This is a genomic window from Mesorhizobium subarcticum (assembly GCF_055456085.1).
This window is the reverse complement of sequence record NZ_CM144237.1, coordinates 6,216,143-6,271,710: the sequence shown is the minus strand read 5'-3', so window position 1 is coordinate 6,271,710 and position 55,568 is coordinate 6,216,143. Positions and strand designations below refer to the sequence as shown.

Annotated in this window: 52 protein-coding genes and 1 pseudogene (2 of these 53 running past the window's edge); 17 read left to right on the top strand and 36 right to left on the bottom strand. The window is 63.9% G+C overall.

Translation table 11 applies throughout. The features are described from left to right. The 5 genes from ACZYHG_RS30710 to ACZYHG_RS30690 all read right to left on the bottom strand — a co-directional run. Positions 1 to 904, bottom strand: partial view of a mandelate racemase/muconate lactonizing enzyme family protein gene (locus ACZYHG_RS30710; RefSeq protein ID WP_464611780.1) — the 5' portion only. Its footprint begins 209 nt before the window's first position; 904 of the gene's 1,113 nt are visible here — the first part of the coding sequence; it begins with the start codon at positions 902 to 904; the stop codon falls past the left edge of the window. 3 nt (positions 905 to 907) lie between these two features. After that, positions 908 to 2,005: an ABC transporter ATP-binding protein gene (locus ACZYHG_RS30705; protein WP_464611779.1), complete on the bottom strand. Its 1,098-nt coding sequence runs from the start codon at positions 2,003 to 2,005 to the stop codon at positions 908 to 910. A gap of 4 nt (positions 2,006 to 2,009) precedes the next feature. Beyond that, positions 2,010 to 2,876 (bottom strand): carbohydrate ABC transporter permease, encoded by an 867-nt coding sequence (locus ACZYHG_RS30700; protein WP_464611778.1) that lies wholly within the window; start codon positions 2,874 to 2,876, stop codon positions 2,010 to 2,012. Next, positions 2,876 to 3,772 (bottom strand): carbohydrate ABC transporter permease, encoded by an 897-nt coding sequence (locus tag ACZYHG_RS30695; protein ID WP_464611777.1) that lies wholly within the window; start codon positions 3,770 to 3,772, stop codon positions 2,876 to 2,878. The genes ACZYHG_RS30700 and ACZYHG_RS30695 overlap by 1 nt, the downstream gene beginning before the upstream one ends. A gap of 132 nt (positions 3,773 to 3,904) precedes the next feature. Then, a complete protein-coding gene (locus ACZYHG_RS30690; protein WP_464611776.1) occupies positions 3,905 to 5,224 on the bottom strand; it encodes an ABC transporter substrate-binding protein in 1,320 nt (439 codons plus the stop codon). 169 nt (positions 5,225 to 5,393) lie between these two features. On the opposite strand from ACZYHG_RS30690, the gene ACZYHG_RS30685 reads away from it, so the two are divergent. Both ACZYHG_RS30685 and ACZYHG_RS30680 read left to right on the top strand, forming a co-directional pair. Further along, positions 5,394 to 6,179 (top strand): IclR family transcriptional regulator, encoded by a 786-nt coding sequence (locus tag ACZYHG_RS30685; RefSeq protein WP_464611775.1) that lies wholly within the window; start codon positions 5,394 to 5,396, stop codon positions 6,177 to 6,179. A gap of 66 nt (positions 6,180 to 6,245) precedes the next feature. After that, the gene (locus ACZYHG_RS30680) at positions 6,246 to 7,085 is read left to right on the top strand and encodes an amidohydrolase family protein (protein ID WP_464611774.1); all 840 of its coding nucleotides are present in this window, start codon (positions 6,246 to 6,248) and stop codon (positions 7,083 to 7,085) included. Positions 7,086 to 7,149: 64 nt separating this feature from the next. Here ACZYHG_RS30680 and ACZYHG_RS30675 read toward each other — a convergent pair whose 3' ends face one another. Genes ACZYHG_RS30675 through ACZYHG_RS30665 form a run of 3 tightly spaced genes read right to left on the bottom strand, consistent with a single transcriptional unit; the run spans position 7,150 to position 10,024 of the window. Further along, positions 7,150 to 8,295 (bottom strand): extracellular solute-binding protein, encoded by a 1,146-nt coding sequence (locus tag ACZYHG_RS30675; protein ID WP_464614827.1) that lies wholly within the window; start codon positions 8,293 to 8,295, stop codon positions 7,150 to 7,152. A gap of 14 nt (positions 8,296 to 8,309) precedes the next feature. Continuing rightward, positions 8,310 to 9,470 (bottom strand): CaiB/BaiF CoA transferase family protein, encoded by a 1,161-nt coding sequence (locus ACZYHG_RS30670; RefSeq protein WP_464611773.1) that lies wholly within the window; start codon positions 9,468 to 9,470, stop codon positions 8,310 to 8,312. A 2-nt stretch (positions 9,471 to 9,472) separates the two neighbouring features. Beyond that, complete coding sequence (locus ACZYHG_RS30665) at positions 9,473 to 10,024, bottom strand: MaoC family dehydratase (protein WP_464611772.1); 552 nt, start codon at positions 10,022 to 10,024, stop codon at positions 9,473 to 9,475. Positions 10,025 to 10,225: 201 nt separating this feature from the next. On the opposite strand from ACZYHG_RS30665, the gene ACZYHG_RS30660 reads away from it, so the two are divergent. After that, entirely contained in the window at positions 10,226 to 11,332 is a 1,107-nt protein-coding gene (locus tag ACZYHG_RS30660) for a lactonase family protein (RefSeq protein WP_464611771.1), read from the top strand. A gap of 58 nt (positions 11,333 to 11,390) precedes the next feature. Here the strand turns inward: ACZYHG_RS30660 and ACZYHG_RS30655 are convergent, their stop codons facing one another. The 3 genes from ACZYHG_RS30655 to ACZYHG_RS30645 all read right to left on the bottom strand — a co-directional run bounded on the left by ACZYHG_RS30655 (position 11,391) and on the right by ACZYHG_RS30645 (position 14,085). Next, complete coding sequence (locus tag ACZYHG_RS30655; RefSeq protein WP_464611770.1) at positions 11,391 to 12,374, bottom strand: Tim44 domain-containing protein; 984 nt, start codon at positions 12,372 to 12,374, stop codon at positions 11,391 to 11,393. Between the two features lie 63 nt (positions 12,375 to 12,437). After that, a complete protein-coding gene (locus ACZYHG_RS30650; protein WP_464611769.1) occupies positions 12,438 to 12,731 on the bottom strand; it encodes a TFIIB-type zinc ribbon-containing protein in 294 nt (97 codons plus the stop codon). A gap of 364 nt (positions 12,732 to 13,095) precedes the next feature. Continuing rightward, positions 13,096 to 14,085, bottom strand: coding sequence for a zinc-dependent alcohol dehydrogenase family protein (locus ACZYHG_RS30645; RefSeq protein ID WP_464611768.1), 990 nt, complete (start codon positions 14,083 to 14,085; stop codon positions 13,096 to 13,098). 100 nt (positions 14,086 to 14,185) lie between these two features. Here ACZYHG_RS30645 and ACZYHG_RS30640 point away from each other — a divergent pair. Together ACZYHG_RS30640 and ACZYHG_RS30635 are read left to right on the top strand one after the other, a co-directional pair. After that, positions 14,186 to 15,087 (top strand): annotated as a pseudogene (locus ACZYHG_RS30640) (LysR family transcriptional regulator). Positions 15,088 to 15,262: 175 nt separating this feature from the next. Continuing rightward, on the top strand, positions 15,263 to 16,909 hold the full coding sequence (locus ACZYHG_RS30635) for an acetolactate synthase large subunit (protein ID WP_464611767.1): 1,647 nt from the start codon (positions 15,263 to 15,265) through the stop codon (positions 16,907 to 16,909). A gap of 37 nt (positions 16,910 to 16,946) precedes the next feature. Here the strand turns inward: ACZYHG_RS30635 and ACZYHG_RS30630 are convergent, their stop codons facing one another. From ACZYHG_RS30630 to ACZYHG_RS30600, 7 genes are all read right to left on the bottom strand, one after another. Beyond that, on the bottom strand, positions 16,947 to 18,116 hold the full coding sequence (locus ACZYHG_RS30630; RefSeq protein WP_464611766.1) for a substrate-binding protein: 1,170 nt from the start codon (positions 18,114 to 18,116) through the stop codon (positions 16,947 to 16,949). A gap of 80 nt (positions 18,117 to 18,196) precedes the next feature. Further along, complete coding sequence (locus ACZYHG_RS30625; RefSeq protein WP_464611765.1) at positions 18,197 to 19,606, bottom strand: ATP-binding cassette domain-containing protein; 1,410 nt, start codon at positions 19,604 to 19,606, stop codon at positions 18,197 to 18,199. Continuing rightward, positions 19,603 to 20,589, bottom strand: coding sequence for a branched-chain amino acid ABC transporter permease (locus ACZYHG_RS30620; RefSeq protein WP_464611764.1), 987 nt, complete (start codon positions 20,587 to 20,589; stop codon positions 19,603 to 19,605). The genes ACZYHG_RS30625 and ACZYHG_RS30620 overlap by 4 nt, the downstream gene beginning before the upstream one ends. Further along, a complete protein-coding gene (gene urtB / locus ACZYHG_RS30615; protein WP_027041180.1) occupies positions 20,586 to 21,443 on the bottom strand; it encodes an urea ABC transporter permease subunit UrtB in 858 nt (285 codons plus the stop codon). The genes ACZYHG_RS30620 and urtB overlap by 4 nt, the downstream gene beginning before the upstream one ends. 4 nt (positions 21,444 to 21,447) lie before the next feature. Next, entirely contained in the window at positions 21,448 to 22,569 is a 1,122-nt protein-coding gene (locus tag ACZYHG_RS30610; RefSeq protein WP_464611763.1) for a class II histone deacetylase, read from the bottom strand. Positions 22,570 to 22,651: 82 nt separating this feature from the next. After that, positions 22,652 to 25,363: a LuxR C-terminal-related transcriptional regulator gene (locus ACZYHG_RS30605; RefSeq protein WP_464611762.1), complete on the bottom strand. Its 2,712-nt coding sequence runs from the start codon at positions 25,361 to 25,363 to the stop codon at positions 22,652 to 22,654. Next, positions 25,360 to 26,061: a GNAT family N-acetyltransferase gene (locus ACZYHG_RS30600; RefSeq protein WP_464611761.1), complete on the bottom strand. Its 702-nt coding sequence runs from the start codon at positions 26,059 to 26,061 to the stop codon at positions 25,360 to 25,362. Before ACZYHG_RS30600 ends, ACZYHG_RS30605 begins: the two co-directional genes overlap by 4 nt. Positions 26,062 to 26,182: 121 nt before the next feature. On the opposite strand from ACZYHG_RS30600, the gene ACZYHG_RS30595 reads away from it, so the two are divergent. From ACZYHG_RS30595 to ACZYHG_RS30580, 4 genes are read left to right on the top strand one after another with little or no spacing between them, the layout of a single operon-like run. Then, positions 26,183 to 27,484 (top strand): ArgE/DapE family deacylase, encoded by a 1,302-nt coding sequence (locus ACZYHG_RS30595; RefSeq protein ID WP_464611760.1) that lies wholly within the window; start codon positions 26,183 to 26,185, stop codon positions 27,482 to 27,484. Next, a complete protein-coding gene (locus ACZYHG_RS30590) occupies positions 27,481 to 28,539 on the top strand; it encodes a phosphotransferase (RefSeq protein ID WP_464611759.1) in 1,059 nt (352 codons plus the stop codon). Before ACZYHG_RS30595 ends, ACZYHG_RS30590 begins: the two co-directional genes overlap by 4 nt. Then, on the top strand, positions 28,540 to 29,850 hold the full coding sequence (locus tag ACZYHG_RS30585; protein WP_464611758.1) for an aspartate aminotransferase family protein: 1,311 nt from the start codon (positions 28,540 to 28,542) through the stop codon (positions 29,848 to 29,850). It begins immediately after the preceding gene. Positions 29,851 to 29,862: 12 nt separating this feature from the next. Further along, a complete protein-coding gene (locus ACZYHG_RS30580; protein ID WP_464611757.1) occupies positions 29,863 to 30,519 on the top strand; it encodes a GntR family transcriptional regulator in 657 nt (218 codons plus the stop codon). Positions 30,520 to 30,543: 24 nt separating this feature from the next. Here ACZYHG_RS30580 and ACZYHG_RS30575 read toward each other — a convergent pair whose 3' ends face one another. The 5 genes from ACZYHG_RS30575 to ACZYHG_RS30555 are packed head-to-tail and all read right to left on the bottom strand — an operon-like array spanning position 30,544 to position 35,270. Further along, entirely contained in the window at positions 30,544 to 31,848 is a 1,305-nt protein-coding gene (locus tag ACZYHG_RS30575; RefSeq protein WP_464611756.1) for an NAD(P)/FAD-dependent oxidoreductase, read from the bottom strand. Next, complete coding sequence (locus ACZYHG_RS30570) at positions 31,845 to 32,825, bottom strand: branched-chain amino acid ABC transporter permease (RefSeq protein ID WP_464614826.1); 981 nt, start codon at positions 32,823 to 32,825, stop codon at positions 31,845 to 31,847. The genes ACZYHG_RS30575 and ACZYHG_RS30570 overlap by 4 nt, the downstream gene beginning before the upstream one ends. Beyond that, positions 32,822 to 33,730, bottom strand: a complete 909-nt coding sequence (locus ACZYHG_RS30565; protein ID WP_464611755.1) for a branched-chain amino acid ABC transporter permease — start codon at positions 33,728 to 33,730, stop codon at positions 32,822 to 32,824. The genes ACZYHG_RS30570 and ACZYHG_RS30565 overlap by 4 nt, the downstream gene beginning before the upstream one ends. Further along, on the bottom strand, positions 33,727 to 34,473 hold the full coding sequence (locus tag ACZYHG_RS30560) for an ABC transporter ATP-binding protein (protein ID WP_464611754.1): 747 nt from the start codon (positions 34,471 to 34,473) through the stop codon (positions 33,727 to 33,729). The genes ACZYHG_RS30565 and ACZYHG_RS30560 overlap by 4 nt, the downstream gene beginning before the upstream one ends. Continuing rightward, complete coding sequence (locus ACZYHG_RS30555; RefSeq protein WP_464611753.1) at positions 34,470 to 35,270, bottom strand: ABC transporter ATP-binding protein; 801 nt, start codon at positions 35,268 to 35,270, stop codon at positions 34,470 to 34,472. Before ACZYHG_RS30555 ends, ACZYHG_RS30560 begins: the two co-directional genes overlap by 4 nt. A 128-nt stretch (positions 35,271 to 35,398) precedes the next feature. Here ACZYHG_RS30555 and ACZYHG_RS30550 point away from each other — a divergent pair, with 128 nt between their 5' ends. The 7 genes from ACZYHG_RS30550 to ACZYHG_RS30520 all read left to right on the top strand — a co-directional run bounded on the left by ACZYHG_RS30550 (position 35,399) and on the right by ACZYHG_RS30520 (position 41,368). Then, positions 35,399 to 36,133 (top strand): GntR family transcriptional regulator, encoded by a 735-nt coding sequence (locus ACZYHG_RS30550; protein WP_464611752.1) that lies wholly within the window; start codon positions 35,399 to 35,401, stop codon positions 36,131 to 36,133. Beyond that, positions 36,130 to 36,621: a DUF3830 family protein gene (locus tag ACZYHG_RS30545; protein WP_464611751.1), complete on the top strand. Its 492-nt coding sequence runs from the start codon at positions 36,130 to 36,132 to the stop codon at positions 36,619 to 36,621. Before ACZYHG_RS30550 ends, ACZYHG_RS30545 begins: the two co-directional genes overlap by 4 nt. Beyond that, a complete protein-coding gene (locus ACZYHG_RS30540) occupies positions 36,614 to 36,967 on the top strand; it encodes a TIGR04076 family protein (RefSeq protein WP_464611750.1) in 354 nt (117 codons plus the stop codon). Before ACZYHG_RS30545 ends, ACZYHG_RS30540 begins: the two co-directional genes overlap by 8 nt. Continuing rightward, a complete protein-coding gene (locus tag ACZYHG_RS30535) occupies positions 36,964 to 38,019 on the top strand; it encodes an aldo/keto reductase (protein ID WP_464611749.1) in 1,056 nt (351 codons plus the stop codon). Before ACZYHG_RS30540 ends, ACZYHG_RS30535 begins: the two co-directional genes overlap by 4 nt. After that, a complete protein-coding gene (locus ACZYHG_RS30530) occupies positions 38,016 to 38,444 on the top strand; it encodes a DUF4440 domain-containing protein (RefSeq protein WP_464611748.1) in 429 nt (142 codons plus the stop codon). The genes ACZYHG_RS30535 and ACZYHG_RS30530 overlap by 4 nt, the downstream gene beginning before the upstream one ends. Positions 38,445 to 38,493: 49 nt before the next feature. Beyond that, positions 38,494 to 39,753, top strand: coding sequence for an ABC transporter substrate-binding protein (locus tag ACZYHG_RS30525; RefSeq protein ID WP_027034008.1), 1,260 nt, complete (start codon positions 38,494 to 38,496; stop codon positions 39,751 to 39,753). Positions 39,754 to 39,964: 211 nt separating this feature from the next. Then, a complete protein-coding gene (locus tag ACZYHG_RS30520) occupies positions 39,965 to 41,368 on the top strand; it encodes an FAD-binding oxidoreductase (RefSeq protein WP_464611747.1) in 1,404 nt (467 codons plus the stop codon). Positions 41,369 to 41,383: 15 nt separating this feature from the next. Here ACZYHG_RS30520 and ACZYHG_RS30515 read toward each other — a convergent pair whose 3' ends face one another. The 8 genes from ACZYHG_RS30515 to ACZYHG_RS30480 all read right to left on the bottom strand — a co-directional run bounded on the left by ACZYHG_RS30515 (position 41,384) and on the right by ACZYHG_RS30480 (position 49,644). Continuing rightward, complete coding sequence (locus ACZYHG_RS30515) at positions 41,384 to 42,184, bottom strand: ABC transporter permease (protein WP_464611746.1); 801 nt, start codon at positions 42,182 to 42,184, stop codon at positions 41,384 to 41,386. Next, a complete protein-coding gene (locus ACZYHG_RS30510; RefSeq protein WP_464611745.1) occupies positions 42,181 to 43,053 on the bottom strand; it encodes an ABC transporter permease in 873 nt (290 codons plus the stop codon). Before ACZYHG_RS30510 ends, ACZYHG_RS30515 begins: the two co-directional genes overlap by 4 nt. Next, complete coding sequence (locus tag ACZYHG_RS30505) at positions 43,050 to 44,153, bottom strand: ABC transporter ATP-binding protein (protein WP_464611744.1); 1,104 nt, start codon at positions 44,151 to 44,153, stop codon at positions 43,050 to 43,052. Before ACZYHG_RS30505 ends, ACZYHG_RS30510 begins: the two co-directional genes overlap by 4 nt. A gap of 76 nt (positions 44,154 to 44,229) precedes the next feature. Next, positions 44,230 to 45,255: an ABC transporter substrate-binding protein gene (locus tag ACZYHG_RS30500; RefSeq protein ID WP_464611743.1), complete on the bottom strand. Its 1,026-nt coding sequence runs from the start codon at positions 45,253 to 45,255 to the stop codon at positions 44,230 to 44,232. A 52-nt stretch (positions 45,256 to 45,307) separates the two neighbouring features. Beyond that, on the bottom strand, positions 45,308 to 46,306 hold the full coding sequence (araD1, locus tag ACZYHG_RS30495; protein WP_464611742.1) for an AraD1 family protein: 999 nt from the start codon (positions 46,304 to 46,306) through the stop codon (positions 45,308 to 45,310). Positions 46,307 to 46,337: 31 nt separating this feature from the next. Next, positions 46,338 to 47,117, bottom strand: a complete 780-nt coding sequence (locus ACZYHG_RS30490) for an SDR family NAD(P)-dependent oxidoreductase (RefSeq protein WP_464611741.1) — start codon at positions 47,115 to 47,117, stop codon at positions 46,338 to 46,340. An 11-nt stretch (positions 47,118 to 47,128) separates the two neighbouring features. Beyond that, the gene (locus ACZYHG_RS30485; RefSeq protein WP_464611740.1) at positions 47,129 to 48,856 is read right to left on the bottom strand and encodes an IlvD/Edd family dehydratase; all 1,728 of its coding nucleotides are present in this window, start codon (positions 48,854 to 48,856) and stop codon (positions 47,129 to 47,131) included. Further along, entirely contained in the window at positions 48,853 to 49,644 is a 792-nt protein-coding gene (locus ACZYHG_RS30480) for a FadR/GntR family transcriptional regulator (protein ID WP_464611739.1), read from the bottom strand. Before ACZYHG_RS30480 ends, ACZYHG_RS30485 begins: the two co-directional genes overlap by 4 nt. Positions 49,645 to 49,705: 61 nt before the next feature. Here ACZYHG_RS30480 and ACZYHG_RS30475 point away from each other — a divergent pair, with 61 nt between their 5' ends. After that, positions 49,706 to 50,629 carry an aldose 1-epimerase gene (locus ACZYHG_RS30475; protein WP_464611738.1) on the top strand — a complete coding sequence of 308 codons (924 nt, stop codon included), beginning with the start codon at positions 49,706 to 49,708 and terminating at the stop codon, positions 50,627 to 50,629. 30 nt (positions 50,630 to 50,659) lie between these two features. Here the strand turns inward: ACZYHG_RS30475 and ACZYHG_RS30470 are convergent, their stop codons facing one another. The 5 genes in view from ACZYHG_RS30470 to ACZYHG_RS30450 are tightly spaced (at most 39 nt apart) and all read right to left on the bottom strand, a layout consistent with a single transcriptional unit that may run on beyond the window. Next, on the bottom strand, positions 50,660 to 52,105 hold the full coding sequence (locus ACZYHG_RS30470) for an aldehyde dehydrogenase (RefSeq protein ID WP_464611737.1): 1,446 nt from the start codon (positions 52,103 to 52,105) through the stop codon (positions 50,660 to 50,662). 39 nt (positions 52,106 to 52,144) lie between these two features. After that, on the bottom strand, positions 52,145 to 52,930 hold the full coding sequence (locus tag ACZYHG_RS30465; RefSeq protein WP_464614825.1) for a coniferyl-alcohol dehydrogenase: 786 nt from the start codon (positions 52,928 to 52,930) through the stop codon (positions 52,145 to 52,147). Between the two features lie 2 nt (positions 52,931 to 52,932). Continuing rightward, positions 52,933 to 53,988 (bottom strand): branched-chain amino acid ABC transporter permease, encoded by a 1,056-nt coding sequence (locus tag ACZYHG_RS30460; RefSeq protein WP_464611736.1) that lies wholly within the window; start codon positions 53,986 to 53,988, stop codon positions 52,933 to 52,935. Next, positions 53,985 to 54,881 carry a branched-chain amino acid ABC transporter permease gene (locus ACZYHG_RS30455; RefSeq protein WP_464611735.1) on the bottom strand — a complete coding sequence of 299 codons (897 nt, stop codon included), beginning with the start codon at positions 54,879 to 54,881 and terminating at the stop codon, positions 53,985 to 53,987. Before ACZYHG_RS30455 ends, ACZYHG_RS30460 begins: the two co-directional genes overlap by 4 nt. Further along, a protein-coding gene (locus ACZYHG_RS30450; protein ID WP_464611734.1) for an ABC transporter ATP-binding protein crosses the window boundary here: on the bottom strand, positions 54,878 to 55,568 show its 3' portion. Its footprint extends 38 nt past the window's final position; 691 of the gene's 729 nt are visible here — the last part of the coding sequence; its start codon lies beyond the right edge, outside the window; its stop codon occupies positions 54,878 to 54,880. The genes ACZYHG_RS30455 and ACZYHG_RS30450 overlap by 4 nt, the downstream gene beginning before the upstream one ends.

Here is a 55,568-nt window from a genome sequence, read left to right as displayed (position 1 = left end):
TCAGGAAATGTGGGCAGACCGGAATATCGAAGGCCTCCGCCGCATGCGCGATCTTGAGCCACGGCGTGATACCGCCGATGCGGCCGACATCGACCTGCACGATGGAGCAGGCGCCTTTTTGCATGTATTCGCGGAAATGGCGGATGGAATAGAGTGACTCGCCGATGGCGATCGGCGTCGGCGTCGAATTCGACAGGCGCACATGGCCATCAATGTCGTCGGCCGGCAGCGGCTCCTCGATCCAGGCCAGATCGAGCTCGCGAAGCCTTGCCGCCCGCCGGATCGCCTCGTCGACCGAAAACCCCTGATTGGCGTCGGTCATGATCTCGTAGCCGTCGCCAACGGCTTTGCGCACCGCCGACAGGCGGGCGAAATCCTCCGACCCGTGCGGCCTGCCGATCTTCACCTTCGAGCCGCGAAATCCCTTCGCCTTGGCGGCCAGCGCGTCATCGACCAGCGCTTGCGTCTCGATATGCAGCCAGCCGCCCTCGGTCGTGTAGAGCGGGCAACGGTCCTTGGCGCCACCGGCCAGCTTCCATAGCGGCAGGTTCTGCTTCTTCGCCCTGAGATCCCACAGCGCGGTATCGATCGCGGCTATGGCGATGGCGGTGATCGCGCCGATGGTTGTGGCGTGCGTCGCGAATTCGAGATCGTGCCAGATCGCCTCGATCATATCGGGGTCGCGGCCGATCAGGCGCGGAACAAGATGGTCGGACAAGAGCCGCATTACCGAGGAGCCGCCGGTGCCGATCGTATAGCTGTAGCCGGTGCCGACCGCGCCGTCGGAATCGGTGATTGTGACGATCGGCGTTTCCTGGCTGACGAAACTCTGGATGGCATCGGTGCGCTTGACCTTGGGCACAAGGTCCACCATCCGAAGTTCTATCTTTTCGATTCTAGCCATCGGTCAGCTCCGCAATGTCTTTCCGGTGTCGGTGGCAAACAGATGCGCCTGCGACATGTCGAGGCTCATGGCGACCTGCTCGCCCGGCCGCAGCGGCCTCGGATTCAGCATCCGCGACACCCAATCCGTGCCATTGAATTCGACGAACACCAGGGTCTCGTTGCCAAGCGGTTCGGTGACCGTGACCGGCAGTTCGATCTGATGGACCTCGGCGACACCGCCGGAACTGATGCCATGGCCAGCCGGATAGATGTCGTCAGGCCGCAGTCCGAACACGACCTTGTCGCCGGTCGCGACATTGGCCTTGAACTGAGCGGGCAGAGGCAGTTTTACGCCACTAGCGAAAACCATCTGGCCGTCATCGATTGTCGCCTCATGCAAATTCATCGGCGGCGAGCCGATGAAGCCGGCAACGAAACGCGTCGCCGGCCGCCGGAACACCTCGTCGGGCGTGCCGACCTGTTCGATATGGCCGTCGCGCATGATGACGATGCGGTCGGCTAGCGTCATCGCCTCGACCTGGTCGTGGGTGACGTAGATCACCGTGGACTGCACCTTGGCATGCAGCTTCTTGATCTCGGTGCGCATCTGCGTCCTGAGCTTGGCGTCGAGATTGGACAGCGGCTCATCGAACAGGAACACGTCGGGATCGCGCACGATGGCGCGGCCCATGGCGACGCGCTGGCGTTGGCCGCCGGAGAGTTGCGAGGGGCGGCGGTCGAGCAGCGTGTCGAGGCCGAGAATGGCGGAAGCTTCGGCGACGCGGCGCTCCATGTCTTCCTTGGCAGCGCCGGCGATCTTCAGCGAGAAGCCGAGATTCTCGCGCACCGTCATGTGCGGATAGAGCGCGTAGGACTGGAACACCATCGAGATGTTGCGCGAGCGCGGCGGCAGATCGTTGACGACGCGTCCGCCGATTTCGATCGAGCCGGCGCTGATTTCCTCCAGCCCGGCGATCATGCGCAAAGTCGTCGACTTGCCGCAGCCCGACGGGCCGACCAGCGCGATGAATTCGCGGTCGGCAATGTCGAGATCGATGCCATGCACGATCCCGATATTGCCGTAGCGCTTGGTCAGTTTTTTGAGGGAAACCGTTGCCATGGGATCAGCCTTTCACCGCGCCGGAGGTCAGGCCGCCGACAAGGTGTTTCTGGACAATGAAGGTGAGGGTGAGCGCCGGGATGATCATCACCACCGCCAGCGCGCACATGCCGCGCCAGTCGATGGTGAATTCGGCTGTGTAGTCGAGCAGGCCGACCGGCAGCGTCTTGGCGCTGACAGAGCGGGTCAGCTGCGAAGCCAGCGCGAATTCGTTCCAGCAGGTCAGGAAGGCGAAGATGGCGGCCGACGCAATGCCTGGTCCGGCGAGCGGGAACTCCACCTGCCAGAAAGCCTGCCAGCGCGTGCAGCCATCGATCTGCGCCGCCTCCGCCAGATCCTTGGGCACCTGGCGGAAGAAGCCGTCGATCAGCCAGATCGTGAACGGCACGTTGAGCGCGACATAGGCAAGGATCAGCCCGAAATGCGTGTCGATGATGCCAAGCCGCACATAGAGGAAGAACAGCGGCAGCGACAGCGCGATGCCGGGCACCGTGCGCGTCAGCATCAGGCCGAGGAAGACGCTGGACTTGCCGCGGAAGCGGTAGCGCGCGAAGGCGTAGCCGCCGGCCATGCCAATCGCCACTGCGATGATCGTGGAGGTCACCGAGATGATCAGCGAGTTGCGGAAATATTCGATGACAGGGATGCCGCCCTTGCCGATGCCTGAGAACATCGAGACATAGGCGTCGAACGAAATCTCCTGCGGAATCCAGACAGGCGGCTTGGCCATGATCTCGACCGTCGGCCGGAGCGACGAGATGACGATCCAGAGGCCCGGCAAGCAGATCGTCAGCATCGCCAGGAACAGGCCGATGCGATAGACGATGCCGAGCAGCCGGCGCTTCAGGCGGGCGGAAGAGTTCTCGTCCATCACCACTCCGCACCGATCTGCGTGCGCGCCGCGGCGAGCTTGTTGAAGAAGTAGACGGTGAAGGCGATCGACAGCAGGATCGAGAAATAGGCCATGGCGTTGGCCATGCCCATGCGCCCGTCGCTGTAGGCGGTGCGCGCCACCAGTGTCCACAACAGCTCGGTGCGGCCGGCCGGTCCGCCATCGGTCATGATCTTGACGATGTCATAGGCGCGCGCAACGTCGAGCGAGCGGATGGTCATGGCGATATAGGCGAAGGGCATGACGAACGGCCACGTGACATAGCGGAATGTCTGCCACGGCGTGCAGCCGTCGACGCGCGCCGCCTCGATCGGCTCCTTGGGCATGGCGAGCAGGCCGGCGAGGATCAGGATGGCGAAGATCGAGGTCGACGACCAGATTTCGGCGATCGAAATGGCAATGAAGGCAAGATGGCCTTCGATCAGCCACGGTATGGCGTCCTGCGTGATGCCGAGCGACTGCAGGGCGTTGTTCACCAGGCCGATATTGTCGTTGAACATGAACTTGAACTGGAAGCCGACGAGGATCGGCGAGAACATCATCGGAAACATCATCAGCGTGCGCAGGATGCGCTGGCCGCGCGTTGCCTTCTCCACCAGCATGGCGAGGCCGAGGCCGAGCAGCATTTCGAGATTGAGCGCGATGGTCAGCAGCAGAACGGTGCGGCCGAAGGCCCACCAGAAATCGGTGTTGGCCAGGATCGACAGATAATTCCGGAAGCCGATGAAGACATAGAATGTCTCGGGCTTGATCAGCCGGAAAGGCGTGAAGCTGGAATAGAGCGACAACAGCAGCGGCACGACGACGACCGCCGCCAGCACAATGAAGGCCGGAAGCAGCAGCAGGAACGGCGCGGATGGCTTAAAGCCCTTCATCAGAATTCCTGAAATGTTGCATTGGACTGGCGCCGAGGCGGACGCGACGAAAGGGCCATGTATCGCCGAGCATACGCCAGGACGCGATCGCCTCCCCCATCATGATGGGGGAGGCAGCCTTGGAAGTCGTTTCTACAGCTTGCCGGCGTCCTGGAGAATTTGCGTCGCCTTGGCGGCGGCTTCATCCAGTGCCTGCTTGGAGGTCTTGTCGCCGAGGATCGCCGCCTGCAATTCGGGATAGACGGCGTTCGAGATTTCGATCCATTCAGGCGTCTGCGGCACGGCGAAGGCGTGCTTGGCTTCTTCCTGGAATGCGGACAGAACCTCCTTCTTGTAAGGATCGTTCTCGGCCTGCTTCAGGTCCCAGTCCCAGACCGCGGTGCGGGTCGGCAACGGGCCTGCGGCGGCCTCGAGCTTCTGGCTGTCCTCATTGGTCAACCACCACACCAGCGAGGCGGCAGCCTCCTTGTGCGGGCAGTTCTCGGTCACCGAGAAACCGTGGAAGCCGGACCAGCCGGTGCGCTTGCCGGAAGACCCCTTCGGCGCGACCTTCACGCCCACATTGCCGGCGACCTTCGACGACTTCGGATCGTTGAAGAAACCAGCCCAGCCCGGCCAGTCGAGGTTGATGGCGACGGTCCCCGAAGCAAAGCCCTGGCCGAGATCGTCCCAGAGGTAGTTGGTGGTTCCGGCCGGCACGGCCTTGGCCTTGTAGAGATTGACGAACCAGTCGAGCGCCCGGATGCCGGCTTCGGAGTTGAAGACCGGCTTGCCGTCCTTGTCGAGATATTCGCCGCCTTCGGCGACGACCATCTCGTAGAAGCGGCCGTTGATCGCCTCTTCCTTGCCGGCGAACTGCGTTCCGTAAAAATTGGGCGGGTTGGCGAAGAACTCGGCCTGGTCGGTGACTTCCTTCCAGGTGTCCGGCGGCACCAAATCATAGCCGTATTTCGCCTTGAACTTGGTCTTGTTGTCGGCGTTCTCGTAGAGGCTCTTCTGGTAGTAGAGTGCCGAGACGTCGAACTGCGCGCGCGGCAGCATTTCCAGCTTGCCGTCGATGGTCGCGGCCTTGATCGTCGACGGCACGAAGGCGTCGATCTCTTCCTTGGGCAGCAATTTGCTGAGGTCGGTGTAGAGGCCCGTATACTGCGGCGCGAAGGACGAATGGTTCCAGCCGACGCACCAGTTGGTGCTGCCCGAGGCGATGTCGGACTTGAGCTCCTTGTCGATGTCGAAGCCATTTTTCTTGGTCAGGATATTGACCTTGGCGCCGGTCGCCTTCTCCCATTCGGGAATGCGCTCGTAGAGCTTTTCATATTGCTGGCCGCCGATCAGCTTCACGTCGACGGTCACGCCTTCGAACTTGCCGGGCAGGTCGCCGGCAAGGGCCGTACCTGCGCCGAATGCAAGCAACAATGCGCCGGCGGACACGCCGGAAAGCAGTCTGTTCATTGGTATCCTCCCTTGGTGCGCCTTGGCAGGCGACCGCAACTCGTCTGATGACAAGAAGTGCTACATTCATATACAAACAAAACATTCATGGATACGTCAAGGCGAAATTTGTTTCCGCCGGCTGCGTTCCTGCGTATATGAAGGGCAGAATTCACTGGAGAGATGGCTCATGGATGACAGCGAAGACGAGCGCTATCGCGCGCCGGCGCTCGACAAGGGGCTCGACATCCTTGAGCTGCTGGCCGGCGTCGACGGCGGCCTGACCCAGGCCGAAATCGCCAAGAAACTCGACCGCAGCCCCAATGAGTTCTACCGCATGCTCGACCGACTGGTGCGGCGCGGCTATGTCACGCGGCTCGACGGCGACCGCTACTCGCTGACACTGAAACTGTTCGGCCTGGCGCAATTGCACGCTCCGGTGCGGCGGCTGGTTTCCTACGCCACGCCCTTGATGCGCGAGCTGGCCGAAACGTCACAGCAGGCCAACCAACTCGTTGTTTTTGATCGTGGTTCCGCCGTCGTCATCGCCCAGCAAGAGGCCCCGGACTACTGGGGCATCTCGATCCGGGTCGGGTCCCACATCAGCCTGTTCGACACCGGTTCGGGCCATGTGCTGCTCGCCTTCCGCTCGCAGGAAGAGCGGCAGATGATGATTTCCGAATATGTCCGCAGCACCGACAAGACGCCGCAATCGGCGGAGTTCTTCACCCGGCTCGACCAGATCCGCGACCGCGGCTATGAGATGATGGCCTCGATGCAGACCGCCGGCGTCTTCAACCTGTCGGCACCGGTGCGCAGTTCCGATGGCAGGGCGATCGCCGCGCTGTCGATCCCCTACATCACCGTCATCAACACGCCTGCCGCGCCCGACATCACCCGGACCATCGAGCTGTTGCTGGCAACGTGCGAGAAGCTGTCGCACCTGGCAGGCTCGACTGTCGGTTCATCGGCATAAATTCTTATTTGAATGAAGAATTCCTCCGTGAGATGATTTGAAAACACTGGAGGGAGGAGCCTCGCCATGATCATCGACACCCATCTGCATCTCATCGATCGCTCGGCCTTGCGCTATCCCTGGCTCACCGGCGTGCCGGCGCTCAACCGCGATTTCTCCTATGAGGAATACGCCACTGAAGCGCAGCGCGTTGGAGTAGAGCGCGTGTTGCATATGGAGGTCGATGTCGATCCTGCCGACATCGAAGCCGAGACAGCTCGTGTCGAAGGATTGTCGCGGCAGCCCGGCAGCATGCTCACCGGAGTGATCGCATCGTGCCGGCCGGAAGACACGGATTTCCCGGCCTATCTCGAAAGGCAGCGAGCAAATGCTTTTGTCAAGGGTTTCCGCCGTGTCCTGCATGTCGTGCCGGACGAGCTCTCCGAAGGCGCGGTATTTCGCGACAACATCAAGCGGCTCGGCGGCACCGGCTTGACCTTTGATCTCGTCGTGCTGCCGCACCAGATCCCCAAGGCGATCGCGCTGGCCGACCTGGCGCCTGCTGTCCAGTTCGTGCTCGACCATTGCGGCGTGCCCGACATCAAGGGCAACGCTGAGCATCCCTGGCGCGAACATATGAGCGAGATCGCGCGGCGCCCGAATGTCATGGCCAAGATTTCAGGTGTCGTTGCCTATGCCGATCCCGGCAGCTGGACGGTCGAGACACTACGACCCTATGTCGAACACACAATCGCTGCGTTCGGCTGGGACCGCGTCGTCTGGGGCAGCGATTGGCCGGTCTGCACGCTCGGCGGCGGCCTCTCGACCTGGGTGGCGGCGACCCATGCGCTGCTTTCAGGCTGTAGCGCAGAGGAGCGTGAGGGCTTGTTGTCTGGCAATGCCCGCAAGCTGTGGCGGCTGAAATAGTTGGATTTGCATCGGCGTCTCGCCGCGGCGTGGCCTGCGGAAATTCTCCTCCGTTCGGTTTCGTTCAGGCTCCTCCACCGGCAACGCCGGACACCTGTGTGGGAGAACTCTCCTGGAACAGGCGATTGAGATCGGCAACCACCTCTGCGGCTTTGTGCCCGGAAGTCATGCCGGAAAGGATGCGGTCGGACGCCGCCTGCTGGAACGCCATGTAGCCGTCATGGCGCGGCCGCACCCATGCGCCTTCCAGCGTCGCGCGCGTGTCGCGATAGAAATTGCCGGTTGCTTCATTGACCGCCTGATCTTCCCAGGCAGCCGCATGGCCAGGCTGTCCGCCGGCAGCGGCATAAGGACCGCGCTGGATATCGCCGCTGGCGACCCAGTAGGCGAAGTCGATCGCCGCATCCCTCGCCTTGGAGAAAGCCGACACCGCTATGCCGGTGCCGCCGAGCGCCGAACCGACCGGGCCGTTGGAGCCGAAGAGCGGGATGTCGGCGAAGGCCAGCCGGTGCGCGCGAAATCCAGCCATTGCATAGGAGACATAACCATAGATCAGCGGTGCGCAGACGATGCGGGAGCCAGCCTCCGCCATGCGTTCCGAAACGGCGATCGGATCCATCTCGAAGCAGGCAGGCTCAACCAGCGCCGCGATCTCTCGCATTGCCTCGAAGACTTCGCCGCCGGTCTCGATATCGATGAGATCGCGGGACGGATCGGTCGCGCAAGGTTGACCGAGATTGCCGGCAAGTGTGTAGAGCATCATCAGCACGTGGGGTGGTCGCAATGGCAACAGCACGCGCCCTTGCCGGGCAAGATCGAGCACCTCGTTCCACTGTGCCGGCGGCGCCTCCAGCGCATCTGGTCGCCATGCAAGAACCTGGCTGGCCGCGTCGATCGGGAAGGCCCATTGCCGCCCTTGCCAATTGTAGCTCGGATAGGACTGACCGACGCTGCCTGAGGCAAGGGCTGCCCCCTCCGCCTCACGCCCTGCGACATCCAGCGGTTCCAGGCAGCCTTCCGCCGTGATCTGGCCGACATGCGGATGATCGATGACGATGAGGTCGTAGGCGCGCGCCAGTTCCTCGACCGGGAAGGATTCAAAATCCTGCAACGAGCGCTTGTCCCATTCGATGGCGACGCCGGTCTTCTGCTGCCAGAGGGACGAGCAGGCGACCATCGGGTCATAGCCGCGCGGATGGCTCCAGGTCATGCCTTTGAGCGTGGTCACAGGCCGAACTCCGCGCGGATCGCGGCACTGTGCTCGCCGATGCGCGGTGCCGCTCGATCGACCTTAGCCCTGATGCCATCGACCCTCAGAGGCGAACTGGTGGTGAGGATCGAGACATCGTCCTCACGCGTCACCGTCTGCAGCATGTCGAGCGACTGAAAGCCTTCGCTTGCCAGCATTTCCGGCCAGGTCAGCACCTTGGCGCACCAGATGTCGGCGGGCTCCAGAATGGCCAGCCACTCGTCGATGGTTTTCGTCGCAATCCTCTGCGCGATGATCGCCTTGATGTCGTCGCGCGCCGTGAACCACGACGCCGGTTTGTCGCGATAGGGTGCCAGCTCGCTCAGCGACAGCAGGTCGGCGAGTTTGGGGATCGGCGTCATGGCGATGGCGAGATAGCCGTCCTTGGCCGGATAGACGCCGTAAGGCGCGGAGAGATAGGCATGCGCGCTGCGGAAGCTGGAGCGCCTGGGCAAGCGGCGGCCATCATTGAGATGCGTCGTCAGCACCTCGAACTGGAAATCGATCAGCGCTTCCAAAAGGCTGGTCTCAATATGGCTGCCCTGACCGGTGATGCCGCGCCGCACCAGGGCGGCCAGAATGCCTTGCGCGCAGGCCGCACCCGCCAGCATGTCGCCGATGGCGAGACCGAACGGCACCGGGCCTTGGTCCTCGTCGCCATTTAGCCACATCACGCCGGAGCGCGACTGCGCCAGCAGGTCCTGGCCGGGTCGCTTGACCCATGGGCCGTCCTCGCCGTAGCCGCTGATCGAGGCATAGACGAGCCGCGGGTTGATCTTGCGCACGGCTTCGTAGTCAAGGCCGAGGCGCTCGATGACACCAGGCCGGAAATTCTGGATCAGCACATCGGCCTTGGCCAGCAGTCCGCGCAAAGCCTTGAGATCGGCGTCGTTCTTGAGGTCGATGGCAAGACTTTCCTTGGCCCGGTTGATGGCGTGGAAGATGGTGGAATCGCCGCCGATCTCGGTGTCGCTGAGGTAGAGCCGGCGCGACAGGTCGCCGCCATCCGGACGCTCGATCTTGATGACACGGGCGCCGAGATCGAGCAGTCTCAGCGAGCAATAGGGCCCGGACAGGAACTGACTCATGTCGACGACGGTGAGACCGGTGAGCGGCAATTCGGCTGCGGCCGGCATCCTCATTTCTCCGTCTTGCCGACGTAATCGGCTGGGTTGCGATACTTCACCGTCTGCAGATGCTCGCAATACAAAACGAGCTCGCCTTCGCCCTTGAACACCTCATAGCTGGCGCGAATCAGCCCCATCTCCTTGTAGCGGGGCTTCTTGTCGAGGTTGGAACGGATCGAATAGATCGTGTCACCGATGAAGACAGGTTTTATGAAACGGAGCTTGTCGTAGCCATAGGAAAACGCGTTGACGCAGTTGGTGGCGACCAACCCCAGGCCCGCCGAAAAGACGAACGCGCCGGCGATCAGCCTTTTGCCGAAAATGCCTTCGCTCTCGGCAAACATCTGGTCCTGCACGTAAGGATGGATGTCGAGCACCAGCGTGTTGAAGAGATGGCTGTCGCCTTCGGCCATCGTGCGCCGCAACGAGCGGATTTTCTGGCCGACCGGCCAGTCCTCGTAGAACCAGTTCTCGGCATTCCACACCGGCAACGCGGCGTGCGCTTCGGGCATGTTTTGGGGATATGTCGAGGCGACGCCGACAGTGGGGGCGAAGTCGTTCATGGCTGGCTCCGGCAGTCTCGCAGGAGATTCCGGGCAGCCGTTTGAACACGCTTCAAAGCGCCTGGCTGCACGAGGTCTCCTCCCGTCAATCTTCTTTTGTAAATAGTATTTTCACATATGGGGTTGTGTCGCAAGCGAGGACAGGTGAAATTTTGTCCAATCCCGCAGCAATCAAGCGCCAGCGGGCAGGGGAGGAAAATCATGCGCGGTGTCTGGAATGCTTGTCTGGTTTTTGTCGGCAGCCTGAACCGGGAGGCGCCTTATTTTCAAGGCGCCCGAGGCGTCGGTCTTGGCGTCTACAGTTTCGATGAAAGAACGCTGACCGTCCAGAAGCTGGCCGAGACCAGCGACGTCGACAATCCGACCTTTCTGTCGGTCACCCCGGATGGGTCGCGGCTCTATGCCAATTCGGAGGTGTCGACCTGGCGGGAGGGAACGGTTTCCGCCTACGGCTTCGACCGAGCCTCGAACGGGCTAAGTTATCTGAACAAGCAGCCCTCGCTGGGCAGCATCACCGCGCACAACACCATCACCCGTGATGGGACGAAACTTCTGGTTGCCAATTACGGCGCCGGGGAGGGCGGTCCGGATCGGGCAGTTGCGGTCTATAGTTTTGACAAGGACGGCGCACTGTCGCCGCCTGTGGCCAGCGTCTCTCACAAAGGCACTGGTCCCAACGCGGCGCGGCAGGAGCGCTCGCATGCTCACAGCGTCACCGAAACAATTGCCGGCGGAATGGTAATCGTTGCCGACCTCGGCATCGACCGGCTGGTGTCGTATCGGATCGGGCGGGATGGCAGCCTGACGAAATTGGCGGAATCCGCGCTGCCGCCCGGCGCAGGCCCGCGCCATATCGCCCTGCACCCGAACGGACGCTTCGTCTTTGCCATGAACGAGCTGGATTCGACTGTTGTGTCGATGGCGCTCGACGAAGCCACCGGCAGGCTTTCCCTCATCGATGTCAAACCAGCGGTGCCGGACGAGGCGCGCGAGACCAACCACTGCTCCGATATCCAGATTTCCCCGGACGGTCGTTTTGTCTACGGCGGCAACCGGGGTCACGACAGCGTCGTCATCATGGCGGTCGATCAGGAGACGGGTGCCTTGAGCCTTGTCGGCTATGTCCCATGCGGCGGCGCGACACCGCGTAATCTGGCGCTGACCCCGTCGGGCGGCCATCTCTTCTCGGCAAACCAGAATGCCGACCGCATCTCGATCTTCGCCCGCGACGCGGCAAGCGGCCTGCTGACCGACACCGGCCGGGCCATTGAGGTTGGCACGCCGATGTGCGTCAAGATCGTGCAATGATTGCCGGCATAGCCGGCAATCATTGTCGTCACAGTGGCGAGCCGAAACCGCTTGGTGCTCAAGCCTGCTGGATTGCCGTGAGCTTCCAGCTCGAGCCGCTCTGACGCACAAATGTCCACAGCTCGGTCGTCTCGGTCGGATGATCCTCGTCCCCCTCGACGATCTTGCCGCTGGCCCGTTCGCGCGTCACGTCGCGAGACTCGTAGCGCAACGCGGCCGTGGCGAAATCGCGGTCATCCTCGCGCCAGCTTTCGGCGACATCGGCCTGCAGCAAGGTGATATCAGAGACCTCGTTCCTGAGGCCTTTCTGGGCGTTGTCGGCCAGCTCTTCGGAGAGATAGGACACCATTTCGGGCGTCGTCGCCCGGCGCAGGGCGGCATGGTCTTCACGCCCGAATGCTTCCTGCACATCGGTCAACAATTGCTGGAATGCGTCAAGGTCGCTCTGGGCCAGCGTAATGTCTTCCGAGCCGGTCGCCGGGGAGTCTTCGCCCGAACCGCCGCCGAAGCCGGGAATCGTGAACGGGCGTGCGGTGTCCGCATCGCTTGCGCGGTTTTCAAACCGCGAAGCCTGGCCATTGCCGGCACCGGCGAGCGCGGGGGCAGGGCCACGCGCGGATTGCGACCGGAAGAAACGGATAGCCAGCATGATCGCGCCACCGATGAGCAAGGCCTGAAGCAGGAAGCCGAACATGCCGGCCAGGCCGCCGAAGCCCTGGCCCAAGAGCAGCCCGATCAGGCCGCCGATCAGCAGGCCGCGCATCATCGTTCCGCCGAAGCCGCTCATGAAGCCTGGCCTCTGCGGGCCGGCCTGCGGCTGCCGGGCGGCGGAGTTCACACCGGTGTTGGGCGTCATCGAACGCTCGACCGGAGCGGTTGGCGCCGGTGCGGTCCTGGTCGGCGGTGCCGACTGGAATGTGCGCGTGCCGCGACTGCCGAAACTGCCGCCGCGCCGCGCCTCGGCATGATCGATCGCGACCATGGAGAATGCCAGGAACAGTCCTGCAAAGAGGGTTGCAAATCGGCTGGTGCGAGACATCATCGGAGATGAACCTTTGTCGATGTGGTTTTTAGAAATGTTCGGCAGGCGCTTGGCGTCCTGCGGTCAATCGAACAATTCTTCGAAGAATGATTTCTTCCGTTTGGGATAGCGGTGGCCCTGCGAGCGTGAATAATCGTCATCGCGGCCGTGTTGCGGCTGCGAGAACGCTGCCGGCTGTGGCTGCGCCGCAGGCGCCGCCTCCCTGCCGGAGCGCTCGACGATCTTGTCGAGTTCGCCTCGATCAAGCCAGACGCCGCGGCACTGCGGACAATAGTCGATTTCGATACCCTGGCGTTCGCTCATTGTGAGCGCGACGCGGCAGGAGGGGCAAACCAGGCCAAGCAGGGAAGATGTCATACGGGGCTCCAACCGAAAGAAATGAGCCCGCCTAACCAAAAAGAATGGAAACGGGCCCGTTAAAGCGGTCCGACATCACAATCACCACAAGCGATCGTCAGAGGGGCCCGGCCCGCACCGGACAGTTAGGAATGCGGAGCCGTGCCTTCAAGGGCGGTATTGCCGGCAACAATGATTTGTTCGCCGTTGCCACTCAAACCGTCACCACGATCTCAGATCGTCACCACGATCTCAGATCGTCACCACGATCTCAGATCGTCACCACGATCTCAGATCGTCACCACGATCTCAGATCGTCACCACGATCTCAGATCGTCACCACGATCTCAGATCGTCACTACGATCTCAGATCGTCACCACGATCTCAGATCGTCACTACGATCTTCCCGAACTGCTGGTTCGATTCGAGATAGCGATACGCTTCGACAATCTGGTCGAAGGCAAAGGTCCTGTCGATGATCGGCCTCAGCGTGCGGGTCTCCAGGCCTTCAACAATGAACGCCTTGGCTGCCTCCAGTTTCGCCGGATCGCCGGTGATCTCGTGGACGAGGTAGCCACGTAGTGTCAGCGTCTTGCCCAACACGGCAGCCAAGGGGAACGGCGTCGGCTCGCTGCTGAGGCCGCCATATTCGATTAGAATACCGCCATTTGACATCGCGGCCGTCAGCGGCTCGAAGATCGGACCGCCGATTGCATCGAGCACGACGCGTACGCCTTGCGACCCGCTGATCGCGTTCAGCCGTGCGGCAAGATCCTCCTCGGCAAGCACCACCACATGCGCTGCTCCCGCGTCGAGCAGAGCCTGTTTCTTGGCCGATGTCCGAGTCACCGCGATCGCCGTCGCGCCGACCTTGTTGGCGATCTGGATCGCGGCAAGCCCGACACTGCTTGAAGCTGCCGTGACAACGACGTGGTCCCCGTTACCGAGTTTGGCTATGTCGACCAGCGCGCCATAGGCGGTGAGATACTGCATCCAGATCGCCGCCGCTGTCTGACAGTCGAGCGAAGGCGGATGCTTGACGACGAGTTCGGCAGGATGGGTGACCAACTCGCCATAGGCTGGCCAGCGAACCATCGATTGCGGCGGGATAACGCTGACCGCGTCGCCGGGCGTGAAATCCTTCACGCCTGTACCGACCGCCTCGACGATGCCCGCTGCTTCCAGGCCAAGCCCGGACGGCAGTGCCGGCGTCTCGATATAAATGCCCGCGCGCAACAACGCCTCGGCGCGATTGAGGCCGAGCACCTTGACGCGAATCTGCACTTCGCCCGGACCCGGTGGGGGGAGGTCTACCTCCTCGATGCGCAGAACCTCGGGGCCACCATGCTGGTGGAAGCGGACAATACGGGACATTCGGGACACTCCAAATCATCTGAACCGAATGAGCTATGCAGCCGACGATATCGGGGATAAATGGCCGTCCGGGCAGAGAAGTAGAAACCAGGAGTTCCGAATGGATCGGCTCGAGAGCATGGCCGTGTTCGTCAAGGCGGTCGACCTCGGCTCGTTCGCGGCTGCGGCGGTCGCGCTCGACCTGTCCGGGCCGATGGTTGGCAAGCATGTCCGCTTTCTCGAAGAGCGCCTCGGCGTGCGTCTCATCAACCGCACCACGCGCCGCCAGAGCCTGACCGATTTCGGCCGCGCCTATTATGAACGCTGCAGGGTCGTGCTGGCCGAGGCCGAGGCAGCCGATGCGCTCGCCGCCGATCAGCTTTCCGAACCGCGCGGAAAACTGCGCGTCACCATGCCGGCGCATTTCGGCCGACACTGTGTTACGCCCGTGCTGCTAAAGCTCGCGCGGCAGTATCCGATGCTGGAACTCGATTTGTCGCTCAGCGACCGTTTCGCCGATCTCGCCGAGGATGGCTTCGACCTCGCCATCCGAACCGGTGAATTGGACGACAAGGCCGGCGTGATCGCGCGCCGCGTTGCGCGCCAGAACATGATTGTCTGTGCCGCGCCTGCCTATCTCAAAATTCACGGCGAACCGCGGCGGATCGAAGACCTCGCCGATCATCACGCCATTGTCTATCGCCGGCTCGGTCAGGTGGTTCAGCCGTGGCTCTTCCCGCGCGGGGGCAACCCACACAGGAGATCGTGCCCAGCGGCCGGCTGCGGCTCGACGATCTCGATGCCATCGCCGATGCGGCCGTCGAGGGTATGGGGCTGGCGTGGCTGCCCTTATGGCTGGTTCGCGAGCGCATTCGAGCCGGCGCGCTTATGGCGCTGTTGCCGGACCAGCCACACTATCCCTACGACTGCCATGCCCTTTGGCTGCAGACACCACATCTGCCGCTCAAGGTGCGACTGGCTGTCGACGCGCTGGCGGCCGCCTTGCCGAAACTGATGACATGATCACCGGCACGCGCGGCGCTCCGGCCGGCACCGGCGCAGCTCTTTGCATCGCCCAAGGCGGCGGGCTGCAACACGCGCCTTTGACCTGGCGTCGAAGACAGCCTCTTTGCGGCGTCGCCTTCCCTGCCATATGAAGGTGGCTGACGGAATGTACGCATTGCAGGAGAGACGGTTGATGACCAAGGGTTCGGATCTGTTCGTGGCGGCCCTCGAGAATGAAGGGGTCGACCGGATCTTCGGCATTCCGGGCGAGGAAAATCTCGACATCGTCGAATCCATCCGCCGCTCGTCGATCCAGCTGATCCTGACCCGCCACGAGCAGGCGGCCGCCTTCATGGCCGCCACTTATGGCAGGCTTACCGGCAAGGCAGGCGTGTGCATCACCACGCTTGGCCCGGGCGCGCTCAACCTGACCACCGGCTCGGCCTATGCGCTGCTCGGCGCGATGCCGATGATCATGATCACCGGGCAGAAGGGAATATTGTCGTCGCGGCAGGCGCGCTTCCAGATCGTCGATATCGTCGCAGCGATGAAGCCGCTGACCAAGCTGTCGCGCCAGATCGTCTCGCCGAAGATGATCCCCTCGCTGGTGCGCGAAGCCTTCCGCGTTGCCCAGGAGGAGCGTCCCGGCCCCGTGCACCTGGAACTGCCCGAAGACATTGCGGCGGCGGAGTGCGAGCCGATCGCACTGGTGCCGACGCATCCGGTCGACCTGCCGCTGGCCAGCCCGGGCGCGCTTGATCGCGCCGCCCGCATGATCCTGGAAGCCAAGCGTCCGCTGTTGATGTTCGGCGCGGCGGCGTCGCGGCCGCGCGTGACCCCCGACGTCGCCCAGTTCGTGCTGCGCACCCAAATCCCCTATTTTACCACGCAGATGGGCAAGGGTACCGTGCCCGGCGGCACCGAGCTCTACATGGGAACGGCGGCCCTTTCGGAGCGCGACTATGTGCACGAGGCGATCGAGCAGGCGGATCTGATCATCACCATTGGTCATGACACGGTCGAGAAACCGCCCTTCATCATGGGTGCCAACGGGCCGAAGGTCATCCATGTTGGCTATCAGACGGCCGATGTGGAGCAGGTCTATTTTCCGCAGGCCGAGATCGTCGGCGACCTCGGGCCTTCGCTGGCGCTGCTGGCCGACCGCATCGAGGGTAAGATCCCCAATGCGCAGGCCCTGCTGCCGCTACGGGAAGGCATTTTGAGCCGCATCGCCGCGCGCGCCACCGAAGACCGCTTCACGCCGCAGCGCATCGTGCATGACGTGCGCGCCGTCATGCCGGCGGACGGAATCCTCGCCCTCGATAACGGCATGTACAAGATCTGGTTCGCGCGCAACTACCGCACGCGCATGGCAAACACGCTGCTGCTCGACAATGCGCTGGCCACGATGGGCGCCGGCCTGCCGTCGGCGATGATGGCGGCGCTGCTCTATCCCCAGCGTCGCGTCATGGCCATATGCGGCGATGGCGGCTTCATGATGAACAGCCAGGAACTGGAGACCGCCGTCCGGCTCAAGCTCAACCTTGTCGTGCTGCTGCTCGAAGACCATGCCTATGGCATGATCCGCTGGAAACAGGCGGTCGACGAATTCCCGGATTTCGGCATGACCTTCGGCAATCCCGATTTCGTCAAATACGCCGAGGCCTATGGCGCCAAGGGAACAAGGGTTGCGGAGATTTCCGACTTGCGGCCGGCGCTGGAACAGGCTTTTGCCGGCGGCGGCGTGCATCTCGTCGTCGTGCCCATCGACTATTCCGAAAACACCAGGGTGCTTGTCGACGAGTTGCGTGAGCGGCTGCCTGCGCCACGGACGCCCTGACGGCAGCGACAAAGCCGCCGTCAGGTTCAGAAATTGCCTACAGCTTGCAGTAGGGCGTGACCGGCGCGATGGTGCCGAAATCCTTGACGATTTCGTAGCCGATGCCGTCCGCCGCCGCCTTGCCGACATAGGAATGGCAGAGCGTGTGGTTGTTTGAGGCATCGACGCGGATCTTGCCTTGCGGCGCGTCGAACTCGATCGTCGGCAGCGCCTTCAGCACATCGTCATCCTTCACCGATCCGGCCTTCTCGGCGGCCAGCGCATAGAGATGCAGGCCGTTATAGCCGGCCTCGCCGATGCCGTTGACCATCTTCTCCTGGCCGAATTTTTCGCGAAAGCTCGCGATGAACTTCTTGTTGACCGGATTGTCGAGCGCCATCCAGTAGGGTTGCGGCGCGTAGGTGCCGGCGGCGACGCCGGGCGGCAGCGCGTCCTTGTTGAAGACCTCGTCGAGCGGCGCGATCAGCGGCTGTTTGATGTCGAAAGAACGATACTGCTTGAGCTGCGTGACCGCATCGTTGCCGACCACCATCGACCAGACGACGTCGGGTTTCAGCGACTTGATCTTCTGGAAGGCCGGGCCGAAATCCGTGGTTCCGAATGGATAATAGTCGGCGCCGATGATCTTGCCGCCGGCCTTCTCATAGGCTGCCGTGATCGCCTCGGTCATCTTCTGCGGCCAGGCATAGTCGGAGGCCATGACATAGATCGTCTTGCCGAGGTTTTCCGCCACCCACGGCATCATCGGGTCGACCTGCTGCATCGGGATCGGGCCGGTGGCGACGAAGTAGCGGTTGCATTCGCCGCCCTCGAAATTGGTCGGGTAGAAAAACAACTTCTTGACCTTCGACGTCACCGAAAGCGTAGCACTTCGCTCGGGCGAAATGATCGTGCCCATGATGACATCGACCTTGTCTTCGTTGATGAGCTTGCGCGCCTTGTCGATGGCGCCCTTGGTCGTGGTCTGGTTGTCCTCGATTAACAATTCGACCTGGCGGCCGCCAATGCCGTTGGCGGCGTTGAGTTCGGCGGCGGCGAGCTTGTAGCAATTGAGCAGCGTCTCGCCGAGGATCGCCTGCAGCCCGGTGATCGGGATCGACAGGCCGACCTTGACGGTATCGGCGGCGCGCAGGATCGATGGCGCGCCGACCATGGCGAAGGCAGCGGCGGCGCCGCCGGATTTCAGGATCGTTCTTCTGCTTATCATTGTTATGTTCCCTTCCAGTCCAGGCGCGCCCCATGCACGCCTTACAAAGCCAAGAGGTCCCAGGCGCGCTTCAGCGCACCTTATAGGGCCAACAAATCCTTCAGCAGGCTCTCGTCGGCGAATGCTTCCGGCGTGCCCTCATGCACGATCCTGCCCTTCTCCATCACCAGGCAGCGGTCCGCCGCCTTCAGGACGAGGTCGAGATTCTGCTCGACCAGAACGATTGCGATGCCGCGTTCGCGGGCGATGCGCGGTATCAGTTCGGCGATCGACTGCACGATGTTCGGCTGGATGCCTTCCGAAGGCTCGTCGAGCAGCAGCACCGACGGCAGGCCGCAGAGCGCGCGGCCGATCGCCAGCATCTGCTGCTGGCCGCCCGAAAGCGTGCCGGCGATTTGCGCTTCGCGTTCGCGCAGGATCGGAAAATAGCCGAAGATGTCGTCAGGAATGCCGCCGTCGCCGCGATCCCGGGCGGCACGGGTGCCGACTTCGAGGTTTTGCCGCACGGTCAGCTGGTTGAAGATGCCGCGCCCCTGCGGCACATGCGCGATGCCCGCCCGCGCGCGGCGGAAGGCCGGTGCGTTGGTAAGATCCTGATCGCCGAGAACCACTGCACCGCCGCTCGCCTTCAGGCCGCCGGCGATCACGCGCAGCAGCGTCGTCTTGCCAGCGCCGTTGCGGCCGAGCAAGCCGACAATTTCGCCTGACGCCACGCTAAGGTCGATGCCGTTCAGCACCGGGAGCAGGCCGTAGCCGGCCGAGACGGCAAGTGTCCGCAACATGGTCAGCGCCTCCCCAGATAGACGTCGCGGACCATTTCGTCGGTCTCGATATCGTGGAAAGGACCGCTGCGCAGCCGGCGCCCCTGATGCAGCACCAGCGTCTCGCAATTCAGCGCCCGCACGAAGCGGATATCGTGCTCGACCGCAATGATCGAGAACTCGCCCTTGAGTTCGAAGGAGCATCTCGGCGGTCGCCAAGGTTTCCTGCGGCGTCATGCCGGCGGTCGGCTCGTCAAGCAGCAGCAGCCGAGGCTCGATCGCCAGCGCCATGCCGATCTCCAGCCACTGCTTCTGACCATGCGCGAGTTCACCGGCCAGCGTGGCGGCACGATTGGTGAGCGCGACCAGCTCCAGGAGTTCGCCGACCGGTCGGACCGGCGAGGGCACGCCCCATCGCGCCACCTTGAGATTGTCTTCCACCGAGAGGCTTGGAAAGACCGACGGGATCTGGAATTTTCGGGCAATGCCGAGCCGGGCGATGCGGTGCAGCGGCAGGCCGGCAATGTCGTGGCCTAGGAAGCGCACGCTGCCGCTGGTCGGGCGAAGCGTGCCGGTCAGCACATTAAGGAAGGTGCTCTTGCCGGCGCCGTTCGGCCCGATGATGCAGCAGAGCTCCTTATCGCGGACCGTCAGGTTCAAGCCTTCCAGTGCCTGCAGCCCGCCAAAGCGGATGCCGACATTCTCGGCCTGGAGCAGCACATCGCTCATTGCGCGCGCCTCCGGCCTTTGAACAGGCTCTTCAACCGCGCATAGATTGACAGGATGCCGTCCGGTAGCACGAAGACGATGATGACGAAGACGCAGCCGAGCAGTAGCGGCCACAGGCTCGGGTTGAAGCTTGAGATCGTCTGCTGTGCACGCTGGATGAAGATCGCGCCTAGCACCGGCCCGAGCAGCGTGCCGCGCCCGCCGACTGCCACCCAGACGATGACTTCCGTCGACAAAAGCAGCCCGGAGAGGTCGGGCGCTACCAGCCCGGCCATGCAGACATAAAGCGCGCCGGCAAGCCCGGCGATCGCCGCCGAAACGATGAAGGTGACGAGCAGCCGCAACGGCGCGTTGTGACCGAGCGCTGCCGCCCTGACTTCATTGTCCTGGATGGCGGTCAGCACCGTGCCCCAGCGGCCCCGGCTGATCGACCACAGTGCCAGCACCACCACCGCGACGATGGCGGCGACGAAGATGTAGCTGGGCAGGTCCTGGCTGAGATCGACATGCATTCCGCCGACATCGAATTCGATTGGCGGGATGCCGATCAGGCCGCTGTCACCGCCGGTGACCGAGCTCCAGGAGACGGCGGCCTGCTGGCAGATGACACCCATGGCGAGCGTGACGATGGTGAAGTAGCTGCCACGGATGCCGCCGAAGAACAGGAAGTAACCGATGATGGCGGCAACCAAGGCAGACCCCGTCACCGCGCCCATGATGCCGAGCAGGCTGCCGAAGGGGATGGCGTCGTTGAGCGTGATCAGGGCCATGATGTAGCCGCCAATGCCGAAGAAGGCGGCGTGGCCGAAACACAGGATGCCGGTGCGGCCCCAGAAGAAGTCGAGGCTGGCAGCGAACAGGCCGAAGATCAGCGCGTCGCGGATGACAGTCAGCTGGTAGCCGTCGGCGAAGAGCGCATAGAGAACCGCGAGCACCACGCAGACGGCGAAGATCAGCAGCCAGTTGCGGTCGCGGGCGATCATCGCGATGCCCCGTTGAACAGGCCATTGGGCCGCAGCCGCACGGCGACGATGGCCGCGAGCAGCACGATCGCTTGCGCCAGCGATGGCGAGATCTGGTAGTTGAGCACGCTGGTCAGCCCGCCGACGAAGACACTGCCGGCGACAAGGCCGCCGATCGAGCCGACGCCACCGACAATGACGACGAAGAAGGCGTTGGCGAGATAGTTCACCCCCATCTGCGGCAACACGATCGCCAGCGGCGCGACCAGTCCGCCGGCGAGCCCGGCGATGGCCGCGCCGAAGGTGAAGGCGATGGCGTAGGTGCGCCGCGTGTTGATGCCGACGCCTTCGGCCATTTCGCGGTTCTGGATGACGGTGCGGATGTCGAGCCCGAACGACGTCCGGCTGATCAGCAGGATGACGCCGAGCAAGGTCAGCATGGCAATGGCGATCAGGATCAGCCGGTAGGCGGGATAGACGGTGAAGAACAGGTCGAGCGTGCCTTCGATCGGAGGCGTCACCGGCTTGGCGCCGAGCCCGAAGGTCAGCTCAAGCCCTTGCTGCAGGATCAGGCTGACGCCCCAGGTGGCGAGCACCGTCGAGACCGGCCGCGAATAGAGGTGGCGGATGATGGCGAATTCCAGGATGCAGCCGACCACCGCGCCCGCGATCGGCGCGGCGGCGAGCCCCAGCCAGAACGAGCCGCCGATGCTCTGGACGAAATAGACCGCGAAGGCGCCGACGGTGACGAACTCGCCATGCGCCAGGTTGGTGACGTTCATCAGGCCGAAGCTGATCGCCAGCCCGAGCCCGACCAGCATCAGGATGCTGATCAGCGTCAGCGCATTGAGGAGCGTGGTGATCAGAAAATCCATCGCGTCAGGCAGCACTTGCGAGGCGTTGGCGCAGGCCGGCAAGCAGCCCTTCGGCAGCATCGATCGCGGCGGCCTGATGCGGCTGCAAATCCTGCCCGGCCCATTCGTCGATATGGTCCGACAGCGGGTCGACCACTTCGGTGCGGTGGTTGGCCAGCGTCTCGATGACGGCGTGGCCGCAGAACGGCACATAGCCTTCGGAGTAGCCGCCTTCATGGGTCATCATCAGGCGCCCGTTCGATGTCTCGGCGGCCAGCGCCACCATGCGCGCGGCAAGGCGCCGGAAGCATTCGCTGTTCAGCATCATGCGGCCGAGCGGATCGAAGCCCGAGGCGTCGAAGCCGGACGCGACGATGACGAGGTCCGGCCTGTAGGCGCGCAAGGCAGGAGCGACGACGCGGTCGAAGGTTGCCTCATAGGCGCCCGTGCCGCTGCCGGCCGGCAAGGGCACGTTGATGTTGTAGCCTTCGCCGGCGCCCTTGCCATTGTCGGCTAGTGCGCCGCGTCCGGTCGGGTAGAGATTGTCCTGATGCAGGGAAATGGTCAGCACCGACGGATCGGAATAAAACACCGTCTCGGTGCCGTTGCCGTGATGCACGTCCCAGTCGACGATCGCCGTGCGGCCGAGCAGGCCTTCATGCTGCAGCCGGCGCACCGACACGCCGATGTTGGAGAACAGGCAGTTGCCCATCGCCTGGTCGGGCTCGGCATGGTGACCCGGCGGACGCGCCAGCGCATAGGCGTTGTCGACCCGTCCAGTGAGCACCGCGCGCATCGCCGCATAGGTGGTGCCGGCGGACAACAGCGCGATATCGAAACTGTTGAGGCCGATCGGCGCCTGCGGGCCGGCGAAACCGGAGCCGCGCTCGCTGAGCATGCGGATATCATCGACATGGCGCTGTGTGTGCACGCGCAGCAGATCCTCGACCGTCACCGGTTCTGCGACGATCGGCACCAGATGACGCGCCAGGCCGCTGACCTGGATCAGGTTGTTCAGTCGGCGCTTTGACCCCGGTGATTCCAGGTGCCGTCCTGGTTCCACGAAACGGCCGGGAGGCATCATGTCGGCGCTGGAGCCGGTGTCATGCCACATCAGCTGTTCGTGAAAAACGTAACCTGTCGCCATAAGCAGCGTCCTCTAAAATCCAGAGGAGGCTAGCAGGCTAACAATCCCATGGCCCGCCCCGAAAGGAGGGCTGTGCACTTATCTATGCCCCTCCTTTCGGAGGGGGGCGGAGGTTTGCGGCGGCCTGGGCAGCGCGTACGGCCTGGACGCGGTTCGACACCGAAAGCTTGCCGAAAATGTTCTTCAAATGCCATTTCACCGTCGTTTCGCTGACCGACAATGCAACCGCTATATCGCGGTTGGACATGCCTTCCGACAGGCAGCGCAGCAGTTCGGTCTCGCGCTGGGTGAGCTGTTCCTTCTCGGCTGGTGCGGCCGGTTTGCGCGTCGCTACAGGCATCGCCTGCGCGGCATCGATGATGCGCGTCGCATAGGCCGACAGGGCGGGGTCGGTCTTTGCCTGCGCCGCGCGCAGCCGCATCAACCCTTCGACGACAGGCCTGCCCTCGTCGACGAAGGAGCGGATGAAGCCGGAGGGCTGGGCAAGACGCAGCGCTTCGAGCAGATGGCGGTCGGCCTCGCGCTGGTCATGGCCGGCACTCTTGGCGCGCAGGATCAGCGCCAGTATGTGGCGGCGCATACGCCCGCTGCTTTTCGTTCGCTCCCGCAGAGTGTCAAAAATCAACGCTGCCGCTGCGTAGGACTTCTCCGCCGTCAGCAGCCGGCCTTCGGCGAAGAACTCGAATTCGTTGGCGACAGTAGGGGCGGTCTCAGCGCTTTCACGGCGATGCTCGCTCAGCAATGCGCGTGCCTCGGCGACGCGGTTCTGGTCGAGCAGCAGCCGGATGCGATCATGCACCAGCACCGAAGCGAGGCGGCGGTAGACGGAGCCGCGCACGCGCTGGTAGACGCGCTCCAGCATGTCGAGTGCGGCGTCGCCGCGACCGGTCAGCTGCAGCACGCGGGCATAGGTCGGCACGCTGGCCAGGGGATAGACGATGACCGCGGCGCCCTCGATCAGCGGCCCAAGATTCTCGACCAGCGTCAGCGCCTCGCCGGATGCATTGGTCTCATAGGCAAGTTCGGCCAGCAGCGTTCCGGCGAGCGCCTCGGCGTAGGAGTTGGCGCCGATCCGCGTCCTGGCCTCGATGATCGTGTTGCGCAGCAGCCGTTCGGCGGCGGGCAGGCGGCCGGCCGAGCGCTCGATGACCGCCATGTAGCAATTGGCGATGGTGACGCCGAGCAGGCTGCCGCTTCGCTCATGCGCCTTGCGCGCTGCGTCCGCCGCGGCACGCGCCCCTTCAAGGTCGCCCAGCGCATAGAGGTTGTAGCCGATGACATTGGCGGTGGCACCCTCCATGAACCAGGCGTCTGGCGCGATGATGCGCAGGGCGGCCAGTGCGGTGTCGCGTGCGTCCTCGAACCGCTCCAGCGTGCTGTGCACGGCGGCATCGAGGACGGCGATCTCGGCCTCGATCGTGGTGCCGGTCAGCGTGCCTGGGTCTTTGCCGTCTGCCGGCCCAGTCTCGACCAGCTTGCGCGCATTGGCCAGCGTCTGCTGGGCAATCTCGGGCTGGCTTGAGTGCACCGCCAGCCACAACACGACGAGTTGCAGGCGGATACGCTGGTCGACCAGTTTCCGGGGCAGCTGTGCCAGCAACTGGCGCACATAGAGCAACTGGCACTGGGCGATGAGTTCGAGTGCGTTGTTCTCGACGAACACCGCCGCGCGGGCCTGGTCGCCGGCAGCGAGCGCATGCCCGATCGCCTCGGTCAGCATCTTGCGTTCGCCGAACCATTCGGCAGCGGCCAGGTGTAGCGGTGCGATCATCTCCGGTTCGCGCCGTTCCAGTTCGCGGCTGAGGAAGTCGTGGAACAGATGATGGTAACGGAACCAGCGCCGCTCCTCGTCGAGCGGCACCAGGAAGAGGTTGCGGGTCTCGATCTCGGTGATGTTGGCCTCGGCGTCCGCCGCGCGCAAGACTGCCCGGCAGGCCTCGGCGCTGAAGCGCTCGAAGATGGAACTGTGGAGCAGGAACTTCGCCAGGGCCGGCGGCAGCTCCAGGAAGACTTCGCCCATCAGGAAGTCGGCGACATTGCGGTTGGCGCCGGTGAAATTGCCGATGACGGTTTCCGGCGCATGCGCGGCACTAAGCGACAGCGAGGCGAGTTGCAGCCCGGCGGCCCAGCCTTCGGTCCGCGAACACAACGTTTCCACTGTGCCGCTGCTGACGCTAAGGCCCAGCTTGTCGTTGAAGAAGGCTTCGGCTTCGGAAGAGGCGAAACGCAGATCGTCCGGACCGATCTCGAAAACGTCGCCGAGCACCCTGAGCTTGCCGAGCTGCAGGTCGGGCAGGTTGCGCGAACCAATGACGAAGGCAACGTTGGCGGGCGCCTGCCGGGTCAGCCGCTCCATGAACCGCTTCACCGCCGGCGCTTCGATGGCGTGGTAGTCGTCGAAGAACAGAGTGATGTCGGCGTCGCGTGCGGCAAGACCAGCGACAAGTGCGGCGAGCACCACATCGAGCTGCGGGATCGGGCTCGACTGGAAGGCGAGGTCGAGTTCGGCGGGGCCTTGGACGAGATGGCGCAGCGCGCCCACCAGATGCGACAGGAAGGCGCCTTCGTCATTGTCGGTCGCCTCGCAGGAGAGCCAGGCGGTCAACCGGCCGTGGCGCGCGACTTCCGCCGCCCATTGCGCCATCGTCGTCGACTTGCCGAAGCCTGCGGGCGCGGCGAACAGCACGATGCGTGTGTCGACATGCTGCTCCAGCCTCGACAGGATGTTTTCGCGCCGCACCCACCGGCGATGGTGGGGCGATGCCTGGCCGGCGGGTTGCGAAGACGGTCTCATCTGGCGCCGGGCACCCATTCCGTTTCGATCAACGGGATTTGCGGGGCCGCATCGCGCGGCAGGGTTCCCTTGATCCGGGGATCGTCGGTAATTTCGAAACCCGCCGCAAAGGCCTCGAACCCGCAAGCCCTGTAGAAACCGATGACGCTGTGATGATCGAAGCTGCTGGTGTGCAGCCAGATACGGCCGGGGCGGAGGCGCCACGCCTGGTCGAGCGCGCCGGCCATCAACCGCTTGCCGAAGCCACGGCCGGTCAAGGAAGGGAACAGGCCGAAATAGGTGATCTCGATCTCACTATCGTCGGTCACCGAGAATTCGACCATGCCGACGTGGTCGCCGTTGTCGTCATGGCCGTAATAGACATGCTGGCGAGGGTCGGAAAAATGCGCTGATATTTCGGCATCCGACATTTCGGCCGCGCGATCCCACAGCCAGGGCGCGCCGATCTCGAGGAAGATCGCACGGTAGGACGCGCCATCGGGCCTGGTGATCCGGGTCATTGCCAGGGGCTGCGCGAGGTCAGGCACCGGCGCACGCGCTTCCATCCACGTCACCGCATTGATGATCTTGCCGGCCGGCACGCGCCGGTAACCGGACGCGAGATCGGTGATTTCATCCGGCAATGCGCCTTCGGTGACCAGCATCTGTCCTCGATCTCTGCCGCGCGGCTTTGCCGGCATGGTGGAAGCTGATGCCAACTCTACGCCCGCCTGCCAAGAGTTTCCCGGGTTGGGCCATGATTTTGGCCAGACTGTCTCTTGAATTTCCGGAAAATGGCATATGAGATATGATACACCATTCAAAGGGAAGCGGAATACAATGCCTGAGCGAATTGCCGACGAAGCCATCCTAATTGCAGTCGATGACGGCTTCGCGCGGCAAGTCGCATTCCTGGGGGATCTCGTGCGCTTTCCCTCCCAGCGCGGCGAGGAGCACGCTGCGCAATCTTTCATGGCCGCTGCCTATCAGGCCGACGGCTATGCGGTCGACATGTGGCGGGTCGACGTCGACGCGATCCGCGATCTGCCAGGCTTCTCACCCGTTGCTGTCTCCTATGACGACGCCTTCAACGTCGTCGCCACCCACACCCCGCGAAACGCCACCGGCCGCTCGCTGATCCTCAACGGCCATATCGACGTGGTGCCGACGGGGCCGATCGACCGCTGGAAACGTGATCCCTACGATCCGGCGATCGAGGATGGCTGGATGCATGGCCGTGGTGCCGGCGACATGAAGGCCGGCCTGTCAGCTTGTCTCTACGCGCTGACCGCCTTGCGCAGCCTCGGCTATCAGCCGGCCGCGAATGTTTACCTCCAGTCGGTGGTCGAGGAGGAATGCACCGGCAATGGCGCGCTCGCTTGCCTGCAGCGCGGCTACCGCGCCGATGCCGCCTTCATTCCCGAGCCGCTGGAGCCAAGGCTGATGCGCGCGCAGGTCGGACCGATCTGGTTCAGGGTCGAGGTCGATGGCGATCCACAGCATGCCTCCGGCGCTTTCTCGGCCGGCGCCAACGCCATCGAAAAGGCCTTCGTCATCATCCAGGCGTTGAAGCAGCTCGAAATCGTCTGGAACGCGCGCAAGGTGGACGACAAGCATTTTCACGATCATCCGCACCCGATCCGTTTCAATCTCGGCAAGATCGAGGGCGGCGAGTGGACGTCGAGCGTCCCGGCACGCTGCGTCTTCGAGATGCGGGTGGCGACCTATCCCGGCCAGAAACTCGAGGACGCCAGGGCCGAACTCGAAGCCTGCATCGCCGATGCGGCGCGTGCCGATCCGTTCCTCGCCAATCGCCCGCCCAAGATGAGCTACAACGGCTTCATGGCCGAGGGCTATGTGCTGGAGGGGGCGGACGATATGGAGGCCGTGCTGCGGCGCAGCCACACTGCCGTCTGGGGCGAGCCGCTGACGGAACACGTCACCTCGGCGACGACGGACGCGCGTTTCTTTGGCCTCTATGCCGACACGCCGGCCATCGTCTATGGCCCGATCTGCCGCATGCCGCATGGCTATGACGAGGCCGTCGATCTCGATTCTGTGCGCAAGGTCACGCAGACCATCGCGCTGTTCATCGCTGACTGGTGCGGTCTTGAGCCGATCGATCCGGTGGCGAGCTCATGAACGCAGCCGTGACTGACGCTTTCGGCGAAACGCTCGCCGAGGACGCGCCTGACGTTTCGATCGCCGACGCGTTGGCCATCTTGCGCCGGCACTACGGCCTCACCGGCAGCGCGCGCCCGTTACCCGGCGAACGCGACCACAATTTCCACATCCAGACCGACGGCGGGAGCGAGTTCGTCCTCAAGGTCTCCCACCCGGCGGAAGAAGCCGGCTTCACCGATTTCCAGAACAAGGCGCTCGACCATATCCTGGCGGTCGACCCGACTTTGCCGGTTCCCTCTGTGCGCAAGAACCTTGAAGGCGATGCGCAATTCACGGTCGGCGTCGGCGGATCGGCGCCGCGCATCATCCGGCTGGTCACCTATCTGCCAGGGCAGTTGCTTTCGCGTTCGCCAACGTCAGCGGCGCAGGATCGCAATCTCGGCATCTTCCTTGCCCGGCTTGGCCGGGCACTGCGCGGCTTCTTCCATCCGGCCGCCGGCAGCGACCTGCTTTGGGATATCCGCAAGGTCGCCAAGACACGGCCGATGCTGGCTGACATCACTGACACCGGCCACCGGGCCATGGTCGAACGCGTCATGGACGCTTTCGAGGAGCATGCGGCGCCGGTCATCCCGACCCTGCGCGCCCAGATCGTCCACAACGACATGAATTCCTACAATGTGGTGATGGACGCCTCACGGCCGGAAGTCGTGACCGGCATCCTCGATTTCGGCGACATGATCCATTCGCCGCTGATCTGCGATCTCGCCATCGGCGCCGTCTACCGCTGGCCGGCGCAAGGCCATCCGCTGGCCCCGGCCGCGCGCTTCGTTGCTGGCTATCAATCAGTGCAGCCTCTGGAGGTCGAAGAGATCGGCATTCTTTTCGATCTGATCCGTGCTCGCCTTGCGCTCATCGCCAACATCGCCAGCTGGCAGGCCGAGCGGTTTCCGGCCAAACGCGACTATGTGCTGCGCCTCATCACCGAGGTCTGGGCCTCGCTCGAACGGCTGGACGGGCTCTCGTCCGATGAGGCCAGCCGCTATTTTCTCGACCATTCCAATCCGGAGTAGATGCTCATGTCCCAGTCCTCGCCATATCCTGCAAATGCCGGCCCGACGATATCCGAGCAAGCCCTGCTCGAGCGCCGTGCGCGGCTGCTTGGGCCGACCTACCGTGCCTTCTACCGCAACCCGATCCATCTGGTGCGCGGCAGCGGCGTCTGGCTCTACGATGCCCACGGCCGTAAATTCCTCGATGCCTACAACAATGTCGCTTCGGTCGGGCACTGCCATCCGCGCGTCGTCGAGGCCCTGTCAGGGCAGGCCGCCACGCTCAACACGCACACGCGCTATCTCAGCGAGATCATCCTCGATTACGCGGAAAGACTGCTCGGCACCGTTCCGGCCCATCTCGGCCATGCCATGTTCACTTGCACCGGCAGCGAGGCCAACGACCTCGCCATCCGCATCGCCCAGCATTCGAGCAGCGGCACGGGCGTCATCATCACCGACTTCGCCTATCACGGCGCCACGATCGCCACCGCGCAGCTGTCGCCGGCGGCAGTTGGCGCCAAGAGTGTGCCCGCGCACCACCGGACCGTGGCGGCACCGGACACGTTCCGCGACCATGGCCGCGCGGCGCATGATTTCGCCGGAAATGTCGCCGCCGCCATAGAGGACATGCGTGCGCAAAATATTCGCCCGGCGGCGCTGCTGCTCGACTCTGCGTTCTCCAGCGACGGCATCTTCTTCCCCGATGCGGCTGTCATGCGCGAGGCGGCGGATCACGTCAAAAAGGCGGGCGGTATCGTCATCGCTGACGAGGTCCAGTCCGGTTTCGGCCGGCTTGGCCAGGGCATGTGGGGTTTTGCCAATTATGGCATCGAGCCCGACATCGTCACCATGGGCAAGCCGATCGGCGATGGGCATCCGATGGGGGCGGTGCTCGTGCGGCCGCAGCTTGTCGCGTCCTTTGGCTCCAACACCGGCTACTTCAATACATTCGGCGGCAATCCGGTCGCGGCCGCCGTCGGCATCGCCGTTCTGGACGTGATCGAAGGTGAGGGGCTGATCGAGAATGCGCGCAATGTCGGCGCCTATACGGGCGAACTCTTGGACGCGCTGCAGGGTCGGCATGGCATGGTCGCCAATGTCAGGCACAACGGCCTTTATTTCGGCGTCGAGTTGACAGCGGAGGGCGACGAGGCCTTGGCCGCCAGCAAGACATCGGCGGTTGTCGAAGCCATGCGCGAGGATGGCGTGCTGATCTCGTCCTGCGGTCCGCGCGGCAATGTCCTCAAGATCAGGCCGCCGCTGCCCTTTGCCAGGGACAATGCCGAGCAACTGGCCGAAACGCTCGATCGCGCTTTGTCGAACTGGTGATCGGGACCGCGCATGCTGAAGCTCGAACATCAAACCCTGAACGACCGCGCCTATGGCGCGCTCAAGCAGGAATTGATTTCAGGCGGTTTCAGCCCGGGCCAGACACTGGTCATCCGCAAGCTTGCCGAGACGTTCGGCATCTCGACGACGCCGATCCGAGAGGCGCTGCAAAGGCTGGTCGCCGAGCGGCTGCTGGAGATGCAGAACAACCGCTCTGTCATCGTGCCTTTGCTGTCGGCCGCCGCTTTCGAGGAGCTGACCCATATACGCATCGCCGTCGAAGGGCTGGCGGGTGAGATGGCAGCGTCGCGGATGAGTGAAAGCGGGCTGGTCGACATCCAGGCGATGCTGGTCGGCATGCAGCACGCCATCGAGGCAAGCGACGCCCGGGCCTACCTCACGCTGAACGAAGCCTTCCACTTCGCCATCTACCAGCATGCCGGCGCACCGATCGTTTTGAACATGATCCGCGATCTCTGGGGCCGGGTCGGTCCTTATCTCAAGCTTTTGATGCGGGCTGATCGCTACATTCCGCAGTCCAACGACGCGCATCGCAGGATTGTTGCCGCGCTGGAGCAGCGCAATGGCCCTGCTGTCCGGGCCTCCCTTGAACAGGACATCGCCGTGGCAGCCGCGATTCTCGCCGAAAATCTCCGCACGGCCGACTGATCCGCGCGGCGAGACGCGACCGCCCTATCTGGCCTCGTCCAGCCGGTCGCGCAGCATGCTCCATCCCAGCAGCATGTTGGGCGCGTGCCGCAGCAGCGCGTGGAACGGGATCGGCGCCGGCGGCGCAAAGGGCAGCGGCAAATCACGCGCCTCGATTCCCTTAGCCCAGTCGGCCAACACCTTGCCCATCGCCGTCGTCATCGCAATGCCGCGTCCATTGCAGGCGCGGCCGGCGATCAGTCCCGGTCCAAGGTCCAGGAGGTGCGGCAGGAAATCCGGTTCGACCGCAGCCATTCCCGACCAACTGTAAGCAAGCGGCGGCAGGTCCGGCATGCCGAGATGATGGCTTAGCCGTCGCCAGATTGTTTGCGGCACGCGCGTGTCTGCGCCGGCGCCCAGAATATGCATGCCACCGCTGATCAATCGGTTGTCAGCATCGAAGCGGAAGGTGAAGAGATTGCGCCTGGTGTCACCGGCGCCTTGCCCGCCAGGAAGCAGACGCGCGCGCACGTCGCGCGGCAGCGGCTCAGTCGCGATCTGGAAGACCTTCAGCGGAATATAGCTCCGCCGCAGCAGCGGATTGAGCGACCCGCCATAGGCGTTGGTGGCGATCAGCACCTTGCCGGCACGCACGGAGCCCGATGGCGTTCTCAGCGTCCAGCCGTCGGCCACACGATCGATCGAGGTGACCGGTGCGCGCTCGAAAATCTCAGCGCCAGCCTTCTCCGCCGCATCGGCCAGCCCGTGCGCGTAGGCGACTGGATTGAGCACGCCACCCGAACGGTCCATCCAGCCGCCGATATAGCCGCGAACGCCCGTCAGCGCTTCGGTTTCCTGCCGATCCAGCGTGACGGCTGGCCGGCCGCGCCGCGCCCATTGCCCGGCCCGCGATTTGACCTTCTCGAAGGCGGCAGCTGAATGCGCCGGCTGGATCCATCCGCTCTGCACGGCGTCGCAGTCGATGCCGTGCTGTTTGATAAGGCCGAAGACCAGCTCGGCGCTGCCGGCGGCAAAGTCGATCAGGCGTTCGCCGCGCTCGGGGCCGAGATGCGCAAGGATGTTTTCCGGGTCCATCTTGGCAAAGTTGGGGACGACGAAACCGGCATTCCGGCCGGTTGCGCCCCAGGCGATGATCTCGGCTTCGAGAACGACGACGCGAAGCCCTCTCTCGGCAGCGTGCAGGGCAGTTGAAAGACCGGAGAAGCCGCCGCCGACGATGGCGAGATCAACACCGAGACCGCCTTGCAGCGCCGGCCGGTCGCGGCGATTGCGGCTGACGGCGTGCCAGAGCGAAGCGCCGTGCGCCTCCTGGCGGATTGCAGCGGTCATGAGCCGGAACTGGTCTTGGTTACGACCGCCTTGGCCCGCTTGCCGAAGCGGCGCTGTGCCCTGTCGCCGAACAATCCGTTCGGCCTGATCAGTAGAATGACGCAGAGCATGACGCCGATGGCGACGATCTGCAGCGAGGCGGCGCGTGCCTGTTGCTCGGGCGCAAACAGCACGCTGGTCAGCGTGCCTGAGCCCGCCCAGATCCCCCACACCAGGATGCTGCCGATGACGGCGCCGAGATTGCTGCCCGAGCCGCCGACGATCAGCATTACCCACACCTGGAAGGTCAGGATCGGCAGATAATTGTCGGGCGCGATGAAGCCGGTGAAATGCGCCTGCAACGCGCCGGCCAGAGCCATGATGGCACCACCGACGGCAAAAGCCTGGACGCGGTAGAAGCGCGCGCTCTTGCCGAGTGAGATCGCCGCGCGCTCATCCTCGCGCAGAGCTTTCAGCACGCGTCCCCATGGGCTGCGCGACAGGTGCTCCAAGGCGAGATAGGCAATCAAGGTCACCGCCGCGACGACGGCGAGGTTCGACAGGTTGAACAGCAGCGGCGTCTCGGCAAGGCCGCCGAAGGGGCGCGGGATGAAGCCGATGCCGAACGGGCCGCCGGTCAATTTCTGAGCGTTGAGCGCAACGAGTTGCACGACGACGGCGACGCCAAAGGTGGTGATTGCCAGATAGTCGGATCTGAGACGCAGCGTCGCTATGCCGGTCAGCGCCGCGGCGATGCCGCCGACGACCATGGCGCCCAGCCAGCCGACCAGAATCGGCAGGCCGAAGCCACCGAGCCGAGCCGCATCGTCCGGTGTGGTCAGCAGCGCGGAAGTATAGGCGCCTATGGCGACGAAGCCGGCGAGGCCGACATTGAACAGGCCGGTCAACCCCCATTGCAGATTGAGCCCCAGCGTGACCAGCGAGAAGATCAGCGCCGTGGTCAGGAAGAAGGCGCCGTAGCCGAGCAGGTCCATCAGCGTTCCCTCACACCAAACAGGCCGATCGGCCGCACGAACAGCACCGCCATCAGGATGATGAAGGAAACCGCGGCGCGCCATTCGGCACCGATCAACTGGACCGCGCCGGCTTCGGCCAGCCCGATGATCAGGCCGCCGAGCACCGCGCCCGGGATGCTGCCGATGCCGCCGAGAATGGCGGCAGCGAACATCGGTAGCAGCATGTCGAAGCCCATGAACGGGCGGATCTGCACAAGAATGCCGATCATCACGCCGGCGACGCAGGCCAGCGCCCCGCCGATGATCCAGGTGACGCGCACCACGGAGGCGACGTCGATGCCGACGATGCGGGCCAGCGCCGCGTTCTGGCTTAAGGCCTGCATGGAACGGCCGGTCTGCGTGCGCGTCATCAACAGGTGCACGCCAAGCACCAGCACAGCGGTCAGCAGCAAAAGCGCGATCTGGTCGGGGGTGATGCGGATGCCGAAGCCGACCGGCATGGCGATCTGGATCGCCCGGCTGAAATAGGTCGGGCGGGAGGTGAAGGTGAATTCGAGCAGGCTTCTGAGCGCCATCGAGGCACCGAAGCTCGCCATCACCACGATGATCGCTTGCCCCTGCGAGCGCAGCCGCGAAAACAGCACCTTGTCGAGCAGCAGAGCCAGCAGGGCGGTGAAGGCCATGCCGGCAACCAGCGCAACCAATAGCGGCCAGCCGAACGACAGCGGGCCGATGGGAGCCACTTTGCCGAACATCGCGCCGATGGCGCTGACGGCGGTGAGCGTCGCATAGGTGCCCCAGGCCATGAAGTCGCCATGGGCGAAGTTGGAGAAGCGCAGGATCGAATAGGTGAGCGTCACGCCGATGGCGCCAAGGCCGATCATCGAGCCGGTCAGCAATCCGTCGACGACAAATTGCAGGCTCATGCCGCACCTCCTTCGGCCTTGAGCGGGCGCTGGCCGAGATAGAGTTCGGCCACCACTGGGTCATTCCACAAGTCGGACGCAACGCCCTCGTGCCGGTCCTTGCCTTCGACCAGCACATAGGCGCGGTCGCCGATGGCCAGGGCTGCCTTGGCGTTCTGTTCGACCAGGAGGATCGTGACGCCGGATTGGCGGATGCCGGCCAGCATCTCGAACACCATCGACACGAATTTTGGTGACAGGCCGGCGGATGGCTCGTCGAGCACCAACACCTTGGGGTGGACGATCAACGCGCGTGCGACAGCAAGCATCTGCCGCTGTCCGCCCGACAAATTGCCGGCGGCGGTGCGGCGCTGGCGGACAAGGTCGGGGAAGGCCGCATACATTTCCTCGATGCGGCCGGGGATGTCGCGCCGTCCGAGAATTCCACAGGCGACTTTGAGATTGTCCTCGACCGACATCAGCGGAAAGATGTTTTCGGTCTGCGGCACGAAGGCCAGACCAAGTCGCACCATGGTGTGGGCGGGCGCTGCCGTGATGTCCTTACCGTCCAGAAACACCGTGCCGCCGGTGATCGGGACCAGGCCGGCGATCGCCTTGATAAAGCTCGACTTGCCGGCACCGTTGGGGCCGAGCACGACGACGATCTCGCCCTTGCTGACAGTGATCGAGGCGCCGCGTACGATCGGCACGCCGGGTTCGTAGCCGGCTTCGAGGTTGCGGACGTCGAGCACGGTCTCGCTCATGCCGCGCCCCCGAGATAGGCCTCGATGACGCGCGGGTCGCGGGCGACCTCTTCCGCCGTGCCTTCGCTGAGCAATTGGCCGCTCGCCATGACCAGCACGCGATGACAGAGCCGCGTCACCATGTCGATGTTGTGTTCGATCAGCAGGAAGGTGATGCCGCGCGCGTTGATGTCGCGGATACGGTCGATGATGACTTCGAGCAGCGTCGCGTTGACGCCGGCCGCCGGCTCGTCGAGCAGGATGATCGCTGGGTCCGCCATCATGACGCGGGCAAGCTCGAGCAGCTTGCGCTGGCCGCCGGAAAGCACGCGCGCCGGCTCTTCCGCGAGGTGGGTGAGGGTGACGAGTTCCAGAAGGTCGAGCGCCTTTGCCCTGGCCACTTTTTCTTGCGCCGCCACCCGCCACGGCGTGACGAAATTGGCGAGCAATTTTTCGCCGGCCTGGCCCTGTGCCGCCAGCATGATGTTTTCGATCAGCGTCAGATTGGGCAGCGGGCGCGGAATCTGGAAGGTGCGGCCAAGGCCGCGACCGATGCGCAGATGCGCGGCTTCTCCGGAGACGCGCGTGCCGTTGAGAAAGATATCGCCACTGGTCGGCAAAATGCTGCCGGCGAGCAGGTCGAACATGGTCGTCTTGCCGGCGCCATTGGGGCCGATTAGGCCAAGGATTTCGCCCGCTTTGACGTCAAACGAGACATTGTTGACGGCGACAAGGCCGCCGAACCGCCTGACGACATTTCTTGCCGTCAGAACCGGTGCACGGGTCTCCCGCCCTTGCCGTTCGGTTGCCTCGCTCATCAAACCCTCTGGCCGAAGACGGTCGTTGCCGCCTCCTGATTTTTGATTTGTGATCACACTTGCTTTGATCACGCTATTCGGCTTTAATTTCATCCGCAAGCCGAAAACGGGGCAAGACCGGGAGTGCCATGCAAAAGGCTGCCATCGAGCGCAACAACGAAACGATCGCGGCCCAGCTTACGCCGGTCGGCCGCGAGACCGTGCAGGATCGCGTCTATTCCGAGTTGCGCCGGGCCTTGATCGGTGGCCTTTTCGAGCCAAACCAGGTGCTGACCATCCGCGGCCTTGCGGATGCACTGGTCACCTCGACCATGCCGGTGCGCGAAGCGCTTGGGCGGCTGATCACGGAAAAGGCGCTGGAGGCACTGCCCAACCGCTCGGTGCGCGTGCCGCCGATCACGCTGGAACGCATCGACGATCTTCTGCGCGCCCGCTCACTCATCGAGGGCGAAGCGATCGCACTTGCCGCCACCCGTATGAGCCCGCGCCAGATCGCTTCCATCGAAGCAATGCTCGGCGAGTGGGACGAGATGCGGGCATTGAAGCACAAGAAGGATATCGACCGCGAAGCGACGCTCAACCAGAGCTTCCATTTCGAGATCTACCGCTGCTGCGGCTCTGCCGTGCTGATCCCGATGATCGAAAGCCTGTGGCTGCAGTCGGGACCTTGCATCCGTGTCGCCATCTACGCTTTCTCCGATGCCGGCGAGGTCGATACCGCGCATTATCACCGCCGCATCGTCGCGGCCCTCGCCAAACAGGATGCGCAAGCAGCGCGCGAGGCGCTGGTGGCCGATATCAGTCGGCCTTTCGCGTTCCTGCGTGACAAGCTGCAATCCGCTGCCACGAAAGATCAGCCATGACAGCCATCCGGATCACCGAGCCGCGCTCGAAGCTTTCCGTGACGGCGCTGCTGCTGCCCGAAAAGGCGCCGGAAAACGCGGCGTTTCTTCAGGCGTATCTCGCCACACCGCGCGTCGTTCCGGGCATCCATGCGATGTGGACAGGCCCGGAAATTTCTTGTCCGGTTCCATCGGCTGATCTCGAGGGCCAAGCCTATGCCAGGCCCTTGCCGGCCGAGAATGCAACACTGACACCGCAGCCGGGCGACATCGTGCTGTCCTACGTGCCGCCGCGCATGTGGGGCGGCAATCCCAATGCGATCTTCGACATCGGCCTGTACTACGGGCAGGGCGCGCGGCTGCTGTTTCCGATCGGCTGGCTGGCTGGCAGCGTCGTGGCGCAGGTGCCTGCCGGCGAGCGCGACCATTTCGCCGCCGCCTGCGGCGTGATCCGGCGCAATGGCGCCTGCGACATCACCTTCAGCCTGGTGGAGACCTCGAATGGCTGACGACAGTTTCGAGCTCTTCGATCTTCGCGTCGAGGCGATCATCCCCGAAGGCAAGCCGATCTATTGCGGCGCCAAGCCTGGCGACTATTTCGAGCTCAAGGGCGAGATGCTGTCGATGCCGGCGGGGCAGAGCTTTTCGATCTATTCGCTTGCCTCGGTATTGCCGTTTCTGGCGGCAAAGCAGCGCCCGACCGACAGGAATGACTGGATGACCTCGGACGCCGAGATCGCCTGTCCTGATCCCAATTGCGCCAGCCGGCTCCGCATCGTCAGGCTGGCCAAGCGGCGGTTCAGCCATGCCGAAACCACGGCCGTGCCGCTGCCGAAGGAGAACGACCAGATATGACCGCCAAGACCTTCGAGCTCAGTCCCGGCTACACCATCTCGCGCGTCATCCGCGGCGGCTGGCAGCTTGCCGGCGGCCACGGTGCCATCGACCGCAGCCAGGCGGTGACCGATCTGATCGCCACTTTCGATGCCGGTATCTGGACCTATGATTGCGCCGACATTTACACCGGCGTCGAGGAACTGATCGGTGCCGCGCGCCTGCGGCTGGCCAGCGAGCGCGGCCTCGATGTCGCCGCCAGGATGAAGGTGCACACCAAGCTGGTGCCCGACCTCGAACGGCTGGCCACCGTCAGCCGCGACTACATCAGGGGCATCGTCGACCAATCGTTGCGGCGGCTGAAGACCGAGCGGATCGATTTGGTGCAGTTCCACTGGTGGGATTACGACCAGCCTCGCTATGTCGAGGCGATGGGCTGGCTCAACGAGCTTCGGCTGGAAGGCAAGGTGCGCAATATCGGCACCACCAATTTCGACACGCCGCGGCTTGCCGAAATCCTCGCCGCAGGCATTCCGCTGGTCAGCCAGCAACTGCAATATTCCGTGCTCGACCAGCGACCGGCCAACAGCCTCGCCGCACTCGCCGCGAAAAACGGCGTCAGCTTCCTTTGCTATGGTTCCGTCGCCGGCGGTTTCCTCAGCGACAAATGGCTAGGCGTTGCCGAGCCAACCACGCCGCTCGAAAACCGCTCGCTGGTCAAGTACAAGCTGATCATCGACGATTTTGGCGGTTGGAACCTGTTCCAGCAACTGCTTCAGGTGCTGAAAGCCGTGGGCGACCGGCATGGCGTCGACATCGCCACCATCGCCAGCGCCTGGGTGCTCGAACAACCGCAAGTTGCGGCCGTCATCGTCGGGGCCCGCAACCAGGCGCATGCGCTGGCCAATGCTGGCATCATGGACGTCGCACTCGATGCCGACGACCAGGCGCGGATTACCGCCGTCATCGCGCAAGGGACCGGGCTCGACGGTGACGTCTACACGCTGGAGCGCGACCGCCATGGCCGCCATGGCTCGATCATGCATTACAACCTCAATGCGGGGAAGAAATGAGCGGCAGACCCTCCCTGTTTTCGCGTGCCAGCGCCGAGGTCGTCGACCTGCATCGCTTCTTCGTCGACTGGTTTGTCCCTGCGCGTGCCGACACGGTGGATTTCGACCGTTTCGAGCATGTCATGGGCGAAGACCTCGGCATGGTCACGCCGGACGGCAAGGTGCTGGATCGCTCCGCGGTCGTCGACCATGTGCGCTCAAGCCGGGCCTCCTGTGATGACGGCTTTACCATCTCGATCGAGGACATCCGCCCCGGTTGGCAAAGCGCCGACACGATCGTCGTCTTCTACGTCGAGGCGCAGCTGCGCGCCGGCAAGCACAGCCGCCGCCAGTCAAGCGCCGTCTTCACCACCAGTTCATCGGCGCCCAACGGCGTCGAATGGCGGCATCTGCATGAAACCTGGCTGCAGGTGCCGGAACGCTGAACAGGCTCCAGAGATCAAATTAGAGTCGAGTAACGAAAGGGGAACAACAATGACAAAGACGATACTCCAACTCACCACGGCACTTGCCCTCGTCACGATGGCCGGTGCGGCGCAGGCGGCCGACTGCAAGATCACCGTCGGCCTCGTCATGGAACTGACCGGTCCGGCCGGCGAATACGGCCAGGCCGGCGCCAAGTCTGTCGAGATGGCCTTCCGCGACATTAATGCAGCCGGCGGCGTGCGCGGCTGCGATCTGGCAACCGACACGCGCGACAGCCAGAGCCAGGGCAACATAGCGGTCGATGCCGCCACCCAGCTGGTGCAGGTCAAGAAGGTGCCGGTGATCATCGGCGGCATCATTTCGTCGGTGTCGATTCCGATCCTGACGTCGGTCACCGCACCGGCCAAGATCGTCCAGGTCTCGCCGGCGTCATCGTCGCCGACGCTGACGGCGCTTGGCCGCGACGGCAAGACCAACGGCATCTTCTTCCGCACCATCACGTCCGATGCGCTGCAGGGCGTTGCCGCGGCCAAATACGCCATCGACAAGGGCTTCAAGAAGCTGTCGATCATCCACGTCAACAATGACTTCGGCGTCAATATGGTCGCCGAATTCTCGCGCGCCTACAAAGCGCTCGGCGGCACCATCGTCTCCGACACGCCCTACAATGAAAAGCAGTCGAGCTATGCCTCCGAAGTCACGGCGGCGATGGCCGGCGAGCCGGACGGCCTCTATCTCGTCAGCACGCCGGTCGACGGTGCAACGGTCGCCCGCACCTGGATTTCGCAGGGTGGCGTGCAGAAATTCCTGCTCAATGACGGCATGAACAGCCCTGATTTCATCGAGTCCGTCGGCGCCGACTACCTGAAGGAGGCCTATGGCACCTCCTCGGGCACCAGCCCGACGGCCTCGACCGACTACTTCATGAAGAACTACAAGGAGTTCTCCGGCATCGAGCCGTCCAACCCGGCGGCCGACCGGTCCTATGATGCCGGCGCCATTGTTGGTCTGGCCATCGCCATCGCCGGTTCCGAGGATCCAGCCAAGATCAAGGATGCGATGTACAAGGCGGTCGATCCGGCCGGCACGCCGATCTTTGCCGGCAAGGAGGAGTTCGCCAAGGCGCTCGGCCTGATCAAGGACGGCAAGCCGATCCGCTATGAAGGCGTCATCGGCCCGGTCGCCTTCGACAAATATGGCGACATCACCGGTCCGTTCCGGCTGTGGAAGATCGTCGATGGCAAGGTGACGACCGACGGCGAAATGACCACCGACGACGTCAACGCCCTGCAGGCCAAGCTTCAGTAAGGCCGCGCAATTCCGGCATCGATCGCGTCACATCGCGATTGATGCCGGCCTCGCCTGGAGCAGGCCGATATCGCTTGCACGGCAGGCGATCCAGAATAGGATCGACCGGCTGCAATGGAAGGATGGCGCGCGTGTTGGACAGGAATACTCATCGGGCCATCCGGTCCGAGGATGCAGACGCCGCGTTTCGCCACGCAGGCGTCTGAGCCCTATGTCACCTGAAACGCAACGACTTCTCTCCGCTCTTGGCGATCGGCTGGGCGCAGGCGGCGTGCTTGCCGGCGCCGATGTCGACCAGCGCTATCGCGATGATCTTGACGGCAAGCTTGGCGCGCTGCCGGAAGTGGTGCTGCGTCCGCGCGATACTGTTGGTGTCGCGGCAGCACTCGCCGGGTGCAACGCTGTCGGCCAGCCGGTCGTCGTCCAGGGTGGACGCACCGGCCTAGCCGGTGGCGCACGCGTCCAGCCGGGCGAGATCGTGCTGTCGCTGGAACGCATGACCGGCCTTGCCGCACCGGATAGCCAAGCAGCCAGCATCGTCGCCGAAGCGGGTGCAACGCTGCAAGCGGTGCAGGAGGCCGCCGATGGCGCCGGGCTGATGTTCGGTGTCGATATCGGCGCGCGCGGTTCGGCGACGGTTGGCGGCAACATCGCCACCAATGCGGGCGGCATCCGCGTGCTGCGCTATGGCATGTATCGGGCGCAGGTGCTGGGGCTGGAGGCCGTGCTTGCCGATGGCAGCGTGCTGTCCTCGCTGAAGGGCCTGCCCAAGGACAATTCCGGCTACGACCTCAGTCAGTTGTTTATCGGCGCGGAAGGGACGCTTGGCGTCGTTACCCGCGCCGCGCTCAGGCTGCATCCGAAGCCGGCATCGGAGGTGAACGCCTTCTGCGCGCTCGCTTCGCTCGACGCCGCAATCGCCTTGCTCGGGCTGCTGCGGCAAAAGCTTGGCCCGTTACTGTCTGCCTATGAGGTGAATTTCGCGCCGCTCTATGACGTCATGGTTGGCAGCATGGCCATGCCGGCGCCGTTGCCGGCTGGCTCGCCCGTCTATGTCTTAGCCGAAATCCAGGGCAGCGAGCCCGAGCGCGACGGCGAACGCTTTGCCGAAGTTCTGATGCAAGCGGTCGAGGACGGCGTGGTCGACGATGTCGTCGTCTCGCAGTCACCGCGCGAATTCCGGGCGCTGTGGGATGTGCGCGAGGACGCCAACCGCGTCCTGTTTTCGATCAAGGGCCTGATCGGCGTCGACATCAGCATCCCGCTGTCGCGCATGGGCGCGTTCCTGCGGGAAGCGGATGCCGCCATCCATGCCGTCGATCCCGGCGCCGACATCTATGTCTTCGGCCATCTCGGCGACGGCAATCTGCACTATCAGGTGCTGACCGCGGATCCGGCAGCGGCCTACGGCATCGTCTATCGCGGTGTCGCAGCGGCGGGCGGCGGCGTTTCGGCCGAACATGGCATCGGCCTCGACAAGAAGCAGTGGTTGCATCTGGTGCGCAGCGACGCCGAAATCGCCACGATGCGGCGGCTGAAGACAGCGCTTGACCCGAAGGACATCCTTAACCGGGGACGGATCTTCGATCTCGATCCAACGGCCCCCGCGCGATGACGGGCTTTCGAGAGCTCAGGTCCGTTCCGTCGCCATTTGCCTGGGGATGAGAAAACGGGCGGCGAGCACGCAGAGCAGCACGGTGAACATCAGGATCAGCGCGACCAGCGCGTTGATATCGGGCGAGAAGCCAAGCCGCATCATCGCCCACAGCCGTACCGGCAGCGTGCTTTGCGTGCCGGTGACCAGGATGGTGATCATGGTTTCGTCGAATGACAGCGCAAAGGCCAGGATGGCGCCGCCGACCATCGCGCTCGACAGGTTAGGCAGGATGATGCGCCAGAAGGTCTGCCAGCCGGTGGCGCCAAGATCGTAGGACGCTTCGACCAGCGTGCGGCTCATCGACTGCAGCCGCATCAGCACGGTGCGATAGACGATTGCCAGCACGAACACGGTATGGCCGATGACGACCGTCAGCAGCGAGCGTTCAAGGTGGATCTCGCGAAAGAAGATCAGCAGGGCCAGGCCGCTGATGATCGGCGGCATCAGGAAGGGCAGGAAGATGATGAACTGCAGGAAGGAGCGTCCGGGGCGGCGGCGGTGATAGTAGAGCGCCAGCAGCGTTCCGCTGACCACTGACAGCACGACGGTGCAGACGCCGACGATCAGCGTAGTGCGCAAAGCGGCCAGGATGTCGTGGTTCTCGGCCAGCGCCACATAGGTTGCAAGGGTCGGTGACGACCAGTCGACATTGCCATGCGAGATGGTGAAGAACGACGACACGATCGGCACGAACAGCGGGCTGTAGAGCAGCACCGCGACCAGCGTCGTGATGGCGGCCAGGAAGATGCTCGAGGGCCGGGGCAGGGCGCTCATATCGACGTCCCCCGGTTGCGTCCGAAGCGTTCGCCGATGAGGATGGCGCAGATCACCACGATCGCCAGCGCCACCGAGAGTGCGGCGCCGAACGGCCAGTTATAGGCCGTGCCGAACTGACTGTAGAGGATGCGGCCGAAGGTGAAGCCGCTGATCCCGCCGACCATCTGCGGCGTCAGGAAATCACCGATCGCCAGCACGAAGACGAAGCTCGCGGCCGAGGCGACGCCGGGCAGGCTGAGCGGCAAGGTGATGCGCAGGAAAGTCTGCAAGCCGCTGGCACCAAGGTCATCGGAAGCGCGCAGCAAGGTCTGCGGGATGCGCTCAAGCGACAGGAAGATCGGCAGGATGGCGAAGGGGATCAAAAGCAGGCTCAGCGTCAACAGGATGGCGTTCATGTTGAACACGAAAAGGTTCGACGGTTGCTGCAATATGCCGAGCGCCACGAGTGCCTTGTTGAGGAAGCCGTTGAGGCCGAGGATGCTGCGGATGGCGTAGATCTTGATGACATAGCTCATCAGCAGCGGCACCAGAAGCAGCATCAGCAAGGCATAGCGCCAGCGCCCTTTCAGCGTCGTCAGGAAATAGGCGGCGGGGTAGGCGAGCAGGATGCAGATGACCGCCACCGACACGCACAGCACGATGGTGTTCCAGAACACCGGCAGGAAGATCGGGTCCGTGAAGAACCTGACATAATTGCCGAGCGTCGGCGCGTAGATGATCGTGCCTTGGTCGACGCTGAAGAAGCTGTAGACCAGGAAGATCGCCAGCGGCACGAGGACGAAGATCACCGGCAGCGCGAAAGCCAGCACCGTGACCAGCAGCGACAGGCGCCTTTCCGCGGGTTGCATCGAGCCGGCCGCGCTCATGCCAGCACCAGATGGCCTTCATGCGGCGCAAACGAAAGCGAGACGGTCTCGCCTGACTTCAGCACGCTGCCGTCGATCCTGCTCGGCATGCGCAGCCGTAGCCGTTGCGCGGCATTGTCCGACCCCGCTGTGATCGTGGCGACGGTTGACGAGCCTGCAAAGGCCAGGTCGGCGATGGTGCCGGAAAAGCGGTTGCCGTCGTCTTTGGCATCCGCAAGATGCAAGGCCTCGGGACGGAACGCCGCGAAGGCGCTGGCGCCGTCTGGTGCGGCCTTCAGATGCGGCTGGTCACTGATCGAGCAGACCAGGCGCCCAAGTGCGGTCTCGATAGGCCGCTGCTTGCCCTGCGCCGCCCCGAGCTTTCCGGGAACCAGATTGTTCTCGCCGAAGAAGCGCGCCACGAACTCGCAATTCGGCTTGTAGTAGAGGTCGTGCGGCGTGCCGAGCTGGCGGATATGGCCAGCCTGCATGACGCAGATCCGATCGGCCATGCCGATCGCTTCTTCCTGGTCGTGGGTGACGAACAGGAAGGTGGTCTTGATTTCGCGCTGGATGGATTTCAGGAATTCCTGCATCTGCCGGCGCAGTTCCAGGTCGAGTGCCGCGAGCGGCTCGTCGAGCAGGATCAGGCGCGGCTGGCAGATCAGCGCGCGGGCCAGCGCAACGCGCTGGCGTTGGCCGCCGGAGAGCTGTGCCGGGAAGCGGTCGGCGAAACGCCCGAGCTGCACCAGCTCGAGGGCCTCCGCGACACGGCGCGTAATCTCCTTGCGCTTGATATGGCGCACCGAAAGTCCGTAGCCGACATTGCCGGAAACGGTCATGTGCGGGAACAGCGCATAGTCCTGGAACACGGTGTTGAACGGCCGCTTGTTGATCGGCATGCGGCTGATGTCCTGGCCGTCCAGCCGGATCTCGCCCGCGGTCAGCGGTTCCAGCCCGCCGATCAGCCGCAGCACCGTGGTCTTGCCCGAACCCGACGGTCCAAGCACGGTCAGAAACTCGCCGTCCTTGATCGACAGGTCGATGTCGTGCAGCACGGGAACCGTGCCGTAGGATTTCGAGACGGACCGCAGCGTCAGCAGGTCGGTGTTCTGGTTCATAGACTATTCTCGCATACGCTGCGGCGGTCCGGAATGTCCGGACCGCCGGGTCCTTGGAAGTCAGGTGCGGAAAGGATCAGGGCGTCGCCTTGATCTCGTTCCACAGATCCGAACGCTTGAGCGGGTCTTCGACATTGTTGAGCCAGACCAGCTTGTCGTTGCCGCCAGCGCTGCTCGACTCGACCACGGTGTTGCCGAAGCCGGTGCGCTCGGAAAGCGCGCCGCTGACCTTCTTGGTCAGCATGAAGTCGATCCATTTCTCGGCCGCGGCATTGTCGCGGACGCCCTTGGAGATGACCCAATTGTCGAGCCAGGCCAGCGCGCCTTCGCTCGGATTGACGTAGGCGACATGGGCGCCGATCTTCTGCAGCGCCTTGACCTGCTGCTGGCCGTAATTGGCCCAGATCAGTGCAACGTCATTGTTCTGGTAGATCTGCTGCGCCTCATCGGCGGTGGTGTAGAAGCTCAGCACATTGCGCTTGAGCTCGACCAGCTTGGCCTTCACCGCCGCCATCTGCTCGGCGTCGAGGTTGAACGGATCCTTGTAGCCGAGCGTCAGTGCGGTGAACGAGAAATTATGCTCGCCATTGTCGTAGGCCAGGATCTTGCCCTTGTAGGCTGGATCCCACAGCACCGACATCGAGGTCGGCGCCGGCTTGACCTTGTCGGTGTCGTAGATCAGCCCGATGGAATCGAAGCAGAACGGAATGCCGTAGACCTTGCCGTCCTTGGTGTCGCCGCTAACCTGCGACAGATCGCGGAAGCGAGGCAGCACGTCCTTCTGGTTGGGCAGCTTCGTCACGTCGATCGGCGACACCAGATCGGCCTTGATGTAGCGCTGCAGCTGGGCGGTGTTGACGGCGAAGACGTCAAAATCCTGGCCTTCACTGCCCTTGATCTTGGCCCAGATCTCGTCATCGCTGCCGATGAAGACGACATCGACGCCAATGCCGGTGGCGGCTGTAAAATCCTTGACCCAGTCCGGGTCGGCGTAACCGTCCCAGGCGAGCACGCGAAGGTTCGCGGCCAGCGCCGCCGATGTCATCAGGCCGATGCCGAGCCCGATGGTCGCTAGTCTTAGAAAGGCTTTCTTCAGTCCCATTTTTCAATCTCCCATTGTCGTTCTGGTGGACCGTAATTTCCGGGCTGCGCCGTCACAGCGGGGTGACGGTGACCAGTCCCTCGTCCGGCACCGACACCATCCTGTTGCGCAATGGCTTGCCGAATGTCTGTGCCTGGATTTCATACTCGTCGCCAGGCGCCGTCTTGATGCCGGAGGCGTAGCTCATCACCGCAGCGCCGAAGAAATAGGCGTGCAGATCGCCCGCCCTGCGGTGCATCGGGTAGCGGAAATGGAAGTGTTCGAGATTGGCGATCGAGTGCGACATGTGCGTCTCGCCCGACAGGAACTCCTGCTCCCAGACAACGGCACCGTCGCGCAGGATGCGGGAATGGCCGCGCACTTCCTCGGGCAGGTCGCCGACCAAAAGCTCCGGACCGATCGAGCAGGAGCGCAGCTTGGAATGGGCGAGATAGAGATAGTTCTCGCCCTCCGTCACGTGGTCGGAGTATTCGTTTCCGAGTGCATAGCCAATGCGATAGGGATGGCCGTCCGGCCCATTGAGATAAAGCCCAACGATCTCGGCTTCCTCTGCACCGGCTTTCGCGAATGCCGGCATCGGCAGATCGGCGCCCGGCGGCACGACGCAGGTGCCGACGCCCTTGAAAAACCATTCCGGCTGGATGCCGATCTTGCCGACGCCGGGCTTGCCGCCTTCCAGGCCCATCTTGAAGATCTTCAGCGAATCCGATTCCTCGGCCTTCTCGCCATGTGTCAGCAAGTGCATCTGGTTGCGCGCGGAGGCACTTCCAGTGTGGGTGAGGCCGGTGCCGGTGACCAGGAAACGCGCCGGCTCCGGATGGTCGACGGGGGCGAGCACACGGCCATCGCGCAGCAGCTCGTCGTAGTCGACCGTAGCTTTGCTGGTCCGCTTCTCGACCAGCGCTGCGATGGATGTGCCCTGAGCGATCGCTGCTTCGGCGAGTTCCAGCACGGAGCTGGTCTTGTCGAGTGGGTGCAAGTGATTGCCGTCATCGGAGACGCGGCCAACCCGCCTGCTGCCATCGATCGTTGTGTACTGAACAAGACGCATGAAAAACCTTCTTCCCTTGGAGCGGTGCAGATCACACCCAGCCAGCGTCGACGATGAACTGCTGGCTCGTGCACATCAGGCTGTCATCGGCGGCGAGGAACAGTGCCATGCGCGCGATATCGGAGGGCTGCAGCCGGTCGGGCAGGCACTGCCTTTCTGCGATCTGGCGCTCACCGGCCGGGTTCAGCCAAAGCCGCATCTGGCGCTCGGTCATCACCCAGCCCGGTACCATGCAGTTGACACGGATGCGCTCGGGGCCGAGTTCGCGGGCCAGCGCGCGCGTCATGCCGTAGACGGCTGCCTTGGCGGTGACATAGGCCGGGCAATCGGGATCGCCGACCATCCAGGTGATGGAGCCGAAATTGATGATCGAGCCGCCGCCCAGCGAGCCCATCTGTGGGCGCACCGCCTGCGCGGCAAAGAACTGGTGACGCAGATTGACCGCCATGCGGTCGTCCCAGTAGGCGACCGTCACATCCTTGGTCTGATGGCGATCGTCATTGCCGGCGTTGTTGCACAGAACCTGGATCGGGCCGTTGTGCAGCTTGGCCTGGACAGTTGCTGCCTGCAGTTCCTCGACATTGCGCAGGTCGCAGGAAATAAACAGCGGCGCGCGATGTCCCTCGGCCGCAATCGCATCGACCAGACGCTTCGAGGGTTCCTCAGCCAGGTCGACGAAGGCGACGCGGCTGCCTTGCGCGCAGAAATGGCGCACCAGGCTTTCGCCGATGCCGCTGCCGCCGCCAGTGATGAAGACGCTGCGGTCCTTGAGGCTCGGGTAGGTCGCGTAGCTGCCGATTTCATCCGTCATTGCGCGCCTCTCTAGTGGGAATGCCGGGGGATGCCGGCATCGCGCCGGCCAACAAGGAAGTCGAAGTCGCAGCCCTTGTCGGCTTGCAGCACACGCTCGACATAGAGGCTCTGGTAGCCGCCTTGCGGAGCCGCGGGCGGCTTCCAGTCGCGGCGGCGGATCGCCAGTTCCTCGTCCGAGACCAGAAGCTCCAGCCGGCGGCCGGCGACGTCGAGTTCGATGAGATCGCCATCGCGCACCAGCGCCAGTGCACCACCAGCCGCAGCCTCTGGTGCCACATGCAGGACCACCGTGCCGTAGGCGGTGCCGCTCATGCGCGCGTCCGAAATGCGCACCATGTCGGAGACACCTTGCTTGAGCAGCTTGGCCGGCAGCGGCATGTTGCCGACCTCGGCCATTCCTGGATAGCCGCGCGGTCCGCAGTTCTTCAGCACCATGACGGAGGAGGCGTCGATATCAAGCTCCGGATCGTCGATGCGGGCGTAGTAGTGCTCGATGTTTTCGAACACGACGGCCTTGCCGCGGTGCTGCATCAGTTCGGGCGTTGCCGCCGATGGCTTGATGACAGCACCATTGGGCGCCAGATTGCCGCGCAGGATCGAGATGCCGCCTTGCTCGGTCAATGGCTCGCTCATCGGCCTTATGACCTCGCTATTGTAGTTCGGCGCGCCGTCGATCAATTCACCGATGGTCTTGTCGCTGACGGTCATGACGTCGCGATGAAGAAGCCCCACTTCATCAAGCGACGCCATGACCGCAGCTAGCCCCCCGGCATAGTAGAAATCTTCCATCAGGAACCGGCCCGACGGCATCAGGTCGACGATGGTTGGGACGTCGCGGCCAAGGCGGTCCCAGTCCTCGAGGCTGAGATCGACACCGATACGGTTGGCGATGGCGATCAGATGCAGCACCGCATTGGTCGAGCCGCCGATCGCGCCATTGACGCGGATGGCATTTTCGAACGCTTGCCTGGTGAGAATATCGGAAATTTTCACGTCCCTGCGGACCAGTTCGACGATCTGGCGTCCGGCCATCTGGGCAAGCACGCCGCGGCGCGAATCCACCGCCGGGATCGCGGCATTGTCCGGCATGCCGATGCCGAGCGCTTCCACCATGCTGGCCATGGTGGAGGCCGTGCCCATCGTCATGCAGCTGCCGGCCGACCGGCTCTGGCCCTGCTCGGCGGCAAGGAAGTCGGCGACTGGCATGCGGCCGGCTTTCACTTCCTCGGCGAATTTCCAGACATGGGTGCCCGAGCCGATGTCCTGTCCACGGAACTTGCCGTTGAGCATCGGCCCACCGGAGACGGTAATGGTCGGCAAATTACACGAAGCCGCGCCCATCAGCAGTGCCGGCGTGGTCTTGTCGCAGCCGACCAGCAGGATGACGCCGTCGATGGGATTGCCGCGAATCGATTCCTCGACATCCATGCTGACCAAATTGCGAAACAGCATGGCGGTCGGGCGCATGTTGCTCTCGCCCAGCGACATGACAGGGAATTCCAGCGGCAGGCCGCCGGCTTCATAGACACCGCGCTTGACGTGATCGGCCAAGGCACGCAGATGCGCATTGCACGGGGTCAGTTCGGACCAGGTGTTGCAGATGCCGATCACCGGGCGGCCATCGAAAGCATCGGCTGGTATGCCCTGGTTCTTCATCCAGCTGCGGTGCATGAAGGCGTTCTTGCCTTCACCACCGAACCAGGCTTCGGACCGCAGTTTGCGTTTGGGCTCGGTCACGATGTCTGTTCCCGATCCTGGCGGCGCTTGTTGCGGTTCTCGACGCTGCGGCGCACGTCGTCCTCGGCATTGTCGATCAGCACCAGCAGCGCCTTTTGCGCGCCGGCTGCGTCGCCGGCGGCGATCTTCTCGGCGACCTCGCGATGCAGCGGCAAGGAGTGGTGCTGCCCTTCCGGATTGTCGTTGGAGAGCCGAAAGCTCATCACGAGAGCGGTCTCGACCAACGCGGCCAGCGAGCCGATCAGCTCATTCCCTGTCATGCGCAGAATGGTCTGGTGAAACAAAAGATCGGGCTTGGCGAAGCGGTCGCCGTCATCGACCACCGCTTCCATCTCGGCCAGTGCGGCATTGATCTCGGCGATTTGCGCCGGGGTGGCGCGCTGGGCGGCAAGCGCAGCCGACATCGGCTCGATGGCGCGGCGCAATTCGAACAACGCGCGGACGTCGTTGGCGCTGACGGCGCCGGCGTAGCGCCACGAAAGGACGTCGGGGTCGAGGAAATTCCAGTCGGCGCGGGGACGCACGCGTGTGCCGGTCTTCGGCCGCGATTCGACCAATCCCTTGCCCGCCAGCACCTTGATCGCCTCGCGCAGCACTGTGCGGCTGACGCCCAGCATCTCGCTGGAATCGTCGGCATTGGGCAGCGCCTCGCCGGGCAGGAAGTCGCCCTGCACGATGCGCAGGCCGATCTGCTCGACGACCGTTGCGTGCAACGCGGTGGAGCCGCTGGAAACCGCGACAGCGACCCTTGACGTGCGCGCCGTGCTGAAAAATTTCTTATTCTTCATACTATTCATATGATATGTCTTAAAGCGATGGCGATCGGAGTCAAGGGATAGGGGAGTGCCGATGACAAAGAATTCCGCTGCTGTTGCCGCGCCGCAAACGGAGCTGGTCTCGATCAGCGACGGCATCGCGACGGTCGACATTGCTCCGGCCGCCGGCGGAGCGCTGGCATCGTATCGCTGGTGGCACAATGGCTCTGCCGTGGATTGGCTACGCCCGGCCGATCCGGCGGCGATCAGCGGTCGCGATGCCGGCACCATGGCCTGCTTCCCGCTTGTTCCCTATTCCAACCGCATCAGGGGTGGCCGTTTCGAATTCGCGGGGCGCACCATCCAACTGCCCAGCCGGCCAGAGGATCCGCATCATGAACACGGTCATGGTTGGCGTCACCCATGGACAGTCATCAGGCACGAAGCCAGCACGATCGTCCTGAGCTACCGCCACGCCGCCGATTCCTGGCCATGGAGCTATGGGGCCGAGCAAGAAATCGCCTTGGCCGACGGCAGGCTTAGCGTGACCATGGCAGTGTGCAACCTGTCGGACACGCCGATGCCGGCTGGCTTCGGCCTCCATCCCTATTTCCCGTCGACCCCGTGGACGCACGTCCAGGCGCCGGTGTCAGGCATGTGGGTGGCCGATACGGAGGTTCTGCCCATCAGGCATGTCCTGCCGCCGGCGGGGGCCGATCCATCCATCGGCTTTGACGTGTCGGAAGTGGATTTCGACACGGTCTTCACCGGATGGACGCGCCGCGCCCGGATCACCTGGCCGGAGCACGGACGGCAGCTGGACATCGAGGCGGAATCACCGCTCGATTTCCTTGTCCTCTACACGCCGTCTGGCGAGCCGTTCTTTTGCGCCGAGCCGGTCAGCAACATCACCGATGCCTTCAACCGGGTGGACGACGAGGAGACGGGCTGCATCGTGCTGGCGCCCGGGCAGATGCGATCCGCCAGCGTTCGCTTCACGCCGTCAATGGCGGTTTGACCTCTATTGTCAGCCGCAAGACGAGCCGGGTCAGAACGGATAATGCTGGCCCGGATCCTCGATGGTCACCCAGCGCAGATCGGTGAATTCGGCGATCGACGCTTTGCCGCCGAAACGGCCATAGCCCGAGCCCTTGACGCCGCCGAACGGCATCTGCGCCTCGTCGCCGACCGTCGGGCCGTTGATGTGGCAGATCCCGGCCTCGATGCGGGCAGCGACAGCCATGGCGCGCTTGATGTCGCGGCTGAACACGGCTGACGACAGGCCATATTCGGTGTCGTTGGCGACACGCACCGCCTCGTCTTCGCCGTTCACGCGGATCACCGGTTTGACCGGCCCGAAGGATTCTTCCGAATAGACGCGCATGGACGGCGTGACGTGATCCAGCAGCGTGGCCTCGACCACGGTTCCGGTGCGCTTGCCGCCGGCGACGAGCTTGGCGCCCTTGGCAACGGCGTCGGCAACGAGTTCTTCCATCTTGTCGGCGGCCTGGCTGCTGATCAGCGAACCCAGCACGACATGGCCGCGCGGATCGCCGGCCGGCAGCTGCGAGGCGCGGGCCGCCAGCTTGGAAATGAATTCGTCGGCAATCTTGTCGTCGACGATCAGGCGCTCGGTCGACATGCAGATCTGGCCCTGATGCATGAAGGCGCCGAAGGTGGCGGCGTTGACCGCGGCGTCGATGTCGGCATCGTCCAGCACCAGCAGCGGCGCCTTGCCGCCGAGTTCGAGCAGCGCCGGCTTCAGGTGCCGGCCGGCGAGCTCGGCGATGATCCTGCCGACCTTTGTCGAGCCGGTGAAGTTGACGCGCTTGACCGAGGGATGCGCGACCAGGGCCTCCACGATTGCAGCGGCGTCCTTCGGGTCGTTGGTAACGACATTGATGACACCCTTGGGCAGGCCTGCCTCGACCAGCACCTGGCCGATCAGCCGGTGCGTGCCGGGGCACATTTCGGAGGCCTTCAGCACCACCGTGTTGCCGCAGGCGATCGGCATCGCGATGGCGCGGGTGCCGAGGATGACCGGCGCGTTCCACGGCGCGATGCCGAGGCAGACACCGGCTGGCTGGCGGATCGCCATGGCCAGCGTGCCCGGCTTGTCGGAAGGAATGATCTCGCCCGAAATCTGCGTCGTCATCGCCGCTGCCTCACGCAGCATGTTGGAAGCCAACATGACGTTGAAGCCGGCCCAGGGGCCGGTGGCGCCGGTTTCTTCCATCATCAACTTGGTGAATTCGCCGACCTTGGAGGCCATCACATCAGCTGCTTTGGACAGCAATGCGCGGCGCTCGGCAGGTCCGGTCTTCGACCAGGTCGTAAAGGCGGCTGCGGCGGCTTCGACCGCGGCGTTGGCGTCGGCGACACTGGCGGCGGCGGCGCGTGTCGCCAGCTTGCCGGTGAACGGGTCCATGCGCTCATAGGAGGCCGCCCCGGACGCATCCCTTTTGTCGCCGTCGATCAGAAGTCCGATATCCATGACTGTCTCCCTCGCTCCGTCAGGAGCGTGCTCATTGAATTAGAAGCCGAACATTTCGGCATTGATCGATGCTTCGAGGCCGCCGTCTACCGGCACGTTGGCGCCATTGACCCAGCGCGCGCCGTCCGAGCACAGGAACAGCACGACAGGCGCGATGTCGCCTGAAGTGCCGGCGCGGCCGACCCGGGCAATGTCGCTGTCGACACGGGCGTCACCAAGCACGGTGCGGAACTGTTTCAGGATCGGCGTCTCGACCGGGCCGGGGCTGACCGCATTGACACGGATGCCACGGCGTTTGAACAGGTCCTGGTGCGCCGCGCGGAAGGTCCACAGCAGCAGCAACTCCTTGGAGACGGGATAGCCTTCCTCGTTGCGGACCGCGTGCGTGCAGATCACGTCGGCGACGTCGGGAAAGCCCTCGATGGCGACCATCGAGGCGGCGCGGTTCAGATTGGCGCGCCACCCATAGCCGGCGATCGAGGCAACGTTGACGATGGCGCCGCCTTCACGGAGCCTTGGCACGAGGCCTTCCGAGAGCGCCCTGAGACCAAAGAAATTGACGGCCAGCGTTGCTGCCGCGCCCGTATTGCCCGAAAGGCCGGCGACATTGCAGAGCGCGTCGATGCGTTGCGGCAGGCGCGCGATGAGGTCTTCGACGCCGGCCTTCGACGAGATGTCGGCCTTGACGAAGCTGCCAGCCGCTACAGCCGGCTCGCGCACATCGACGCCGATGACATCGGCGCCGAGCTGGCCGGCGAGTTCCGCCGTACGCGCGCCGATGCCGGAGGCGACGCCGGTAATGAGGATCGTCTTGCCGAAAAGCATGGTCATGCTTTCTCCTCATGCTGTGTGGTTCGCTCAGGCGTCGGCAATGTCCCATCATCGGCCGGAGCATTTCCGGGAAGCCTGACGCGGTAGCCGACCGGCAGCAGGCGCAGGCCAAAGCGCTCTTCGATCGTGCCCCACAGGCCGCGCGGCAGGAACAGCGAGAACAGCACGGCTGTGGCGCCGAGGCCGACCAGGTACCAGACGCCGGTGCCGCCGAACCAGGTCTCGATGAGGAAGAACACCAGTGCGCCGAGAATGGCGCCCTCGAAAGTGCCGATGCCGCCGACCAGCACCATGAAGATCATGTAGGCAGTCCATTGGACGTTGAAGTAGGTCTTCGGCTGGAAGGTGATGGAGGTCGCCAGCCACAGCGCGCCGGCAATGCCGATGCCGAAAGCGGCAAGCACGAACAGCAGTCGCTTGGTGCCGGTGACGCGCACGCCGACCGAAGCGGCGGCATCTTCATTGTCGCGGATGGCGCGGATGGCAGCACCTGTGCTCCCGCGCAGCAAGGCGAACAGGATCGCAAGCAGGGCGGTCATCGAGACCAGCGCAAGCCAGTAGATAACAGCCCGCCTTGTCGAGGCATCGTAGACATTGAGCGAGATCAGCGACGTTCCGGTCTCGCCTTGCACCAGCCTGTCGAGGTTGACCAGCAGATGCGTCAGCGCCGCGATCACCCACATGCCGATGGCGAACTCGCCGTTCCTCAGCCGCAGCATGAACAGCGACAGGGGCCAGGAGATCGCGCCGACGATAATTGCGGAAACGAAAAGCGAGGCGAACGGGTTCAAGCCGGCATCGGCCAGCCGGATGGCGAAGTAAGCGCCGAGCCCGAAGAATACTTGCTGGCCGACGGAGACCAGGCCGCCGAAGCCGGCCAGCGCATTCCACATCGCCGCCAGGATCACATAGATGAACAGCGCCGTCATCCGGTCCACCGCCCCGGCCGACAGGAACTGTGGTGCGGTTGCCAGCAGCGCGATGATGACGACGGCCGCAATCGCTGAGAAGCGCGAAGCCTGGGTGCCGCGCTCGATGATGGCCGCGCTCATGATGGTTTTCTCACGGGGAGGCGCAGCAGGCCGCGCAGGCCAAGACCGGATGCCGAAAGCCGCACGAACAGCACGACGAGAAAGACAGCATGGCCGCCGATCAGAAATCCCTGTGGATGCACCTGCGCACCAAGCGTCTGGGCAAGCGCCAGCACGATGCCGCCGATCAGCGTTCCCCACAGCGAACCGGCGCCGCCGATGACAGCGGCTTCGAAGGCAAACAGCAATTGTGGCCCGCCGGCATAGGGATCGAAGGTGGCGCGCATGCCGAGGAAGGCGCCGGCAAGGCCGACCGTGACCATGGCAATGGAAGCGGCAATGGCGTTGGCGCGGCGTGCATCGACACCGACAAGGCCTGCGGTGTCCGGGTCTTCCGAGGTGGCGCGGATCGAGCGGCCGAGCCGGGTACGGGTCAGGAAAAGCTGCAGGCCACCCAGCAGGACCACGGCGGTGGCAAACATGATCACCGCGAGCTTGCCGACATAGATGCTGCCTGGCCATTCCCAGGAATCATAGGAAAGGCTGCCGATATAGGGGGCCAGCGAACGCGTATCGGCGCCGAACTGTTCGAACAGCATGTTGTCGATGACGATGGCCAGGCCGAACGTGGTCAGGATCGGCAGCAGCGCCCCGCCGCGCGCGCTGCGTTCGAGCAGGAAGCGCTGCAGCGCCCAGCCGATTGCAGCCATCAAAGGTAGCACGATGAGCAGGCCGAGAAATGGTGAGATGTCGAACCTTGAGGCCAACAGCCACAGTGCATACGCAGCAAACACGGCAAGGCTGCCATGCGCGAGGTTGATGATGCGCATCACCGAAAACATGAAGGACAGGCCGCAGGCGATCAGCGCGTAATAGCCGCCGAGAAGAATGCCCTGGATGATCTGGTTGCTCATGCCGGAACGCTCCCGGTGCTTTTCCGGTGCAGGCCGAAATAGGCTTTTGTCACATCGTCGCGCGAAACCGCCTTGCTCGGCCCCTCAAGCACGACACGCCCTTCGAGCATGCAGATGACCCTGTCGGATACCGAGAGCGCCCGGTTGAGGTCCTGCTCGACCAGGATGATGGTCGTGCCGGAAGCAATCAGTCCCTGAAGGGCTTCGTAGACACGGTCGACGATCGCCGGCGACAGGCCGAGCGAAACCTCGTCGAGCAGCAGCACTTCGGGATTGCTCATCAGCGCGCGGCCAATCGCCGTCGCCTGCTGCTCGCCGCCCGAGAGATGGCCCGTCTTGGCGTGGCGGCGCGGCTTGAGGTTGGGGAACATCTCAAGCACCTTGTCGACGCTCCAGTCGCCCGGTCGGCCAGCGGTTTTCCCGAGCAGAAGGTTCTCCTCGACTGTCATCTGCACGAACAGCTTTCGCCCCTCCGGCACCAGGGCGATGCCCATGCCGACGCGCCTGTGCGATGGCACGTTGGTGAGATCGGCACCGTCCAGCAGCATGCGCCCGGCCGCCGGCTGGTGCGAGCCGGCGATCGCCCGCAGCAGCGTCGTCTTGCCGGCGCCATTGGCGCCGACCAGCGCCAGCGTCTCGCCGCGTTCGATACCGAGGCTCACGCCGCGCACCGCCTGCAGCAGGCCG

What these genes read in the sequence shown, in the direction of transcription:
- ACZYHG_RS30705 (WP_464611779.1), bottom strand. Translation starts at nt 2,005, where the DNA reads ATGGCAACGGTTTCCCTCAAAAAACTGACCAAGCGCTACGGCAATATC.
- ACZYHG_RS30700 (WP_464611778.1), bottom strand. Translation starts at nt 2,876, where the DNA reads ATGGACGAGAACTCTTCCGCCCGCCTGAAGCGCCGGCTGCTCGGCATC.
- ACZYHG_RS30695 (WP_464611777.1), bottom strand. Translation starts at nt 3,772, where the DNA reads ATGAAGGGCTTTAAGCCATCCGCGCCGTTCCTGCTGCTGCTTCCGGCC.
- ACZYHG_RS30690 (WP_464611776.1), bottom strand. Translation starts at nt 5,224, where the DNA reads ATGAACAGACTGCTTTCCGGCGTGTCCGCCGGCGCATTGTTGCTTGCA.
- ACZYHG_RS30685 (WP_464611775.1), top strand. Translation starts at nt 5,394, where the DNA reads ATGGATGACAGCGAAGACGAGCGCTATCGCGCGCCGGCGCTCGACAAG.
- ACZYHG_RS30680 (WP_464611774.1), top strand. Translation starts at nt 6,246, where the DNA reads ATGATCATCGACACCCATCTGCATCTCATCGATCGCTCGGCCTTGCGC.
- ACZYHG_RS30675 (WP_464614827.1), bottom strand. Translation starts at nt 8,295, where the DNA reads ATGACCTGGAGCCATCCGCGCGGCTATGACCCGATGGTCGCCTGCTCG.
- ACZYHG_RS30670 (WP_464611773.1), bottom strand. Translation starts at nt 9,470, where the DNA reads ATGCCGGCCGCAGCCGAATTGCCGCTCACCGGTCTCACCGTCGTCGAC.
- ACZYHG_RS30665 (WP_464611772.1), bottom strand. Translation starts at nt 10,024, where the DNA reads ATGAACGACTTCGCCCCCACTGTCGGCGTCGCCTCGACATATCCCCAA.
- ACZYHG_RS30660 (WP_464611771.1), top strand. Translation starts at nt 10,226, where the DNA reads ATGCGCGGTGTCTGGAATGCTTGTCTGGTTTTTGTCGGCAGCCTGAAC.
- ACZYHG_RS30655 (WP_464611770.1), bottom strand. Translation starts at nt 12,374, where the DNA reads ATGATGTCTCGCACCAGCCGATTTGCAACCCTCTTTGCAGGACTGTTC.
- ACZYHG_RS30650 (WP_464611769.1), bottom strand. Translation starts at nt 12,731, where the DNA reads ATGACATCTTCCCTGCTTGGCCTGGTTTGCCCCTCCTGCCGCGTCGCG.
- ACZYHG_RS30645 (WP_464611768.1), bottom strand. Translation starts at nt 14,085, where the DNA reads ATGTCCCGTATTGTCCGCTTCCACCAGCATGGTGGCCCCGAGGTTCTG.
- ACZYHG_RS30635 (WP_464611767.1), top strand. Translation starts at nt 15,263, where the DNA reads ATGACCAAGGGTTCGGATCTGTTCGTGGCGGCCCTCGAGAATGAAGGG.
- ACZYHG_RS30630 (WP_464611766.1), bottom strand. Translation starts at nt 18,116, where the DNA reads ATGATAAGCAGAAGAACGATCCTGAAATCCGGCGGCGCCGCCGCTGCC.
- ACZYHG_RS30625 (WP_464611765.1), bottom strand. Translation starts at nt 19,606, where the DNA reads ATGAGCGATGTGCTGCTCCAGGCCGAGAATGTCGGCATCCGCTTTGGC.
- ACZYHG_RS30620 (WP_464611764.1), bottom strand. Translation starts at nt 20,589, where the DNA reads ATGATCGCCCGCGACCGCAACTGGCTGCTGATCTTCGCCGTCTGCGTG.
- urtB (WP_027041180.1), bottom strand. Translation starts at nt 21,443, where the DNA reads ATGGATTTTCTGATCACCACGCTCCTCAATGCGCTGACGCTGATCAGC.
- ACZYHG_RS30610 (WP_464611763.1), bottom strand. Translation starts at nt 22,569, where the DNA reads ATGGCGACAGGTTACGTTTTTCACGAACAGCTGATGTGGCATGACACC.
- ACZYHG_RS30605 (WP_464611762.1), bottom strand. Translation starts at nt 25,363, where the DNA reads ATGAGACCGTCTTCGCAACCCGCCGGCCAGGCATCGCCCCACCATCGC.
- ACZYHG_RS30595 (WP_464611760.1), top strand. Translation starts at nt 26,183, where the DNA reads ATGCCTGAGCGAATTGCCGACGAAGCCATCCTAATTGCAGTCGATGAC.
- ACZYHG_RS30590 (WP_464611759.1), top strand. Translation starts at nt 27,481, where the DNA reads ATGAACGCAGCCGTGACTGACGCTTTCGGCGAAACGCTCGCCGAGGAC.
- ACZYHG_RS30585 (WP_464611758.1), top strand. Translation starts at nt 28,540, where the DNA reads ATGCTCATGTCCCAGTCCTCGCCATATCCTGCAAATGCCGGCCCGACG.
- ACZYHG_RS30580 (WP_464611757.1), top strand. Translation starts at nt 29,863, where the DNA reads ATGCTGAAGCTCGAACATCAAACCCTGAACGACCGCGCCTATGGCGCG.
- ACZYHG_RS30575 (WP_464611756.1), bottom strand. Translation starts at nt 31,848, where the DNA reads ATGACCGCTGCAATCCGCCAGGAGGCGCACGGCGCTTCGCTCTGGCAC.
- ACZYHG_RS30565 (WP_464611755.1), bottom strand. Translation starts at nt 33,730, where the DNA reads ATGAGCCTGCAATTTGTCGTCGACGGATTGCTGACCGGCTCGATGATC.
- ACZYHG_RS30560 (WP_464611754.1), bottom strand. Translation starts at nt 34,473, where the DNA reads ATGAGCGAGACCGTGCTCGACGTCCGCAACCTCGAAGCCGGCTACGAA.
- ACZYHG_RS30555 (WP_464611753.1), bottom strand. Translation starts at nt 35,270, where the DNA reads ATGAGCGAGGCAACCGAACGGCAAGGGCGGGAGACCCGTGCACCGGTT.
- ACZYHG_RS30550 (WP_464611752.1), top strand. Translation starts at nt 35,399, where the DNA reads ATGCAAAAGGCTGCCATCGAGCGCAACAACGAAACGATCGCGGCCCAG.
- ACZYHG_RS30545 (WP_464611751.1), top strand. Translation starts at nt 36,130, where the DNA reads ATGACAGCCATCCGGATCACCGAGCCGCGCTCGAAGCTTTCCGTGACG.
- ACZYHG_RS30540 (WP_464611750.1), top strand. Translation starts at nt 36,614, where the DNA reads ATGGCTGACGACAGTTTCGAGCTCTTCGATCTTCGCGTCGAGGCGATC.
- ACZYHG_RS30535 (WP_464611749.1), top strand. Translation starts at nt 36,964, where the DNA reads ATGACCGCCAAGACCTTCGAGCTCAGTCCCGGCTACACCATCTCGCGC.
- ACZYHG_RS30530 (WP_464611748.1), top strand. Translation starts at nt 38,016, where the DNA reads ATGAGCGGCAGACCCTCCCTGTTTTCGCGTGCCAGCGCCGAGGTCGTC.
- ACZYHG_RS30525 (WP_027034008.1), top strand. Translation starts at nt 38,494, where the DNA reads ATGACAAAGACGATACTCCAACTCACCACGGCACTTGCCCTCGTCACG.
- ACZYHG_RS30520 (WP_464611747.1), top strand. Translation starts at nt 39,965, where the DNA reads ATGTCACCTGAAACGCAACGACTTCTCTCCGCTCTTGGCGATCGGCTG.
- ACZYHG_RS30515 (WP_464611746.1), bottom strand. Translation starts at nt 42,184, where the DNA reads ATGAGCGCCCTGCCCCGGCCCTCGAGCATCTTCCTGGCCGCCATCACG.
- ACZYHG_RS30510 (WP_464611745.1), bottom strand. Translation starts at nt 43,053, where the DNA reads ATGAGCGCGGCCGGCTCGATGCAACCCGCGGAAAGGCGCCTGTCGCTG.
- ACZYHG_RS30505 (WP_464611744.1), bottom strand. Translation starts at nt 44,153, where the DNA reads ATGAACCAGAACACCGACCTGCTGACGCTGCGGTCCGTCTCGAAATCC.
- ACZYHG_RS30500 (WP_464611743.1), bottom strand. Translation starts at nt 45,255, where the DNA reads ATGGGACTGAAGAAAGCCTTTCTAAGACTAGCGACCATCGGGCTCGGC.
- araD1 (WP_464611742.1), bottom strand. Translation starts at nt 46,306, where the DNA reads ATGCGTCTTGTTCAGTACACAACGATCGATGGCAGCAGGCGGGTTGGC.
- ACZYHG_RS30490 (WP_464611741.1), bottom strand. Translation starts at nt 47,117, where the DNA reads ATGACGGATGAAATCGGCAGCTACGCGACCTACCCGAGCCTCAAGGAC.
- ACZYHG_RS30480 (WP_464611739.1), bottom strand. Translation starts at nt 49,644, where the DNA reads ATGAAGAATAAGAAATTTTTCAGCACGGCGCGCACGTCAAGGGTCGCT.
- ACZYHG_RS30475 (WP_464611738.1), top strand. Translation starts at nt 49,706, where the DNA reads ATGACAAAGAATTCCGCTGCTGTTGCCGCGCCGCAAACGGAGCTGGTC.
- ACZYHG_RS30470 (WP_464611737.1), bottom strand. Translation starts at nt 52,105, where the DNA reads ATGGATATCGGACTTCTGATCGACGGCGACAAAAGGGATGCGTCCGGG.
- ACZYHG_RS30465 (WP_464614825.1), bottom strand. Translation starts at nt 52,930, where the DNA reads ATGCTTTTCGGCAAGACGATCCTCATTACCGGCGTCGCCTCCGGCATC.
- ACZYHG_RS30460 (WP_464611736.1), bottom strand. Translation starts at nt 53,988, where the DNA reads ATGAGCGCGGCCATCATCGAGCGCGGCACCCAGGCTTCGCGCTTCTCA.
- ACZYHG_RS30455 (WP_464611735.1), bottom strand. Translation starts at nt 54,881, where the DNA reads ATGAGCAACCAGATCATCCAGGGCATTCTTCTCGGCGGCTATTACGCG.